Here is a 57,671-nt window from a genome sequence, read left to right on the forward strand (position 1 = left end):
CGGCTTATGAAATCATGGCTCAAAACAGTAAGACGTATATCAGTCTTCAAAATCAATTGAACGGACTGGATTCTATACCAAAGTTAGATTTGAAAAGCGGCGTGAATCAGCCTTTGGCAGCTCTTGTAGCACACATGGAATTAAGTAAGCAATTAGTTTTCTCAGAGGAAATAGTAGACAAATTCAGAGATAGTTTATATCAGAAATGGACTGACGAAAATGAAGAAGAGTTTATAGTTTCTAAAGAATACGGACTAAAAGTTGCTGAGCGCATCAAGAAATGGATGGCAAAAGACAATTATAAAGAAACTAGAACCATGTCTAAATTTTCGGTTTATGCCAATCAACCAGGAAGATGGCAACCTACACCGCCAGCATACATGGATGCCGTGGAGCCACATTGGGGAGAAATAAGGACTTTGGTTCTCGACTCTGCCGCTCAATTCAAACCAATTCCTGCTTTTGCATTTTCGTTAGATAAAAAATCTCCATTTTTTAAGGAAGTTCAAGAAGTCTATGATATTAGCAAAGAGATGGTTAAAAAAGGAGATAATTCAGAAGAAATTAAAATTGCTCAATTCTGGGATTGTAATCCTTACGTTTCGGTCTCCCAAGGACACATGATGTTTGCCAAAAAGAAAATTACACCAGGAGCTCATTGGATAGGAATTGTAAAAATTGCATCAAAAAAATCAAATGCTGACTTTGCTAAAACAGTTTTTGCCTACACGAAAACCTCGATTGGTATTTTTGAAGGTTTTATCAGTTGTTGGGATCAAAAATTCAAAAGTAATGTAGTGCGTCCGGAAACAGTAATCAATCAAAATATTGATGAAAATTGGAAACCCTTATTGCAAACGCCTCCTTTTCCAGAATATACTAGCGGTCATTCTGTGGTTTCAACATGTTCAGCAATAGTTTTAACCTCAGTTTTTGGAGATAATTTTTCGTATATAGATGACACTGAATTACAGTTTGGGTTGCCAAAAAGAAATTTCGGATCCTTTAACGCCGCCGCTCAGGAAGCGGCTATGAGTCGCTTGTATGGAGGAATTCATTACAGAGCCGCCATTGTAAACGGAATTGATCATGGTAAAACCATAGGAAATTTTATTGTCGAAAAATTAAAGATGATTAAAGAATAATGACAGTCAGAAAAAAAATTATAATAGTTTGTAGTGCGTTTTTATCCTTGTTTTTAATTTGGTATTTATTTGTAAAGAAGACTGATTATTGCATTTCGTTTAAAGTAAATGCAGCTACTGGAACCGTTTTTCAAGGAATTCAGGAATGGTCTGTTCTTCAATTGGAAAAAGAAAAAGAAAAGTATACGATTGTAGAAAAACGAAACTTTGATTTTATTAAACAAGAAATAAAAAAAGGAGCGGTCCAAATGGAATATACGTGGGATATTACCGCTATAAACGATTCGGTGACTAAAGTGAATGTTGGGATAAAAGATAGAAATCATAGTTGGTACAATAAACTAACAGCGCCATTTTTTAATACAGATTTCAAGCAAGAACAAATCAAAAAAGTAATTGATTTTAAGAAAGGTTTGAGCGAACATTTGAAAAATTTTAAAGTAAGAATTGATGGAGAAGGAACTTCGGAAGAAACATTTGTAGCCTACATTAATTTAAAAAGTGTTTTGCAAGAAAAAGGACAAACAATGATTCGAAACGATGCAATGATTACCGGTTTTTTGTTTGAAAATAAAATAAAAATTATTGGAAGACCTTATGTTGAAATTACAAATTGGGATTTAGATCAAGAAACAATCGATTTTAATTATTGTTTTCCAATTGATAAAAACACAAAAATCATTGAGAATGAATTAGTAAAGTTCAAAACTTTAGCAGCAGTCAAAGGATTGAAAGCGACTTATTTTGGAAATTTCAGAACCTCAGACAGAGCTTGGTTTGCGCTACTGGATTATGCAAAAAAGCACAATATTGCATTGGAAAATAAAGTGTTGGAAAATTTCTTATCAAATCCTTTTAATGGAGGAAATGAATTGGAATGGGAGACCCGAATAATTGTCCCTTTTGCATCAAAATAGAAAGGTTTTTTTAATTGATTTAAATTATCGAAAACGTTTTCGGGTCTTCCGAAAACGTTTTTGTTTTTATTCTGTTTTTAATTGGCAATATTAAAATTAAATTTAGAAAAAATTAACAAATTAACCATCTAGAATGAATTTAAAGGTAAAATTAAGCTTCTGGCAGATAATCAATATGAATGTTGGTTTTTTTGGAATACAATATAGTTTTGGCTTGCAACAAAGTGCTGTAAATCCCATTTATGATTTTTTGCACGCCAGTCCGGACCAAATTCCGATTCTGAATCTTGCGGGACCGTTAACGGGATTGCTGATTCAGCCCATCATAGGTGCAATGAGTGATAAAACATGGCATCCAAGATGGGGAAGGCGCAAACCGTACTTTTTTATTGGAGCCATAATTTGTAGTATCGCTTTATTTTTATTTCCATTCAGCAGTTCACTGTGGATGGCAGCTGGTTTACTTTGGATTCTAGATGTGGGTAACAATACTGCGATGGAGCCTTATCGCGCTTTTATTGCAGATACACTAGATGAAGAACAACAACCAATGGGCTTTCAAGCACAAAGTTTCTTTACTGGTTTTGGGCAGTTTTTAGCGTATATCTCTCTTTTTCTGTTTCCAATTGTCTTTGTTGGATACACAGGTTCTTTGCCCACTTGGATATACGCTTCCTTTTTTCTAGGTGCTGTACTCTCTGTTACTTCTATTTGGTGGAGCATGAGTAAAACCAAGGAAATTCCGCCTACTGTGGAAGAATTGGCTGTTTTGAAAGCGGAGCCTTTAAATGTTTTTTCTCCTTTTATTGATATCTACAAAGCAGTTTTGGAAATGCCAAAAGTAATGTGGCAGCTTTTCTTGGTGTACTTGTTTCAATGGTATGCGATGATGTGTTATTGGCAAAATAATTCAAAAAGTATTGCATTATCCGTTTGGGATGTAACCCCAAAGAACCCTGCAGGCTATGAAAAAGCGGTAGAATGGAACGGGTTAATCGGTGCATTTGGTTTTATAGTTACCTTTTCAATTGCTTTTTATTTGGCAAAATTAGCCAAAAAGCATGGTGCTAAAATGATTCATTTTGTGTGTCTGTTATTTGGAGCCGTTTCTTTTTTATGGTTTCCAATGGTGCAAAATCAGTATGTGTTTTTTGCAGTGGTTATTGGTTATGGAATTGCATGGGCAAGTATGATGGGAATTCCGTATTTGATGGTTGTTGCTGTTATTTCAAAAGAAAGATATGGCGTGTATATGGGTATTATTAATATGATGATTGTGATTCCTATGATTATTCAAAACCTATCATTTGGTTATATACTAAGGAATTTTCTAGACAATGATCCACGTCAAGCAATAAGTTTTGCGGGTGTATTATTAGCGATTGCAGCACTATGCACACTATTGATAAAAATAAAAAAGATAAAAGTAAGTGAATAGTTCAATAAACAACAAGATGGATAAAATAGACATTCTTTGTGTAGGTGAAGTTCTTGTTGATTTCATCGGGCATCAAGAAGGAGTATTGATAAATGAAACAAGAGATTATCATAGGTATTTAGGCGGTTCCCCTACTAACGTTGCTATGAATTCCACCCGATTGGGTTTAAATACTATCATGGTTGCAACGGTTGGGAAGGATGGTTTTGGGACATATATTGCGGAGCGACTTGGTGATGTTGGAGTGAATACGGATCATTTGAACATTTTGGAAGACAAATCTACAAGCGTGATTTTTGTTTCGAGGTCAGATGGTACTCCAGATTTTATACCGTATCGCTCTGCAGATTGTTGTATTTATGAAGAGCAAATTTCAAGCGAAACACTAGCAAATACAACCATATTTCATACTACCTGTTTTGCATTGAGTAAAAATCCTGCGCAAAAAACGATCTTAAAAAAGGCGCAAGAAGCATATAACCTAGGTTGTAAGCTGAGTATCGATGTGAACTACGCAAGAAAACTATGGAAAAGTCAAAAGAAAGCGTTTAAAGTAATTAAAACCTATTGCCAATTCAATCCATTGATAAAAATTAGTGAGGACGATATGCTACGCCTTTTTGAGAAAGAGCTACCTCATGATGAAATTTTTCAGTTTTTTCATGATCAAGGTGTGGACATTGTTTGTTTGACTTTAGGTAGCAAAGGGGTGAAATTATCTCAAAAAGGAGAAAAAGTAATTGAAATGCCAGCGATAAAGATTGATAAGGTTATGGATACTACAGGCGCTGGTGATGCATTTTGGTCCGGATTTTTATTTGCTTATATCAAGGAAAAATCAATCCAAGAATGTTTAGATATTGCTTTAAAATTAGCCGCTTTAAAATTGCAAAATGTGGGTCGATTACCGGATAATATCAATATCCTTTCAAAACTTTTATAAAATATCATGCAACAAAATAGTACAAAAATTAGCAACGGCGTAATGCTTAATGTGTATCCAGATAGTATTGGTGAAAAATTAAGTGATACGATTGAAATGCTCAAAATGACCGAATTCAAAGATGTTTTTTCTTTGTTATATGTCTTGCCTACCTTTTTCAATAGTGACTTAGATAGAGGTTTTTCTATTATTGATTATGATATTAATACAGATTTAGTAGATTCTAAGGACTTAAAAGATTTAGAAGAACTTCAAATTAAATTGAAATTTGACATTGTTTTAAACCATCTTTCTGTTGCATCTCCTCAGTTCAAAGACCTATTGCAACATGGAAATAAATCTAAGTATAAAGATTTTTTCATCAATTGGAATGAGTTTTGGGAGGGGAATGGTGTTAAAAATGAAGATGGAATAATTATTCCACAACCGGAGTTTCTCAACAAGTTGTTTATGAGAAAGTCGGGGTTGCCAATCCTAAAAGTGCGTTTTCCAGATGGTTCAGAACAACCCTATTGGAATACTTTTTATCAACAAATCACCTACAATTCAATCACAATAGATGAGTTGGAAAACATAAAAGGATTAACGGAAGCGCAATGTTTATATATTGTTCCTGTCATTAATCAGGCCATAGCAAATAATCAAGATTTTTCAATGATTGATTTTAAAGATTGTACGCCATTAAAAATCGATATTTTACAAATTGTAGAACAAAAGCGTTCCTATTTAGGGCAAATGGATGTCAATGGGAAATCATCTTTGGTTTGGGATTTCTATGACGAGACCCTGAAAAAGGTTAAGGGTTACGGATGTACTATTCTCCGTTTAGATGCTTTCGCCTATTTGCACAAACAAGTTGGGGAGTCCAATTTTTTTAACAAACCGGGAACTTGGGAATATCTAGAACGTATTAATCAAATCGCACAAAAAAATAATTTGATGCTTCTGCCAGAAATTCATGCAGAGTATGGTTTGCATTTACATGATGAGGTTGCTACTGAAGGATACCATATTTACGACTTTTTCTTGCCAGGTTTAACGATACATACTATCGAAAACAAAACTAGTAGTGCTTTGTTAAGCTGGGCCAAAGAAATTATTGCTAAAGGATATAAAACAGTAAACATGTTAGGTTGCCATGATGGAATTCCTGTTTTAGACTTGAAAGGCAAAGAGGTAAATGGGTTTTATAATAAAGGATTGTTAGAGGATGCCGAGATTGAAGGGATAATGACTACAATAATGGAACGGGGTGGACGTGTAAAAAACTTATACGATCCTTCAGGAAAGAAAATTTCTTATTATCAAATCAATGCTACTTTTTTTAGTGCTTTGGGAGAAGACGAGCAAAAGTTGCTTTTAGCAAGAGTTATCCAAATGTTTGTTCCAGGAATACCACAAGTATGGTACTTGGATATTTTTGCGGGAAAAAATAATTACGAAGCGGCAGATAATGGCGGTAGTGCAGGACATAAAGAAATCAATCGTACTGCATTGTCAATGCAGGATATTGAGCAAGGTTTGAAAACTGACGTTGTTCAGAAACAGTTGCAAATTATTCGTTTACGTAATACATCTGCTGCTTTTTCAGGTCAAGTAGAAATTAACGATACTGATGCAACTGGTATAGATATAAAATGGGTGAACGGTGACGCGCTTGCGCATTTAAAAGTGAACCTTTTAACAAATAGTTTTACGATTAACCACATAGAAAACGGAATCACAAACAATATGAGTTTTTAAATTTTGTATTGGAATTTAAAAAAGCAGACCTGTTAAAATATTAAAATGAATCTAGATTGCAGAAATCAAATCACATTTAAGAATATTTAATTACTGAACTATAATTTAGTACTAAATTATAGTTCACCTCAAACATAAGGTAAAAGATGAAAAAAAGTACGGTTAAAATTGCCATGTATCTCAATTACTTTGTATTTGCAATTCTACTGAACAGCGTGGGAATTGTGATATTAAAGGCACAAAAAAATTATGGCGTTGATGAATTGCAGGCAAGCGTTCTAGAAGCTTACAAGGATTTACCTATCGCTATAGTGTCCTTTTTAATTGCTTCGTTTTTGCCAAGGCTTGGGTATAAAAAAGCCATGCTTATTGGTCTGGCCTTGGTTTCTGTGGCATGTATTAGTATGTATTTTGGAAATTCATTTGATATGGCCAAGGTGCTTTTTGCCACTGTAGGCGTCTCATTTGCGTTGATAAAAGTGTCTGTTTATTCGCTTATTGGAACAATTACGGAGAATCAACAAGAACATAATAGTTTGATGAGTAGCATAGAAGGTTTATTTATGATTGGAATTGCGCTTGCTTATTTCTTATTTCCCGCTTTTAATTCTGATGCCAATCCTGATGCTTGGTTGAATGTTTATTGGTTGTTAGCTGGGATTTCGTTATTGTCATTTGGTTTTTTGTTTTTTACCAAATTCGAAAATCAAAACGAAATTCCGGGTGTTGATTTAGCCGATGACTTCAAAGAAATGTTCAAATTATTCGCAAAATTATTGACGATTGTTTTTGTAATCAGCGCATTCTTGTTTGTAATGATTGAGCAGGGAATCATGTCTTGGTTGCCTACTTTCAATAGTAAAGTGTTGCATTTACCAGAGAATATCAGTATTATGATGGCGAGTATTTTGGCTATTTCATTAGCTGTAGGACGACTTTTGGCAGGAGTAATTACAAAAAGGGTCAATTGGATTTGGGTACTTAGTTTTTGTATTGTAGCAGCTATGCTGATTGTAATTTTTGTACTTCCTAAAACAGTTGGTTTAGAGGTTAAAGAAATCAATTCGCTTGGCGATATTCCAATAATAGGATTTGCTTTTCCATTAGTGGGGCTTTTTATTGCGCCTATTTATCCGCTATTAAATTCGGTGGTTTTAAGTGCTTTGCCAAAAAAATTACACAGTTCCATGACGGGTTTAATAGTCGTCTTCTCTGCACTTGGGGGTACTTTGGGTTCTAGAGTTATTGGTTACTTATTTAAAAATGAAGGACCAGAAAACGCCTTTTATTATACTCTAATTCCAATGTCGTTATTGCTTATTTCTTTCTTTATTCTAAAAAAACTCACCGCTAAATCATGAAATTCTCACTGAACATAGATAAAACTTTTCGGGAACTTTTACTTCAAGAAGATACTGATCAAGATAAAAAAATCACCAAAGACGACCAAGGCCCTAAAAGATTTGTGTTAATTGACGAAAAGACAAAGCAAGAACAGGTTATTGCGGGAACCTACTATTTGTCAAATTTACTTCAAGAATTAGCAGTGCTAAAAGAAAGTAAAATGGAGATGGGTGAAGTGGACTTAGCCCGTATACAAGAAAATCCTGTCGATCGAATTTCAAGAAAAATCAAGTATGATTATTGGAATGAGCTCACTAGAACGATAGACAAGAAAGGCTTGGCTCAGATTCTTGAAGACGAAAAAACTAATAGTGATGTTCCAACACTTTATGTTGCTGCAACGGACAAACAAGGGGTTTCTTATTTTCAAGATTTAGAAAAAGAACTTCAGAATTTCAAAGTAGCTATTCTACCTGTAAATTATTCCATGGAATATGTGGCTACTTTAAACAATAAACCAGGGATTTTAGCTTTGGCTTTAGAACAAAAAATATATAGTTTGCAAGGAGTTCCATTTGTAGTCCCTGGCGGAAGATTCAATGAAATGTATGGCTGGGATAGTTATTTTATTGGTATTGGTCTTTTAATCGATAACCAACTCGAAAAAGCCATGGCTATCGCGGAGAACTTTAAATACCAAATCACACATTACGGCAAAATTCTGAATGCAAACCGAAGTTATTACTTGACAAGAACACAACCGCCATTGTATTCTTCTCTGATTGTTGAAATTGTAAAAGAAAATGTGCCTAACCAAGAATGGTTAAAGAGCCATTTGGAGGCCATTATTTTAGAATACAATACGGTTTGGATGGTGTTAGGAAACCGATTGACAGAAACGGGTTTGAACCGATATAAAGCGGAAGGCGTTGGAATGCCCTTTGAAGTGGAACCTGGGCATTTTGACGATGTTTTAGCGCCTTATGCTGAAAAATATAACATGCCGATTCGCGCATTTGAGAAAGAATATTTAGAAAGAAAATTGGTTGACGCTGATTTGGATCTGTATTTTGTTCATGACCGAAGCTTGCGTGAAAGTGGTCATGACACAACGGATCGACTTATAAATAGGTGTGCTAACTTAAATTCCGTTGATGTAAATAGTTTTCTTTATAAATACGAAAAAGACATTGCTTATTTAATTGCAACCTATTTTGGGAACACCTTTCAAATTGGAGATGTAAAGTGTACTTCTAATGAATGGGAACAAAAGGCTGCATTTAGAAAAGAAAAAATTAATGAATTGTGCTGGAATGAAGCTGCAGGAATGTATTTTGATTATGATTTTGTAAACCAAGAACAATTTCCATTTGAGGCAGCTACAACCTTTTTTCCTTTGTGGGCAGGATTGTGTACTGAAAATCAAGCTAAAAAATTAGTGGAAGTAGCCCTGCCGCATTTTATAAAAATAGGTGGAATCACAGGAAGTACGAAGGCGAGTAGTGCTAATGTCTCCAAGGATGAACCGCAACGACAATGGGATTATCCTTTTGGATGGGCACCACATCAAATGTTGCTATGGGAAGGGTTGCTTAAGTATAACTATTTAGATAAAGCACAAGAAATGGTGTACCGATGGTTGTGGTTAATTACCATAAATGCTGTAGAATACAATGGAACAATTCCAGAAAAATTCGATTTGGAAATCAGTTCACATAAGGTTTTTGCCGAATATGGTAATGTAGGAACAGAATTTGATTACATCGCAAAGGAAGGTTTTGGTTGGATGAATGCGTCCTATCAATATGGATTGCAAATTTTAAGCGCGGAATTAAAAATAAAATTAGGAGAATTGATTGCACCAGAGGATCTATTTTAATGCTAAAAAATATTTTTGTTGTTTGAATGCATATTTTTTTTAACTTTATGATTCACTAAATGAATCAATTATGACTGTTAATCAAATTTTAAGCACTAAAGGAAAGGAAGTATATTCCATACTTTCCACTAACACTGTATATGAAGCATTGACCGTGATGAGCGAAAAAAACATTGGAGCAATTCTTATCATTGAAGGTACAGTTTTGAAAGGCGTTTTATCTGAAAGGGATTATGCTCGAAAAATCGTTTTGAAATCAAAATCTTCAAAAAAAGCTTTTGTTCATGAAATCATGGAAACAAATGTGGTGACCGTGAGCCCATCGGATAATTTAGAGTATTGCATGGAATTAATGAGTACAAAAAGAGTACGACACTTGCCTGTTCTTGAAAATGAAATTGTAATAGGGATTATTTCTATTAGTGATGTAGTAAAAGCTATTATCGAGATGCAAAAAGATACGATTCAGCATTTAAACTCTTATATCACCCAATAAAAAGGAGCTAAACGAAAAACTAAAAATAGCCGCATTTTTTGCGGCTATTTTTATTGGTGGTTGTTATTGATGGTTTAATTTTTTTAAAAGAATAGGATAAAAGCTGACTTTTTAAACCAAGTCTTCTATCTTTGTAAACTAGAATAAAATCTAAAAACAATGGAAAAGAATAGCAAAAGAAGAGAAGCATTATTATACCACGCAAAGCCAACTCCTGGTAAAATTCAAGTAGTTCCCACTAAGAAATATGCAACACAAAGAGATTTGTCTTTGGCCTATTCTCCTGGTGTGGCTGAGCCGTGTTTAGAAATCGCAAAAGATGTAAACAATGTTTATAAATATACCGCTAAAGGAAATTTAGTCGCAGTAATCACAAATGGAACCGCCGTTTTAGGGTTAGGGGATATTGGACCGGAAGCCTCTAAACCAGTAATGGAAGGAAAGGGATTGTTGTTTAAGATCTTTGCTGATATTGATGTTTTCGATATCGAAATTGGAACAAAAGACATTGAAGAATTCATTCAAACGGTTAAAAATATAGCACCAACTTTTGGTGGAATTAATCTTGAAGATATTAAAGCACCGGAATCTTTCGAAATCGAAAGAAGGTTGGTGGAAGAATTGAATATTCCTGTGATGCATGATGATCAGCATGGTACGGCTATCATCTCATCTGCGGCATTGTTGAATGCATTAGAATTAGCAGATAAAAAAGCAGAAGACGTAAAATTAGTGGTTTCAGGAGCTGGTTCCGCTGCACTTGCTTGTGCTAATTTGTATGTTTTGCTAGGTGTGAAAATTGAAAATATTTTTATGTTCAATAGCAAGGGATTGCTAACTAAAGACAATCCAAAACTATCTGAATTGCAATTAAAATATGCTAAAGATATTCCTTCCGTGAGCTTACAAGAAGCATTAGTCAATGCCGATGTGTTCTTAGGATTGTCGACGGGAGATATCATGTCGCCGGAAATGTTGTTGGGAATGGCTGATAATCCAATTGTTTTTGCAATGGCAAATCCAGATCCAGAAATCGACTACAACTTAGCTGTTGCAACTCGGAAAGACGTAATTATGGCTACCGGTCGTTCCGATTATCCTAATCAGGTGAACAACGTGCTTGGGTTTCCGTACATTTTTAGAGGCGCACTGGATGTTCGAGCTACTAAAATAAACGAGGAGATGAAGATGGCAGCTGTAAAAGCATTAGCGGCATTGACAAAGCAATCCGTTCCTGAACAAGTTAATATTGCTTATGGCGCTACCAAATTAAATTTTGGTAGAGAATATATTATTCCTAAACCTTTTGATCCAAGATTAATCACGATTGTTGCTCCGGCTGTTGCCAAAGCAGCAATGGATTCTGGTGTAGCATTGAATCCTATCACGGATTGGAATAAATACGAAGAAGAACTTTTAGATCGTTTAGGAAATGACAACAAAATGCTCCGTTTGATTACAAACAGAGCTAAAATGGATCCTAAAAAAATCGTTTTTGCTGAAGCAGACCATTTAGATGTGCTAAAAGCTGCTCAAATCGTATTGGAAGAAGGAATTGGTTTTCCAATTTTATTAGGTAATAAGGAAATTATCTTAGAATTAAAAGCAGAAATTGGTTTTGATGCGGATGTTCAAATTATAGATCCTAAAATTGATGAGGAAAAAGATAGAAGAAATAAATTTGCTACAACGTATTGGTCTTCTAGACAAAGACGTGGCATTTCCTTTTTAGATGCACAAAAATTAATGCGGGAACGCAATTATTTTGCCGCAATGATGGTTAATGAAGGCGAAGCTGATGCACTGGTAACAGGACATTCCAGAAGTTATCCTTCAGTGGTTAAACCTATGTTGCAATTAATCGAAAAAGCACCGGGAGCTTCTATTGTTGCTACTACTAATATGATGATGACGGCTCGTGGGCCAATGTTTTTGTCCGATACGGCGATAAACATCAATCCATCTGCTGATGATTTAGCTAAAATAGCAATCATGACCGCTAAAACGGCTAAAATGTTTGGGGTAGAGCCAGTTATTGCAATGATTTCATTTTCTAATTTTGGATCCTCTACAAACGAAAATGCAGCCAAAGTAAGAGAAGCAGTTTCTTATTTACATAAAAATCATCCTGATATTATAATTGACGGGGAGATTCAAGCAGATTTTGCCTTAAATCCAGAATTACTAAAAGCGAAATTTCCTTTTTCTAAATTAGCAGGTAAAAAAGTAAATACGTTAATTTTTCCAAATCTAGACTCTGCAAACATCACGTACAAACTTCTGAAAGAATTAAATAAGATTGATTCTATTGGGCCTATCATGTTAGGACTAGGAAAACCAGTTCATATATTTCAACTAGGTGCTAGCGTAGAGGAAATGGTAAACATGGCCGCTATTGCAGTAATCGATGCTCAGGAAAAACAGGCAAAGAAAACCAAGCAGATTTAATTAAATGGGATCAAAGTAAATAGTTAAAGTTGTCAGTAAAACATAAAAGTATGTTAATTTCATTATATTTGGCAATATTTTATTAATCATGATCGCACATTTACAAGGAAAATTAGCTGAGAAATCACCAACGCATATAATCATAGATTGTGGCGGCGTAGGCTACCATGTTAATATTTCCCTACATACGTATTCTTTATTACCCAATACCGATTTTATAAAAGTATATACGCATCTTCAAATTAAGGAAGATGCGCATACACTTTTTGGTTTCATAGAAAAGTCAGAACGAGAGATCTTCAGACTTTTACTATCCGTTTCCGGAATAGGAGCAAGCATCGCGCGAACTATGCTTTCTTCACTTGACCCAAAACAAATCACTAATGCTATAGCATCTGCTGACGTAGTTACCATTCAGTCAATTAAAGGGATAGGGAGTAAAACTGCCCAACGCGTAATCTTAGATTTAAAAGAAAAAGTCTTAAAATTATATGATTTAGACGAAGTTTCTATGTCGCAAAGCAATACAAATCGAGATGAAGCGTTATCAGCTTTGGAAGTTTTAGGATTTGTACGAAAAACTTCAGAAAAAATTATAGAAAAGATTGTTAAAGAAGATCCGGATGCTTCTGTAGAATCAATCATTAAAAAAGCTTTAAAAAACCTTTAAACGGTATTTAAGACCCCGCGTTGTATGCATAAAATTTTTATTTTTTTGCTTGTTTTATTTTGTGGTTTTGTGTCTCAGGCCCAAGTAGAGCAGGTGGCTCAGGACACTGTAAAAACTGGCTTTTCTTTGGGGAAACTGCAACTAAAGAACCCACAAAGCATTTTATCTGCTTACACGTATGACCCGGTTACGGATCGTTATGTTTATACCAATTCCGTCGATGGATTTTCCATTAATTATCCTATTATTTTAACGCCAAAAGAATACGAAAATTTAGTCTTAAAAGAATCCATGCGTGATTATTTTAAGAAAAAAGTGGATGCGATTGATGGCAAGAAAGAAGGAAGCGAACTCGCTAAGAGAGATTTGTTGCCTAGATATTATGTGAAGTCAGGCCTTTTTGAATCTATTTTTGGAAGCAATACGATTGATGTAAAACCCACGGGATCTGTCGAAATGGATTTGGGAATGCGGTTTACAAAACAGGATAATCCATCCTTTTCTCCTAGAAATCGATCCAATCTTTCCTTTGATTTTGAGCAGAGAATCAGCATGAGTTTAATGGGAAAAGTAGGAACGCGACTCAATGTAAATGCGAACTACGATACACAGTCTACATTTGCTTTTCAAAATTTAATCAAATTAGATTATGCTCCTACAGAGGATGATATCATTCAAAAAATAGAAGTGGGGAATGTAAGCATGCCTTTGAACAGTTCTTTAATTCGGGGAGCACAAAGTTTATTTGGAGTAAAAACCCAACTGCAATTTGGAAAAACCACAATAACAGGTGTTTTTTCAGAGCAAAAATCACAAACAAAAAGTTTAATAGCGCAAGGAGGAGGCACGATAGAGGATTTTGAAATGTTTGCTTTGGACTATGATAGTGACCGACACTTTTTCTTGTCCCAATATTTTAGAAATCGATATGATAAATCGCTGGCAAATTATCCATTCATTGATAGTAGAGTACAAATCTCTAGAATTGAAATTTGGGTAACTAACAAGCAAAATCGGGTATTGGCAAACAATAATAATCTGAGAAACATCATTGCACTTCAAGATTTAGGAGAAGGGCAATTATCCGGACTGCCTGATAATGAAGTGGTCGTTTTAGATCCTTCTACTGGGATTTTCAACAATCCTATAGATTCTCCTACTGACAATTCAAATAATGATTACAATCCAGCACAAATAAACGCTGGAACAGGTTTGTTGAATCCTAATATTCGTGAAATTGTAACTGCGAATTCTGGTTTTAATGTAACGGTAAGTGAAGGTCAGGATTATTCGAAATTAGAAAACGCAAGAAAACTGAATCCAAACGAATACAGCTTCAATCCACAACTAGGATTTATTTCATTGCAACAGCGATTGGCTAATGATGAGGTTTTAGCGGTTGCTTATCAATACACCATTGGAGATAAAGTATACCAAGTGGGAGAATTTGGAAACGATGGAGTAGACGCAACGGTTGTGACAGGAAATAGTCCTTCCAATCAGGCTATCATTTCGCAGAGTTTGGTTTTGAAAATGTTGAAAAGCAATTTGACTAATGTTAAAAATCCAATTTGGAATTTGATGATGAAAAATATCTATCAGATTCAAGGGGGGTACCAACTGAAACAACAAGATTTTAGATTTAATATTCTTTATACAGACCCTTCTCCTCTAAATTATATTACAGAGGTTCCAGGAAGTCCTTTCCCAGCGAATCCTTCAAGAGATAACGAAGTTGCTGAGACCCCTTTGTTGAAGGTATTCAATTTAGATAAGTTAAATTACAATAACGATCCTCAAACTGGAGGGGACGGTTTTTTTGATTTTATGCCAGGTTTAACAATCGATGCGCAAAACGGAAGGATTCTATTTACAACCAAAGAGCCTTTTGGAGAACTACTATTTTCTAAGTTGTCGAATACTGGTTCCTCAGAAAATTATAACAATGTCAGCTCTTACAATGAAAATCAAAAGAAATATGTGTTTCGCAGCATGTATCGAAATACACAGGCAGGAGCATTGCAGGATAGTGAAAAAAATAAATTCTTATTACGAGGAAAATACAAATCGAGTGGTGGCGATGGTATACCAATTGGTGCGTTCAATGTTCCTCAAGGTTCAGTGGTAGTTACCGCAGCAGGAAGACTTTTAGTAGAGGGTATTGACTATAGTGTGAATTATCAGTTAGGTCGTGTTCAAATTTTGGATCCGTCCTTGCAAGCATCAAATACACCCATCGAAGTCTCCTTGGAAAACAACTCTGTTTTTGGTCAGCAAACCAGAAGGTTTATGGGTTTAAATATTGAACATAAAATTTCGGACAACTTTGTGGTAGGAGGAACCTTCTTGAAAATGTCTGAAAGACCGTTTACACAAAAATCTAGTTTCGGACAGGAATCCGTAAACAACACGATTTTTGGTTTCAATACTAATTTCTCAACAGAAGTTCCTTTCTTGACCCGTTTAGTAAATAAATTGCCAAATATTGATACGGATGTACCTTCCAATCTATCGGTAAGAGGCGAAATAGCTTTTTTGAAACCAGACTCGCCAAAAGCAGATCAGTTTCAGGGTGAATCGACCATTTATGTAGATGATTTTGAAGGATCTCAGTCTACAATTGACATGCGTTCCCCTTATTCATGGAGTTTAGCATCAACACCAGACCGAAACACAACAAGTAGTTATGATTTTAATGCAAGTGCCAATGATTTGAGCTATGGATTCAAAAGAGCTAAATTAGCGTGGTACTCAATTGATCCCGTTTTTTATACTCAGAAGCCCGTTGGAATCTCAAATGAAGACTTGTCTTTCAATAAAACCAGAAGGATTTTTAGCAGAGAATTGTATCCTCTGACTGATATTGCGCAAGGGCAGACGCAAGTAGTAAATACCTTGGATTTGAGTTATTATCCATCTGAAAGAGGGCCTTATAACAACAATTCAAATGTAAATGCAAATCCAGCTGAAAATTTTGGAGGGATTATGCGTTCTTTAAATTCAACAAATTTTGAACAAGGAAACGTAGAGTACATTCAGTTTTGGGTGCTAGATCCGTACGTAGGAAATGGTCAGGCTCCAGTTTCAAATACTGGAAAAATATACTTCAATTTAGGAGAAATTTCGGAAGATGTTCTAAAAGATGGAAGAAAGCAGTATGAAAATGGACTGGGTCCAGATCAGATATTGGTCAATCCAAGACCTTTATGGGGAGATGTTCCTGCTTCTCAGTCCTTGATTTATGCCTTTGATACCAATGTCGATAACAGGAGAAATCAAGACATAGGTTTGGATGGTTTGGCTAATGCCAATGAAGGAGCCGTGTATACTAATTTTGCCTCGGAACTGGATCCAGCTGCTGATGATTATACTTTTTATCTGAATGCAGATGGAGGAATTATAGACCGATACAAAATGTACAATGGTACTGACGGAAACTCGGCAGTAGATATCAATGACCCCAATAGAGGATCATCAACCATTCCTGACGTGGAAGATATCAACCGAGACAATACCATGAATACAATCAATGCTTATTATGAATATAGTATTGATGTGCAACCCGGAATGAACGTGGGTCAAAATTATATTACTGATGTCAGAAACACACAAGTGTCTTTGCCGGATGGCTCCACGACCGAAGCCCGATGGTTGCAATTTAAAATTCCGGTTGCTCAGCCTGAAAACACGATAGGGAATATTTCTGATTTTAGATCCATTCGTTTCATGAGGATGTTTATGACGGGTTTTAGTGAAGAAGTTACAGTTCGTTTTGGAGCCTTAGATTTAGTTCGTGGCGAGTGGAGACGATATACCAATACGCTTGATTTTAATGACACAAACAGTGCTGATGACAACACTAATTTAGATGTTTTGGCGGTCAACGTTCAGGAAAATAATCAAAGATGTCCGGTGAATTACATTACGCCTCCTGGAGTACAAAGAGAGCAATTGTTTAATAATAATACCGTAATTAACCAAAATGAGCAGTCATTAGCATTGAGAGTTTCAGGAAACGGATTAGAGCCGGAAGATTCCAGAGCCGTTTTTAAAAATGTAAGTATCGATATGCGTCAATTTAAGAAATTGAAAATGTTTTTGCACGCTGAATCGTTGCCAGGTGAAATTCCTCTTCAAGACAATCAGATGGTTGGTTTTATTCGTTTTGGAAATGATTTTACACAAAATTTCTACCAGATTGAGATTCCTTTAAAAGTAACTGTTCCCTCCTCTGCGTCCAATTCTGATTGTAGTCCTTTGAGCGCCGAAGTAGTTTGGCCAGAAGAAAATGAAATGGATTTGTCATTGGCTTTGTTGACAAAATTAAAAATTTTAGCAATGAGTGTGGATCCAAATACATTGCCACTAGATGGAATTTATTATCCAGATGCGGATCCTTCTAAACCAGAAGGGGACGGAACCAATACCTTGAAGTTAGGGATAAAAGGAAATCCAAATTTTGGACTGGTTCGTACACTTATGGTAGGGGTGAAAAACAGTGATCTACGCAATGATATAAAAGGAGAAGTTTGGTTTAATGAACTTCGCTTAGCGGATATGGACAACCAAGGCGGAATGGCTGCAGTATTGAATGTAGACACAAATTTAGCTGATTTTGCAACGGTCTCCGCATCAGGTAGAAAAAGCACAATTGGTTTTGGATCATTGGAACAAGGTCCTAATGAGAGAAGTCGGGAAGATACGGAGCAATATACGATAGTGACTAATGTAAACCTTGGAAAATTATTACCTCAAAAATGGGGTGTCAATCTGCCTTTTAATTATGCTATTGGTGAAGAAACGATCACGCCAGAGTACGACCCTTTTAATCAAGACATCAAATTAAAACAATTGTTAGATAATACAACGGATCAAAATAAGAAAGACAATATAACTAGCAGAGCGGTTGATTACACTAAGCGAAAAAGCATCAATTTTATTGGTGTCAGAAAAGAACGCCAACCAGAACAAAAACAACATGTTTACGATCCTGAAAATTTCACCTTCTCTCAGTCTTTTAACGAAGTGGAACGACATGATTTTGAAATCGAAGATTTTGTAGACCAGCAGGCAAATTCTTCTGTTGATTATGCATACACTTTTCAGCCTAAACCAGTAGAGCCATTCAAGAAAGCTAAGTTTTTAAAAAAAAGTAATTACTGGAAGTTATTGAGTGACTTTAACTTTAATTATTTGCCTTCTAATATTTCGTTTAACACTAATATCAATAGACAGTACAACCGCCAGCAATTTAGACAAGTAGAGGTTGAAGGAATAGGTCTTGACCCCTTGTACCGTAGAAATTTTGCATTTAATTATCAATATGGTTTCAATTATAATCTAACCAAATCATTGAAATTAAATTATACGGCATCCTCTAGTAATATTGTAAAAAACTATTTGAATGAAAATAATGAACCCATAGACAGTTTTACTATTTGGGATAGTTATTGGGACATAGGAGATCCAAACCAACACATGCAGCAACTAGTTGTGAATTATGATATACCAATAAACAAAATACCATTATTCAGCTTCATTAAAGCAAACTACTCCTATACGGGTGATTACAGTTGGCAACGCACCTCCAATGCATTGTCTCAGATCAATATTGATGGTGCCGATTATAATTTAGGAAATACAATTCAAAATGCAAGTTCTAATAATCTAAATGCAGCCTTCAACATGGATATGTTGTATAAATATTTAGGACTGACTAAAAACACAAACAAAACACAACCAAAACCGAAAATGATTGCGCCAAAACCAGGCGAAAAAGTAGTGAATGCCAATGCCAATCAACTTCCTAAAAACAATGCATTTGTTGATGGCTTGATCGGAGTTCTGACCAGCGTCAAGAATATTCAGATGAACTACACATACAATAGCGGTACAATTTTGCCTGGGTATACTCCGGGTGTTGGGTTCTTAGGATCTTCAAGACCTTCATTGGGCTTTATATTTGGAAGCCAGGATGACGTTAGGTATGAAGCAGCTAAGAACGGTTGGCTGACGAATTACCCCGACTTCAATCAAAATTTCACTCAAGTAACGAATAAACTGTTTAAAGCAACAGCTAATGTCGATTTGTTTCCCGATTTGAAAATTGACTTGACATTGGATAGGGCTTTTTCTGAAAATTTCTCGGAGCAATATGATGTTACGGACGGTGTTTATAACGCTAGGTCTCCATATAACACGGGTATTTTTTCTATATCAGCAGTTTTGATAAAAACCTCATTTGCTACAAGCGATGAAAATAGTTCAGCTGCTTTTGATGATTTTAGGATGAACCGTCTCACAGTTGCAAATCGTTTAGCTACAGAACGAGGAATTGATATTACTAATCCAATAAATAGAGATGCAGAAGGATTTCCTTTAGGTTATGGAAAAAACAATCAGGCCGTATTGTTGCCCGCCTTTTTAGCAGCTTATTCAGGAGGGGATGCATCTGCGGTTTCTCTTGGTATTTTTAGAAGTTTCCCTATCCCAAACTGGGCAATAAAATACAATGGATTGATGCGGTATGGGGTTTTTAAGAAAAATTTCAAGCGTTTCTCTTTGCAACATAATTATAGAGCCTCCTATACTATTAATGCATTTAGATCTAACTTTGAATATGACAATGCACCAAACGGAGTGGATGCCAGCGGAAATTTTTTCAATCAGACCATTATGTCTAATATAAATTTGGTAGAACAATTTAGTCCGCTTTTAAGAATGGATTTTGAATTAAAAAGTTCTTTAAAAGTACTTACCGAAATTAAAAAAGACAGAGCTTTATCGATGAGTTTTGATAATAATTTGTTGACAGAGGTAAAAGGGGTTGAATATATTGTAGGATTAGGGTATCGCTTTAAAGACGTCATTTTTTCTTCAAGATTAGCTGATACTCCAACAGGAATAATAAAAAGTGATATTAATTTGGCTGCTGATATAGCTTATAGAAATAATCAAACCATTGTTCGTTATTTAGATTATGACAATAATCAATTAGCAGGTGGGCAGAACATCTGGTCCATAAAAGTCAAAGCAGATTATGCTTTCAGCAAAAATTTGACAGCAATTTTTTATTACGATCATTCTTTTTCGAAGGCGGTAATCTCTACTTCTTTTCCATTGACCAATATTCGTTCTGGATTTACAATTCGGTATAATTTTGGGAATTAATTTTTCGAAATCTAAACCTGATTTGAACATAAGATTGTTACATTTGTAACAGCAAATTTCAATTATCAATTAATAATTATCAATTACAATTTAGATGAACATACCAGCAAATTTAAAGTACACGAAGGATCACGAATGGATTAGTATTGAAGGCGATATCGCAACAGTAGGAATCACTGATTTTGCACAAAAAGAATTAGGAGATATTGTTTATGTTGAGGTAGAAACTTTAGATCAGTCGTTAGAGAAAGATGAAGTTTTTGGAACAGTGGAAGCTGTTAAAACCGTTTCTGATTTATTTCTTCCTGTAGCAGGTGAAATTATTGCTTTCAATGATGCGCTAGAAAGCACACCGGAAAGTGTAAATTCTGATCCTTATGGAGCAGGATGGATGATTAAAGTTAAAATAGCAAACATGGAAGAAGTTGATGGGTTACTTTCTAGTGAATCCTATAAGGAATTAATAGGTGCGTAAACAGCTCTATTTTTGGGCTGCTTTAGTATGGTCTGGAATAATTGCCTTTTTTTGTTTGGTGCAATTAAATAATGTTCCCTTGGGAAATGTGTCAAATTTAGATAAGCTTGTTCATGCGTTTTTTCATTTTGTGTTAACAACGTTATGCTTTTTATTTTTAAAAAGTAGATCGTCTAATTTGAATAACCTAAAACCGTTGCTGTTTTCCTTTCTGTTCTCTGTTTTTTTTGGAATAGCGATTGAAGTAGCGCAAGGCTTATTAACAGAAACCAGACAAGCAGATGTCTTTGATGTTTTAGCAAATATGTCGGGAGCGACTTTGTCAATAGCGTTGATTTGGTTATTTAATTTGAATACTAAGTTTAAATAAAGTTTAGAATAAAGAGAGTCCCACTTCGGTGGGATTTTTCATTTATGTACCTATTCGTACGGAATATGTAGAATAGGTTTGATGAAAAAGTCATGTTTAAACGCTCCGTAGCTCGTTATTCTTTTTTGATTATAAAGTCCTTTCAACGGTGGTTTAGCAATATTAAAATAAAGAGAAAATATTTAATTCAAACTTGTTTGCAGATAAAATGTACTTTTGTGACTTAGAATTTGCTGTAACCAAGAAATTTAAATGCCATGAATATAAAGCAATACTTAGATTCTACCTATTTAAAAACCGCAGAACAAGCAGGGATCACTGAAGAAGAAAATATTCTTGTTGCTCAGGAATTTATTCAGGAGGCTATCGAGGAACATTTTAAGCTTATTATGATTCAGCCAAATAGAGTTTCATTGGCCAAAAAGATGATTAATGAAGCAAATTCTATTTTGGAAATAGGTACTGTAATCGATTTTCCAGAGGGGAAATCAGCCATAGAAGAAAAATTAAAAGAGGCCGTTCAAGCCATACAAGATGGAGCCGATGATTTGGACTTTGTTTGTAATTACGAAGCATTCAAAAAAGGGGATACTGATTTAGTAAAAGAAGAGATTTTAAGAGGTACTCAATTGGGATTGGCCAATAATAAAGTGGTCAAGTGGATTATTGAAGTGGCCGCACTCAGCGAAAAAGAAATTATTCAACTATCGAGTTTGATAAAGAATGTAATTGTTTCTAATTTTGAACAAGAACTTTTTTCAAAGGTTTTTGTGAAGTCATCAACGGGATTCTACACTACAGAGAATAATTTACCTAACGGCGCTACTGTTCCTGCTATAAAAATGATGCTTGAAAACGCGTCGCCACTTCCTGTAAAAGCAGCTGGTGGTGTCCGCACGTATGAGGAAGCTGTTGCAATGATTCAGTTGGGGGTGAAACGAATAGGGACCTCTGGCGCAAAAAAAATAGCTAATGGTCAAAATTCAACTAATGAATATTAAATTTAACAACAAAATAAGCATGAACAAAGGGTGGTTGGCATTATTTTTAATTATGTATTCTTTTATTATTTCTGCTCAAGAAATTACAAGCGTTACAGTTCAATCCAGCAACTCTGCTGAGCGTTTTCCTATTTTTTCGGACTGCCTGAATTTACAAGTCAAGGTTTTAGAGTCTTGTTTTTACAATCAGGTACAGGATTTTGTTTTTACAAATTTTGAAGTTCCAGATCGTCTTAAACAAAATGATTTTCAAGGAAATGTCAAAGTACTTTTTGAAGTAGATAGCAATGGTGCTTTTAAGGTGATTTATATTGATGCCACAGAGAAGGAATTGATTCAAGAAACAAAAAGAGTTTTTGGTAAATTTCCAAAAATTCAACCAGCAACCTATAGCGGAAAGCCTACGTATGCTAAATTTACCATGGCACTTGCGATCCCTTTAAAAAGTAGAGAAGTAGTAGTTGCAGATACTTTGGCGAAAGTCAAAATTGCGCCAAACAACACTAAAAAATTAACAGAACTGGATAGCATTGTATATTCCAAATTTGACAATCCTGATTTGGATAGTCATTTAAATGTGCCTTTTTCTCATAGTTATTATGCGCAATTTGATGCTTCGTTAAATCAGATGGGTAGTAACAACCACACTGCTTCAAAACCCTATACGTATGCTGAAGTATCAAAATATTATAATCTAAAAGAGGTACAGGAAAAGTTAAAAAAGAAAGCTACCACTTGGTGGGCACGCAAATTATGGAATGAAAATACAGTAGAAATTCAAGGGGATGACTATTGGTTTACGTTGAATCCTATATTTGATCTACAGGTTGGCAAGGCTTCAGGAAGCGAAGCTTCTTACACTTACGTAAACACACGTGGAATTAATTTTCGTGGTGGACTGGGCAAAAAGCTCAATTTTACCACGACCGTTTTTGAAAGTCAGGGTCGTTTTGCAGATTATTACAATCGGTATGCAGAATCGATAAAGCCAGCAGGAGGAAATCCTGCTATTATTCCAGGGATGGGAATTGCAAAAGATTTCAAAACAGATGCGTATGATTTCCCTTTGGCAGAAGCCAATTTAACTTTTGCTCCAAGCAAATATATTGATTTGCAATTGGGTTATGGTAGGAATTTTATTGGAGATGGATACCGCTCTTTATTAGAAAGTGATGGCGCTAGTCCGTATCCTTACTTTAAATTGAATACTAATTTTTGGAAAATAAAATATACCAATACATATATGTGGCTCAAAGATGTTCGTCCAGAGGTTACATTAGAAAGAACGTATGCTACAAAGTTCATGGCAAATCACTATTTGAGTTGGAACGTCTCCAATAGATTGAATCTGGGTTTCTTTGAATCAGTGATTTGGACGAATACCAATGACAGAGGATTTGATGTGAGTTTTGTAAATCCAATTATTTTTTACCGTTCTGTTGAATTTGCTTCTTCGGCTAGAAGCGGAAATGCTATTCTAGGGTTAACCTATAAATACAAATGGAGCAATCAGATTAATTTTTATGGCCAGTTTATTTTGGATGAGTTTTCTTTAGGAGATGTTAAAAAAGGAGATAATAGTTGGAAAAATAAATATGGATATCAGTTGGGAGTCAAATATTATAATGCTTTCAAAATGGATGGTTTACTGCTGCAATTAGAGTACAATCATGTTCGACCATACGTGTATTCTCACAGCATGCCAATTACAAATTACGGGCATAATAATCAAAGTATTGGACATCAATGGGGAGGTAATTTTAAAGAGTTGATCGCTATTGCACGCTATAATAAGGGAAGGTATTTTGCTGATGCAAAAATCACTGTGGGAACACGAGGATTGGATTTTGATTCAATCGAAAATGGTTTTAATTATGGAGGGAATATTTACAAGGATTACGATGAAAATAGACCATTTGATAGTGGGGTAAAAGTAGGGCAAGGAAATAAAACTGCTGTCTTTATTGCTGATTTTCAGGGAGGATACTTGGTAAATCCGACAACTAATTTAAAATTATTTGGAGGTTTTATTTATAGAAGTTTTGACCCTACTAAAAACACAGCGACTGCTTTTAGTGAAAGCACGAATTGGCTCTCTGTAGGGTTGAGAGCGGATATCTTTAATTGGTATTTTGACTATTAATTGTTATTTTATTGTTTAGTACTCTTTTTATGAATTGTTTTTTGTCAAATCCCTTTTGATAGCCTACTTTTGCAAAAGTTATTACAAAGTAAATAATCCTAAGCATTGAACGCAACACAAAGTACACTTTCTTTAAAATCCGTTTATATTGATTTCCGCGAAATCACTAAAGCACGGCTTGCTATTAGCGTTGTTTTTTCGTCTATAGCTGGATATATGCTTGGGATTAATGATTTGCAATCTTTAGGTTGGATCACACTTTTGAAATTAGCTGTTGGTGGTTATTGCATGGTGGGAGCTTCTAATGCTTTTAATCAAGTTATTGAAAAAGATTTAGATGCCTTGATGGATCGAACAAAAAACCGTCCGGTTCCAGCTGGCAGGATGTCTCGCGGTACCGCTGTGGTTATTGCAAGTCTTCTGACGATTATTGGGATTGTGTTACTTTATACGATCAATCCGAAAACGGCCATGTTTGGTGCCATTTCAATATTTTTATATACGAGTGTTTACACACCTTTAAAAACCATGACTTCGTTGTCTGTTTTTGTCGGTGCTTTTCCAGGGGCAATTCCTTTTATGTTGGGTTGGGTTGCGGCTACTGGAGAATTTGGAATAGAAGCAGGAACGTTATTTTTAATACAATTCTTTTGGCAATTTCCGCACTTTTGGGCGATCGGCTGGTTTTTATATGAAGATTATGAAAAAGCGGGATTCTTTATGTTGCCTACAGGTAAAAAAGACAAAGGAACCGCATTGCAGGTCATACTATATACAGTTTGGCTTATTTTAGCATCGATTTTGCCAGTTTTTGGATATACGGGACGTTTGTACATAACGCCAATTGCAGCTGTTGTTGTGTTTTTACTAGGGTTGTGGATGTTGTTTTACGCCGTTCAATTGTATAAATTAAGAACTGCAAAAGCTGCCCGAACCTTGATGTTAGTGAGTGTGTCTTATATTACGTTATTGCAGTTAGTTTATATATTAGATAAATTTTTAAGATAGTTATGGAAATGATAATGACAGTAGAGGAACAAAAATCCAGAACAGCACGATCATACAAATTGATTTTGTTGTTTGCAATGGTGAGTATGACCATGATGTTTGCGGGACTTACGAGTGCTTTCGTAGTGAGTAAATCCAGAGCAGATTGGTTGAAAGATTTTCAATTGCCAACCGCTTTTTATTACAGTACAATTGCCATTATAGGGTGTAGTGTGACTTTTCATTTAGCTAAAAAGGCAATTCTAAAAAACAATCAAAGTAAAACGACAATTTTTCTTTTGACTACATTAGTTCTAGGAATTTTGTTTGTAATTTTGCAGTTCGTAGGTTTTGGACAAATAGTAGATAATGGGTATTATTTCACGGGAAGTGGAAGCTCAATCACAACTACTTTTTTATATGTAGTTACTGTTGTGCACTTGATTCACCTTGCTGGTGGCGTGATTTCACTGCTAATTATAATTTATAATCATTTTAAACAAAAATACAATTCATCTCAAACCCTTGGAATTGAACTTGGTGCAATGTACTGGCACTTTCTTGATTTATTATGGGTTTATTTGTTTTTGTTTTTATATTTCTTTAAATAAGAAAAAAACGTAAATTTGGGAACTTTTTAACGAATAACTTTTATGGAAGCGACAGTTACTACTGCTAATAGTGAAGAAAAAACTTGGGGAGGCGGCAATGAGCCAATGGGAGCAAGTTATGGTAAATTAATGATGTGGTTTTTTATCGTATCAGATGCCTTAACGTTCTCTGGATTTCTTGCAGCTTATGGTTTTTCTAGATTTAAATTTATTGAAACATGGCCATTGGCTGACGAAGTGTTCACTCACTTTCCGTTTATGCATGGAGTATCTGCTCCGATGTATTATGTTGCATTAATGACTTTTATTTTGATTTTTTCATCTGTGACAATGGTTTTGGCCGTGGATGCAGGGCATCAAATGAAAAAAAACAAGGTAGTTCTTTATATGTTTTTGACCATTATCGGTGGTTTGATTTTCGTAGGATCTCAAGCTTGGGAATGGAAAAATTTCATAAAAGGGGAATATGGTGCTATTGAGACAAAAGGAGGTAGTTTACTTCAATTTGTTGATAAAGAAGGACACCGTGTAGCTCTGGCTGATTTTGCAATGACTTTGCCAGAAGAAAGAGAGCAATTGACAAGAAGTAAAGGGAAATGGTTCATGAGTGAGGGATCTTTACCCTCTTATTCTGTAGCTGAAGTGCAAGCAGGTTTTAAAGCCCACCCAGAACTTTTGATTAGAACTGAGGTTGTAACCAAAGAAAAGCAAAAAACAATTCTTTCGAGAGAAGAATCGGTGGCAAGATTAAGTCAGGCCCATTATGTCGTTGAAGGGGCTAATTTGCAACGAAACGAGTATGGAAGTAAATTATTTGCTGACTTCTTTTTCTTTATCACAGGATTTCACGGGTTTCACGTTTTTTCTGGAGTGATTATAAATATTATTATATTTTTCAATGTGCTTATTGGAACATATGAAAAAAGAAAAAGTTATGAAATGGTTGAGAAAGTTGGTCTTTATTGGCATTTTGTCGATTTAGTTTGGGTATTTGTATTCACCGTTTTCTATCTAGTTTAATTTCAAAAAGTAATTATCATGTCACACGAACACGTATCGAACATAGGTAGAATCTGGAAAGTTTTCGGAATATTGTCTGCCGTTACAGTAGTAGAAGTTTATTTGGGGATTTTAAAACCAGATGTTCTTTTTATGAATGATTTTTTAAGTATGAACTTACTTAATTGGATCTTTTATGCCCTTACTATTTTTAAAGCATATTACATTGTATGGGCATTTATGCACATGGAAGGTGAAAAAAGTACCTTAAAAAGTGCAGTTGTTTTTCCAGTAATTTTTCTGATTTTATATATACTCTTCATCCTTTTAACCGAAGGGGATTATATTTACGGGGTTTTTAAAAATTCTACTATCAAATGGAATTTTTAACAAGATATTAATTCAAAAATAGGGTATCCGTCTTGGCGGATACCTTTTTTATTTTATAGTAATAATTGAAACAGCATAATGAAAAAAAATATTGTTCTTTTCGTTCTATTTATTTTACCTATCGTTGCTTATCTCTTTTTCGCCTCCGGCGTGAATGGTTTTACCAAACTTCCAACTATTACACCTAATACAGCTGATTTAGGTAATTGGCACTCTTTAGATGGTAAAAAAGTTACTTTGAATGGTAAAGTAACTGTTCTTGGTTTTTCTGGAACAGAACTTTTAAGAAATAGAGGTAATTTTTTTAATCTAAATCAAAAAATTTATCAAACGTATCACACGTTTAAAGATGTACAATTTGTTGTCATTTGTCCAATTGGAACTGAAGCAGATGCTAAGAAAGTAGTAGATGCATTAGCTGCTTTTACGGATGTTGCACAATGGCGTTTTGTATTTGCCTCGCCTGCTGAGATTACTTCTTATCACTCCCAATTAAAATTGGTTGAAAAATTAGACGATAAATTTGGAACTCCTAAAGTCTATATCGTTGATAAAAAAAGAAATCTTCGAGGTAGAAAACTGGTGAAAGATACTAAAGAAGGATACAACACTTTTCATCCGGCAGAGTTGAGTAATGAGATGCTAGATGATTTTAAGGTTATTCTTTATGAATATCGCGCTGCACTCAAGAAGAATAATAACGCTACTAGAAAAATTTAATTTTAACTTACGATGCTTAAAAATAAATCATACATAGGTATTTCATTTATTATTTTAATTTTTGGTATTTATGCCGTTCCTAAAATAGTAGAAAGAATAAAGAATGATAAGGTGGTTCAAGGCGACCGATTAGACCGAGTGAATCCAATAACGGCTAATGAGGATCAATTGATCAAAATAGGGCCAGCTCCCAAATTTGAATTAATTAATCAGGACAATCAGAAAATAACTAACGAGTCCTATAAAGGGAAAGTATATGTGTTGGAATTCTTTTTTTCAACCTGTCCAACGATTTGTCCCAAGATGAATCAAAGTATGCTTCTTATTGAAAAAAAATTCTTTGGTAATCCAAATTTTGGAATTGTATCTATTACTATCGATCCTGAACACGACACGCCACAAGTATTAAAAGATCACGCAAAATTATTGGGCGTTAAGTCTTCAAATTGGAATTTTTTAACTGGAGACAAAGCGTATATTTTTAATTTAGCCAATAAAGGGTTCAATCTCTATGCGGGTGAAAATAAAAAAGTAGATGGTGGTTTTGAACATTCAGGGTTATTTGCCTTAATTGATAAGAATGGTAATATCCGATGTAGAAATGATGATTTCGGAAATCCCATTTTGTATTATGATGGTTTAGATAAAAAAGGAGTTAGAAACATTCAACAAGATATTAATATTTTATTAAAAGAGTAAAATGAAAGAGCAATCTTTAGAAAAGAAATATAGTAAGTTAATTGTAGCGGTATCTATCATAATACCGGTTGCTGTCGCTATTCTTTTTGGAGTTAAATTAAAGGATTTTGGTTATATTGTAGAACCTCTTTCTTTTTTACCTCCTATTTACGCTACTACAAATGGAATAACAGCTGTGTTGTTAGTTGCTGCAGTTGTTGCAATTAAAAATGGCAATAGAAAAATTCATAGTATTTTAATGAAAAGTGCTATTGCTTTGTCTCTTGCATTTCTTGTAATGTATGTGGCTTATCACATGACTAGTGATTCAGCTGTGTTTGGGGATTTAAATCACAACCGCATCTTAGAAGATACTGAAAAGACAAGCATAGGATCATTGAGGATTGTTTATTTGCTAATTTTAGTTACTCATATTATTTTATCAATTGCTATCATTCCAATGGTGCTGATTACTTATGTTAGAGCATTGGCACAAAATTTTGAGATGCACAAAAAAATAGCTCGGATTACTTTTCCAATCTGGTTGTATGTTGCCATTACAGGAGTAGTTGTATATTTAATGATTTCGCCTTATTATGTATATTAAAGTAAAAAATAAAGCTCAGAAGATCGTAGTTTGCGTATCTCTTTTTGTTTTCAGTCTCCTTTCAGTTGCTGCAAATGCACAATGTGCTATGTGTCGTGCTGCATTAACTAGTGAAGGAAATACGGCAAAAGCAGCGGCTGTAAATGATGGAATTGTGTACTTAATGGTAATCCCTTACGTTCTTGTTGCAGGGATAGGATACGCTATTTATCGTATGAAAAAGAATAAATCAAGTTAAGAATTTCGTCTTCTGTTTTTTTCTAAAATTACTTTAGTCCATTGATGGTTACATTGGCGCTTCCATTAATTTTTATGAAGGCAATAATAGCTTGATTTGTTAATTGAATTTTTTGAAATTGAATCTCCTCCATTTTACCGTTTATAAAAACTCCTTGCATAGGAGAATAATTTTTTAAATAAGTCATCATATTTTTTTGCCCTTCTTCTAGATTTTCTTTTATAGAGTAACGGCAACTTTGTTCGATTTTTTTAAGCACTACTCCCTGTGCTAGCCAATTAGCTGTTTGCATTAATTTGTTTTTAGTGTCTAAGGCATAACCTAATTGATCAAAAAATATTTCTTTGGTTTGTTCATTATATTTTGGAAATCCAGAAAGATAAATCGTTCCGTTCACGGATCCCAATAGATCTAGGGCAATTATCATTTTTCCGTTTTTATGCCAAATAGCTACATTTTGAACTTTTACTTTCTTTGATCCTGATCCAAATTCCTGTCCAGAAAAATTCTTTGTCATAATTTTAGAGGCTTCTTGATAGGTTGAAATAGCGACAATATTTGCGGAAAGATCTTCGGGGATTTTGGTAACTGTCTTCAAGGTGATTTTGGATGCGTTGAATTTTGTTTCTGGTTTTTTTCCAATTAATGTTTCCATGTTACACTTCATCCCCATTTCTATTACGAAACTGTCATTTTTTAATTTAGCAGTAGTGGAATATATTTCAATTGGAACAATTCGCAGCCAACTTTCATAGGTATCATTCATTAAAAATGGCGTGCAAATTTTTTCTATTGCAGTCAGAACATTGGGTTTGAAATCCATAGATTTTGAGATAGCTTCGTCAATTTTTCGTTCTATTTTTGATTTAAATAGTTTTATTGCAGGATTGATCAAATAAGTAACAGGAACATTTTTTCCAAAAACAGTCATTGTAGGGCTTTCATTCCACTCTAGTGATTTTAGCTCTGTTTTTGTATTTAGTTTCCAATTTGTCAAGGCAACATCGCTTACTAAGTTGACAACACCATCAAGATGAAATTCACGGGTATCATACATTTCTATCCCCATTTTTTTGGTGCCAATTCTATATTTAATAATAGCTTTTAATGGTAAAATAGTACTTATTTTTTCGCCTTTTCCATCGAGATTGTTTTTTATTGTAATTGGAGCAAGTTTCCAAACCTTCATTTCTATGTCGTCATCCTCGATAGTGTTGTCTTCGTAAATTAAACCATTTAAGAGCACATTGGTTTGATTCTCGATATCTTTTATTTTGACCGTGATGGGTAAATTTATGTATGAAATTACGTTTTCATATTGCAAAGGGGTAGCGTCATCTGGTTCTGGTTTTAATGCCGCTATTTTAGTGGTTGTACCGCAACTTGAAAGCAATAAAAAAATAGAGATCACGAGGACATTGAGATTGAATTTCAGCATTTTTAGTTTGGTTTAAAGTAGCAAAATTAACAAAAGAATTCTTTTTTTATGATTTTTTGTAACAAATGGTAATTTCGAAAGTCTAATTGTTTTATAATGGATTTAGAAAAGTAAATTTTTATTTTATGGATCTATAGTAGAAAAAGTTAAATTTGTTTGCAGTATACTGCACTTTTATTCAAAAATGTATGAAAATAGGAAGTTTTCTCAGTTTAATTACCTTACTATTTTGTTGCTTAACAAGTCAGGCACAAAATAAAAAGTGGACCTTAGAAGAGTGTGTACAATATGCTGTCCAGAATAATATATCCATAAAACAGACCGAGCTGGATTCTAAAACAGCACTTATCGACAAGAGGGGAGCAATTGGGAACTTTTTGCCTTCTTTGAATGTTAACGCGTCTCACTCATGGAATATTGGTTTAAATCAGGATATTACTACTGGTTTGCTTCAAAATCAAACTACCCAGTTTACCTCTGCTGGTGCCAATGTTGGGATAGACATCTATAAAGGTATGCAAAACCAAAATACGCTTCGTAGAGCAAATCTTTCCATAGTAGCTGCCAAATATTCATTGTTAAAAATGCAGGAAGATATAGCGCTGAATGTAGCAAACGCTTTTTTGCAAGTGCTTTTTAACAAAGAGAACCTAAAGGTTCAAAAGCAACAGCTAGGAATTAATGAAAAACAATATGCTCGTTCTGAAGAGTTAGTGAATGCAGGATCGATTCCTCGCGGTGATTTATTGGATATTAAAGCTACTGTAGCATTGAACAATCAAAATGTCGTAGCTGCCGAGAATGTATTGCTAATCTCTAAATTGAGTTTAGCCCAACTATTACAATTAAAAGATTTTGAGAATTTTGATGTGGTAGACGATAGTGATTTTGGAGATGAAAATAATATTTTGGCACAAACTCCAAACGCAATTTATGATAAAGCTTTAGAAGGTAGAACCGAATTGAAAATTGCTAGAACTAATTTGGAAATTGCGGAGAAAAATGTAGCCATAGCTAAAGGCGCGTACCAACCTACATTACAAGGATTTTACAGTTTTAATTCTAGAGTTTCCTACAGCGACAGAGTGACAGGTGTAGCACCTAATACTGCAAATCCTACTTCAATTTTAGGTTTTGTAGAAGGCACAAATCAAAATGTTTTGAGTCCAAATTTCACAAGGGTATTGGGAGGTCCAGCACCATTTTTTGATCAATTTAGCAACAACAAAGGACAATCTTTTGGCGTCCAGTTATCGATTCCAATTTTTAATGGATTTTCTGCTCGTAATAATGTAGAGCGCTCTAAAGTAAGTTTAGAAAGATCTAAAATTGCCGTTGAACAACAAGACCTTGACTTGCAGAGAAACGTTTTTACAGCTTTTGCAGATGCTAAGGGCTCGCTTAATGCAAATGAAGCAGCTGTTGTGGCTCTTGAAGCAAGACAGGTAGCCTATAATTACGCTAAAGAAAAATACGATGTAGGTTTAATGAATTCCTTTGATTTCAACCAATCGCAAACCTTATTGACTAATGCGCAGTCAGAAGTCATTAGAACAAAGTACGATTACATTTTTAAAATTAAAATCTTAGAATTCTATTTTGGAATTCCTCTCATCAAAAACTAATTTATTATGTCTAAAAAAACAATTTATATCTTAATAGGCGGAGCAGTAGTGATCATTGCTGGACTTATAGTGCTTTCAAAATCAGGAGTAATCGGTAATAAAGATAAGGGAACTGAAGTAGAAATAGCTCAAGTTATCCCTACAACTATTGTTGAAACTGTTTCGGCTACGGGGAAAATCCAACCTGAAATTGAAGTGAAAATTTCATCAGAAGTATCAGGAGAGATTATTTCATTAAATGTAAAAGAAGGTCAAGTCGTTAAAAAAGGAGATCTGTTGGTTAAAATAAATCCGGATTTATATACTTCAGGTTACAATCGTTCGGTTTCAAATTTATCTGGAACTAGAGCTAATTTAAGCCAAGCAGATGCTTCTTTCAAGGAATCGAAATCCAATTATGACCGAAATAAAACATTGTTCGAAAAAGGAATTATTTCAAAAGCAGATTGGGATAAAGCTGTTGGCTCTTATGAAGTAGCAAAAGCATCGAAACAAACGGCTTATTTTAATGTTCAAAGCGCAGCAGCAACTGTAAATGAAGCTAAGGATAACTTAGGACGTACCACAATTTATGCGCCTGCAGATGGAACTATTTCAATGTTAAACGTCGAATTAGGTGAGCGGGTTTTAGGGACACAGCAAATGACAGGAACAGAGATCCTAAGAGTAGCCAATCTCAATAACATGGAAGTTGAAGTAGATGTAAATGAAAATGATATTGTAAAAATTAAAGTAGGAGACGAAGCAAAAGTGGAAGTGGATGCGTATTTGAAAAAACAATTCAAAGGAATCGTAACTAGTATTTCTAATTCAGCAAGTTCTGCTCTAACAGCTGATCAGGTGACTAATTTTAAAGTAAAAGTGAGAATTGTTAAGGAATCCTATGAAGACTTATTAGAGGGAAGACCAGATACGTACTCCCCTTTTAGACCCGGTATGACTGCAACAGTAGACATCATTACCGATACAAAAAGTAATGTATTGTCAGTGCCAATCAGTTCTGTTGTAATAAAATCGGATACAGCGGCTGTAAAGGAGATTAAAGTGGTTGATCCCAATGAAGATCAAAAAGGAGCTGCGCCTAAGAGCGATAAAAAGTTCGAGTGTGTTTTTGTGAAAGTTGGTGATAAAGCTAAAATCAGAATCATTAAAACCGGAATTCAAGACGACACAAACATCGAAGTTTTGGCTGGTCTTCAAAAAGGAGACGTGGTTATTACAGGCCCTTATTCAACGGTCACTAAGGATTTGAATTCAGGTGATAAAGTGGCATTACTAAGTGATAAAGATAAAAAAGGCGAAAGTAAAAAATAAGCCTTAGCATAATAATTTTGAAATCACAATCATAAAATATAATTTTGTGATTGTGATTTTTAATTTAAAATAAAAACTAGTATTGGGCTATATATTAAACATTGAGACGGCAACGAAGAACTGTTCTGTTGCTCTTGCTAAAGAAGGGAAAACGATTTTTTTTAAGGAAATAGCTGAAGAAGGATATTCACACGCAGAACGTCTCCATGTATTTATTGAACAAATAATTAAAGATGCAGGGATTACATTGAATGATCTTTCTGCTATAGCAGTAAGTCAAGGTCCTGGTTCTTATACTGGATTGAGGATTGGAGTTTCAGCAGCAAAAGGCCTTTGTTATGCCTTAGATATTCCACTAATTGCTGTAGATACTTTGCAAGTATTGGCTTCACAAGTGACTATTTCTGATGGATTAATAATTCCAATGATTGATGCAAGAAGAATGGAGGTATATAGCGCCATCTTTTCGCCTAATTTTGAAAAAAAACGAGAAGTTCTCGCTGAAATTATTACTGAAAATTCCTTTGACGATTTAGAGGATACACTCTATTTTGTGGGAGATAGTACTGAAAAATGCAAGTTGGTTTTAACGAAAGGGAATTGTGTTTTTCTAGAGGATATAAAATATCCTTCTGCTCAAGAAATGAGTCCATTGAGTTATGCAAAATTCAAAATAAACGACACCGTGGACGTCGCTTATTTTGAACCGTATTACCTGAAGGATTTTTTGGTTACTGCTCCTAAAAAACAATAAATCTTTCTACTACGAGCTATTTTTTAATTTTGCTGTTTTGGGTCAACTGCAGTACTGGTTTTGGTTGTCGATTCCTTTACAAACGGTTGGAAACAAATACCTGCTGCATCAAAAGCTTGTTTGCAATTTTCTAAAGTGTCTGAGTAAACATCCCAAAAGTCTTCATTTGTAGCCCAAGGCCTCACCGCTAGTTGTATGCCGCTGTCTGTTAAGCCTTTTATGGATACTTGGGCAGCTGGTGTTTGTAGTATTTTGGGATTATTGTTTAGAACGGAGGTTATTATATCTTTTGCCTTTCTAATATCGGTGTCATAGGAAATGGATATGGTTAAATCTGCTCTTCTTGTGTTTTGAAGAGAGTAGTTGATGATGTTTCCATTGGATAATGATCCGTTGGGTATAAAAATGGTTTGATTATTAAAAGTGATTAGTTTGGTTACGAATATTTGTATTTCGCAGACTGTTCCTGTTACTCCCTGTGCTTCAATCGTATTTCCAACTTTAAACGGTTTGAAAAGGATAATCAACATTCCCCCAGCAAAATTAGATAAAGAACCTTGAAGTGATAAACCTACTGCAAGTCCCATGGCACCAAGAATAGCTACAAAAGAAGAAGTTTCAATCCCTAACTTGGAGATAAACGAAACAAATAAGATGACTCTTAATACCCAAAGTAAGATATCTGCTAGGAATTTAGTTAATGTTGGTTCCAAGTCTCTTTTAACCATTAACCTTCTGATGAATCTATTAATGAGTCGGATGATATAGAGTCCTGCAAATAGAATAATAAAAGCAGAAATTAATTTTGGAGAATAGTCAACTAGTACTTTTATAAAAGTGTTGGCGTAATCTGTAAGTTCCTTCGGGTTTAGATTCATTTTATTTAAATAAAAAACCTTCTCAAAGGAGAAGGTTATGTTTGAATAGCAAAAATACAAATAAATTATTTTTTAATAAATTAATCTGCGTCTTCTTCTATTTTATTTATTGCTTTTGCGGTAATTATTTTTGCTTGATCATCGGAATCCTCCACAAAAGTGCTTGTTTTTTCAACACTATTTTCAACAATATCTGAAATAGTTATTTTAGCAGTATCAACTAAGTCCTCTGTTTTTTGAATAGTTGGATCGGTTTTTTCTTCTATTGTGTCCAAAGTATCTGAAAAATTTGTTGCGAGGTCTTTGGATACTTCTTCTGCTTTCATACCTATTGTTTCCGTTTTTTCTTTTACTATTTCTATAGTATCGGATAGAGCAGTTTTGGCTTCACTGGATAGATTTTCTACTTTATCTGTTGTCAATTCTGCCGTTTCTTTCAAGGTATCTTCCGCAGTTTCTAATGCGTTACTTGCTGTACTGGAATAGTCATCCACAGTTTCTTTATCTTGAGTGGCAAAATTTTCTAATTTATCGGCAATTGGAGTAGTTGTTCCCTTTACTTTTTTTATGGTGTCTTCAGCAAAATTCTCTGCTTTTTCAAGATAAAGTGTTGTTGTTTCCTTTACTTTTCCAAATGTTTCCTCTGCAAAATTTTCTGCTTTTTCAAGGTAAGGTGTTGCTGTTTCTTTTACTTTTTCAAATGTTTCCTCTGCAAAATTTTCTGCTTTTTCAAGGTAAGGTGTTGCTGTTTCTTTTACTTTTTCAAATGTTTCCTCTGCAAAATTTTCAGCTTTTTCCAGGTAAGGTGCTGTCGTTTCTTTGGCTTGTTCAAAAGCAGTATCTGCTTTTTCTGCTAAATCGCTTGCTGTTTCTTTGGCTGAGCCAAATAATTTTTTAAAAAATGAAGATAGTCCCATATTATTTTTATTTAATTTGCCTTACAATAGTAGTCATTTTTTTTTAAGATTTCCTACTTCGGGTATTAATAATTTGTTTATAATCAGCAAATTGCGTTTAAAGTATTTAGTTCCACTTTGGATAAAACTAAATTTTTAGGTAATAATAGCAGTTATTTATGAAAGTGAAGTGAAGCTTTTTTGCACGGTCCACTAAAACAGTCTTTATAATTTAGGGGCTTTCTGTGGTTTGTGTTATATCTAAAGCAGCTTTTCAAGAAATAAGGAAATTATTCTAAAGGCTCGAAATAATAAAGGGTAATCAGACAACCGAAAGATTTAAGTGGTAACAAATAAAAAAAGCGTTTCTAATGAAACGCTTTAGTTTAGTTTTTGTATTAATCTATTCGAGTTCGAAAGTTAATTTTAAGTTGACTCTAAATTCCGTTACAGCTCCATTATTGACCACTGCACTTTGTTCTCGAACATAGACCGAACGAATGTGTTTTACGGATTTTGCGGCTTTAGCCACTCCCTTACGAGTGGCATCTTCCCAACTGATTTCTGAGTTTGAAAGTACTTCTATTACTTTTAATATTGACATGATTTCTAGGTATTTAGTGAAGCATAAATTTACCTATTTTTTTTGAATTCAATCTTTAAAAGAGAATTTATTTTTAGTAACTATCAATAAAACAGTAGTTTATGAGTTTGTTTAGGCGTTTATGGCTTCAACTTTGATGCTTTCGTCATTTAACATGCTTTTCAGCATATTTTCGATTCCACTTTTTAACGTGAAAGTGGATGATGGACAACCACTGCAGGCGCCTTGCAAAATCACTTTTACAGTTTTGTCCTTTTCATTGTACGAATCAAAAGCAATGTTTCCACCGTCAGCTTGCACAGCAGGTTTTACATATTCTTCTAGTATGTTGATGATTTGTTGAGAGGTAACATCTAGATTGTCAAATTCTTTTGCTTTTGTAGTTTCCTCAGCGGTGACGGTCGCAACATAATTTTCATCTAAAACAGTTCCCCCATTTTCGATATATTGTTTAATGAAGCTTCTTAATTCTAAAGTTATTTCCTGCCATTCATTGATTTCATACTTCGTCACTGAGATGTAATTTTCATCAATGAATATTTCTTTTACATACGGGAACTTGAACAGTTCTTTAGCTAAAGGTGAAGCAGCAGTTTGATCAATATTTTTGAATTCAATGGCGTTTTTTGTTAGCATCTTGCTTACTACAAATTTTAAAGCGGATGGGTTTGGCGTTGTCTCGCCATATACCGTAACGGGCTGTTTTTTAGTTTTATTTTCATCAACAGAGATGATTGTTCCACCATCGGTGACAAATTTTTCCATTTGCTCGGCCACCGCATCTTTAACATCTTCCCATTCAACAATATTGTATTTTTCGATTGCGATAAAATTACCAGAGATGTAAATTGTTTTTACAAAGGGTAAATAGAATAGTTGTTGCGCTAGTGGTGACGTTTTTGCTTCGTCAATATTCTTGAACTCAAAACTTTCATTTTCAGTGATAAAATCTTGAAATTCAAACTTTAATATCGTTGGGTTTTGTGTTTCTTTTATAGTAACTTTGTTCATGGCTTTTGAAATTTTTACAAATTTAGTAAAGTTATTTTCTACGAATAACTATATTTGATTTTTTAATGAATAAATTAACTTTAGTTTAATTTGAGATAAGGCATTTGATCGTTTTTAATACGAAACTTTATATTGATTTAGAAATTATTCATTTAACCAAAAAGTATTTCAATGTATCATAAAATTAGAATTTTAGCTGCCCTATTCTTTATATCTCATTATTCTTTTTCACAAGAAGGAATTCCGGTTTATTCCGATTATTTGTCAGATAACTATTATTTGATACATCCTTCTATGGCTGGAGCTGCAAATTGCGCTAAAGTTAGACTAACTGGTCGCAAGCAGTGGTTTGACCAAGAAGATGCCCCAGAATTACAAACCCTTAGTTTTAATGGTAGGGTAGGAGAAAATGCAGGGGCAGGTGTTATTCTTTTTAATGATAAAAACGGATATCATTCCCAAAAAGGAATTAAATTTACTTACGCCTATCATTTAATGTTTTCCAGAGATGAAATTGATTTGAATCAATTGTCATTTGGTATAAGTGCAGGTTTTATTCAAAGCCAGCTCGACGAAACTGAATTTAGACAATCGGGTGATTTTGATCCCATTATTGATGGAACTATAGTACAGAAAGATGCTTATTTTAATGTTGATATTGGTGCATCTTATAATTTTCTAGATTTTTATGCACATGCTACAGTTAAAAATGCGATAGAGACGAGAAGAGATATTTATACAGAATATGAAAGTGATAATTTAAGAAAATATTTACTGAGTGCAGGATATATCTTTGGAGATCGTGATCGAATATTATGGGAACCGTCTCTTTTATTTCAAATGGTAGAAAAAACTAGAGAAAAAGCGATTGATATCAATTTGAAAGCATATAAAAATCTAGATTTTGGAAGAGTTTGGGCTGGATTGTCCTACCGAAGAAGTTTTGATGGAGCCGAATTTTTGGTTGGAAATACAGTTTCTACTCAAAAATTGCAGTATATAACCCCTATAGTTGGAGTTAATTTTGATAAGTTTATGTTTGCTTATACCTATTCTCAATTGTCTGGAGCCGTTAAGTTTGATAACGGTGGTTATCACCAAATTACTTTAGGAATCGATTTATTTTGCAGACCTGTAAAATACGATTGCAACTGTCCAGCAATTAATTAATTCAAAATTTAATTATGCTTATTAAATCTGTAAACGGTAAATCGCCCGCTATTCCTGAAGATTGTTATGTAGCCGAAAATGCAACTATTGTTGGTGACGTTACTTTTGGATCAAATTGTAGTGTTTGGTTCAATGCGGTTATAAGAGGCGATGTTAACTTTATCAAAATCGGGAATAAAGTAAACATACAAGATGGAGCCATTATTCATTGTACTTATAAAAAACATCCAACTGTAATTGGTAATAATGTTTCTATTGGACATAATGCAATAGTACATGGTTGTGTGGTTCATGACAACGTATTGATAGGAATGGGAGCTATTGTAATGGACAACTGTGTGATTGAAAGTAATTCTATCGTTGCTGCAGGAGCTGTAATAACACAAAATACAGTTGTGGGAGCAGGCTCAATTTGGGCTGGTGTTCCTGCAAAAAAAGTAAAAGACATCGACCAATCTGACTTTGCAGGAGAAATTGAACGCATTTCCAACAATTATGTAATGTATTCCAATTGGTTTAAGGACGAAGAATAACTAAATTCTCTAGAAATCTTTTTCTATTGCAGTATACTTATTTTCTAAAATCTCTTTTAAAACTTCTGAATTGATATTGGTATAAAAAATAGGCTCGGTTTTCTCGGCCGAAGAAAAACCTATTCTTTCGGCTAATATTTTTTGAGTCTGTTTGGCAACAGCTTGACCTGAATCAATAATTTGAATGTGATCGGGGAGTATTTTTTTTATTTGTGGTATAAGATAGGGAAAATGACTGCAGCCCAACACTAAATAATCCATATTGGCTTCGATCATTGGAGTAAGATACGATTGCAATAATTGAGTCATTTCTGGTGAATTGATTTCGCCATTTTCAATAAGTTGGACTAATCCATGACCCACTTGTTCAATTATTTTAGTATCTTGATATTTCGCTACCGCCGTGTGAAAAAGTTCACTATTTAAAGTGCCTTGTGTTGCTAGTATACCTATAATTTGTGTTTTAGAATTTGTAACTGCCGGTTTTATAGCAGGCTCAATTCCAATGAACGGAACATCGTATTTCGATCTTAACTCTTGAATGGCGTTAGTTGTGGCAGTATTGCATGCCACTACAATTAATTTGCAGTTCATCTCTAGCAGAAATTCTGTGTTTTTCATGCTCAATGCAATTATCTCCTCCTTGGATTTTTGACCGTAAGGAGCATTTTTACTGTCTGCTAGATAAATAGTTTTTTCGTTAGGAAGCAATTGATGAATTGCTGACCAAATAGAAGTACCGCCAATGCCGGAGTCAAAGATCCCTATGGGTTGATTGTTGCTGTTCATAGTAACAAAGTTACATGCTACGATTTAGAATTCCTACGATTTGATTTAAACAAAAAACTGCTCAACCTAATAAGAGATTGAGCAGCTTTTATACGACAAAAAATTCTTTTAGAAGCCTAAGTCTTTTTTTACATCCATAGTCAAATTTGGACCATCTGCAAGTAAAAGAGAAGAACCATCTAATACATATTGGAATCCTTTTGCTTTACCCACTTTTTGGATTGAAGCTCTTACTTTTTCCATTAATGGTTTTACGATATCAGATTCTTTTTGTTGCAATTCTTTTTGAGCATTGTCTCTATAGTCAACAATTCTTTTTTGCATATCCTGCACTTCTTTAGAACGCTCACCATTTACAGCTTCAGTTACCGTTGCAGCTTCTGCTTCGTATTTTTTTAATTTTCCTTGGTATTCTTCAACCATTTTTTTGTAATCAGCATCGTAAGTCGTACTCAATTTATCTAATTGTTTTTGAGCTTCTAACATTGCCGGCATTTTTGTCATAATTTCACTAACATCAACATGTGCTGTCTTTGCTTGTGCATTCATTGTTTGATTTGCTCCTAACATTAAAATTGCAGCAATTAGTAGAGTTTTGATTTGTTTCATCGTTTTTAAAATATTAAGTAATTAATTATTGTTTGTATTTTCTTTTAATTTTTCTTGTTTTGCTTTTTTCAGCGCTTCTCTATCTTCCAGTATTTTTTGTCTTCTTTCTTCTAATGCCTTTTTGCGATCTTCAAAGACTTTTTTGCGGTCTTCCAATAATTTTGCCTTTGCATCCGCTTGTTTTTGTCTTGCCTGATCAGCAGCTTCTTTGGTTTTGTCAACGCCAGTTTGGGTTGCTGTACTTCCTTCTTTAGCTACATTTGCAGAAACCGTGCCATTTTTTTTAGCCTCTCTGTCGTCTTGAATTTGTTTCCTTTTGTCGTCAAATTCTTTTTTCTTTTGTTCTTGAAGCAATTTTCGATCTTCCAGAACTTTTTCTCGTGCAGCTTTTTTCTCCTCTAAGAGTTTTTGTCTGTCGGCTAGTGCGGGATTGCTGTCTAAAGCATCTTCTTTAAGCTCTCTGGCTTCCGCTTCTTTTTGTTGTTTTTTAGTTAGCTGTTCTCTTTTTTCAGTGCGGTTTAATATCCGTAAAACTTGCTCGCTAATGTCAAATCTTTTGGCTGCGAATAGCATCGTCAAGTCTGAGGCTTTGTCAAATATAAAGTCGTACTTAAGACGCTCTGCGATATCTTGAACGGCGGTAAATACTTGATCCTGTATTGGCTTTACCAGAACAGATTTTTGTAGTATTAAATCGCCATTGGCACCAAATCTTTTTTGTTGGTATTCTAAATTTTCGTTTTCAAGGAAACTAATCTCTGTTTCTCTTTCGTCAATTAATTCTTTTGTGAGTAATGCTTTTTCTGCTTTTAAAGCCTCTTTTAGTTTACTAATTTCAATTTTTTTAGTATCAATTTCCAGTTTCCATTTTTGAGCTTTCTGTTCTAATTGGATCTTTGCTTCCGTATAATCAGGTACATTTTGTAAAATGTATTCCATATCAATGTAGCCCAGTTTATTTCCTCTGGCTTGTCCTTCCATTGTTTGCACTGCAATGAAGGCTAAAAATAGACTTAAAAATTGTTTCGTCATAACGGTTTTCTATTAGAAATTGTCAACCAATTTTTTTTAGAATTGTTGTCCAATGATAAAGTGAGTTTCCCATCCATTCGCTTTCGCTTGTCCTGGTAACGCATCAAAACCATGTCCAAAATCAATTCCCAATAAACCAAATGCTGGCATAAATACACGCAACCCAACTCCAGCGGAACGATTTAGGGCAAAAGGATTATAGGTTTTAAAATCTGCAAAAGCGGATCCTGCTTCCATAAATGCCAATGCATAAATTGATGCGGATGATTTTAAGGTAATAGGATAACGCAATTCCATTGAAAATTTATTAAAAACAGTACCTCCAATTTGTTCTCCGGCAGCATTTGTAGGAGTCAAAGAGTTATTAGGATATCCTCTTAATTGGATATTCTCTCTACCGTCCATTTGAAAGTTAGCTAATCCATCACCACCAAGAAAGAATCTTTCAAATGGAACAGCACCTCTATTTTGATCGTATGCGCCAAGGAAACCAAACTCGGTCAATGTTCTAAGGACTAATTTACCATAAATTTTGGTGTACCAGTCTGCCTTGAATTTTATTTTATAGTATTCTAGCCAATTAAATCGTTTTTGATCGACTTTACTAACATCCGCAGCTGCTAGTCTAAAGTCTGTTACCTTATTTCCATTGATGTCAATATAATCACCTATGCTAACGATGTTTCCATTTGCATCAGGTACATTTTGTCGATCGACAGTGTTTTTCAATTTGTATTCTTCTTGATCTCCTAGTGTTGCGTAATCCACTCCATTAAACAAGGAATAAGGAGGAGTTAATTTTGCTGAAAGACTAAATTCTGAACCATAGGTTGGAAATATTGGATTCACACCTTTACTGCTTCTGGTAAGTCCTACGGTATAGGCAAGGTTTCTAGAGGTTCCATTCCCAAAAGTAAATAACCCGGTGTTGTAATTGTTTAATGCATAATATTGGTAGCTCACAGACTGAGACAGTACGAAATAATCATCTGGCACAGTAAGTCTTTTAGCCAAACCTACCGATAAGGTTAGGATGTCAAAACTTTTTGTTTTATCTGCTCTTTGGGTTACAAAATTATTTAAAAACTGTTTACTGTAAGATAGCGATGTGCTAAACGATACTGGTTTTTTACCTCCAAACCATGGTTCTGAAAACGATACACTGTAGGTTTGAAAAAACGTACTAGCTTGTAAACGCAAGGATACTTTTTGACCGTCTCCCATAGGAAGTGGTTTATAGGCATCTTTGTTAAGCAAATTTCTAGCTGAAAAGTTGTTGAAAGACAGTCCAAGTGTACCAATAAAACCGCCACCGCCATAACCTCCTTGTAGTTCAATTTGGCTGGAACCTTTCTCAACAAGATTGTATTCAATGTCTACAGTTCCTGCTCCAGAATCTACATTTTTGAATTTAGGATCAATCGCTTCTGGATCAAAAAATCCTAATTGTCCTATTTCTCGAATGGTTCGTACTAGCTCATCTTTACTGTATTTTTCTCCTGGTTTTGTTCTTAATTCTCTGTAAATTACTCGGTCATTTGTCTTGTCATTTCCTACTACTGTGATTTTATTAAAGTAAGCAATTGGACCTTCAGTGATTCGGATTTCAAAATCAATAGTGTCGTTGGCTGTTTTTACTTCAACAGCATTTACATTTGAAAATAAATAACCACTGTTTTGGTATAAATTAGTAATATCCTCTGCATCTGGTTTAGACTTATCTGCAATTCTTTTTTCCAAAAGCACTCCATTGTAAGTGTCTCCTCTATTTACGCCTAATATTCGACTTAATCCTTGATCAGTATAAACGGTATTTCCTAAAAATTTAATTTCTCCAAAATAATATTTGTTCCCTTCTTCTAGATTTATTGTAATGTTTAGAGCATTTTTATTTTTGTCAAAAGAAACAGAATCTGAAATTATTCTAGCATCTCTATATCCTTTTTCTTTATAGGAAGCAATTACTTTTTCTAAATCGGTTTTGTATTTATCTTTTATAAATTTAGATGCTTTTAGGAGTCGGAACGGGTTTTTTTGTTTTGTATCCTTCATTGCTTTGCGCAATTTTTTATCAGATATTTTTGTGTTGCCAACAAAATCTATACTCTGGATTTTTACTTTTTGACCTTTGTCAATAGTTACAAGCATGTTGACTTGGTTTGCTATGGCAGTGTCTTTTACAGTATTGATGTTTACTTTTGTGTTGTAGTAACCGTCTTTTTTATACTTGTTTTCGATGTAGTTTTTAGTAGTAGTGACTAAGTTTTCATTGACTACTTTTCCTTTGGTCAATGAATTATCTTTGATTAAACCTTCCGTTTTAGTTTTCTTAACGCCAACAAATTTAACCTGATTTAATTTGGGTAATTCGATAATATTTAGATCAAGGTAAATACTGTCATTTTGGATTTTATTTACATAAAAAGAGATTTCGTCAAAGAGACCTAATTTCCCCAATTTTTTAATAGCAGCACTAATTTCTTCACCTGGAATTGTGATTTCCTGTCCTTTTTGTAAACCAGAAAAAGTTACTACAGTTTGGGAGTTAAAACTGATATCGCCAACTATGGCTACATCTGCTAGAATGTATTTTTTACCCTGATCAAAAGGAACTCTTTCTTGTGCTTTAACTTGTGTAAAACTTCCAAAAATCAAAACGGTAAGGGCTATTTTTATGCTTTTATTTAACACTAAAAAATTATTTAATTTGTTCACTTGTTTTTCCAAATCTACGTTCTCTTTTTTGATAACTAACGATAGCCTCATATAAATCTTGTTCTTTAAAGTCTGGCCACAATATGTCAGTAAAATACAATTCTGCATAGGCAATCTGCCATAACAAAAAGTTACTTATCCTATGTTCTCCACTTGTTCGTATTAATAAATCTACGTCCGGTAAATTTTGCGTGTAAAGATGCTCATTAATAATGGAATCGTCAATAGCGTCTATTGAAATTATATTATTTTTAACTTTACTACATATATTTCTTACCGCTGCAACTAATTCTTCCCTAGAACCGTAGCTTAACGCCAAGGTTAGCGTCATTTGTGTGTTACTACTTGTTTTGTTAATTACATCAAGAAGTTCTTTTTGAGCAGATTTAGGTAATTTGTCAATATTTCCAATAGCATTTAGCTTGATGTTGTTTTTTTGCAATGTGGTGAGTTCTTTTTTCAACGAGTTGATCAACACTTTCATTAAGGTGTCAACCTCTAGTTTTGGCCTGTTCCAATTTTCGGTTGAGAAGGCATATAAAGTAAGGAATTCGATGCCTAGCTTGGCACTAGCCTCAATGATTACTTTCACTGATTTTGTTCCGCTTTCATGACCTAAAGCTCTCAAAAGTCCTTGCTGTTTTGCCCAACGCCCATTTCCATCCATGATGATGGCAAGGTGTTTTGGCAGTTTTGCCACGTCGATATTCTGTAGTAAATTCATCTCTTTATTCTGCACAATAACAGGGTTTTTGGCCAAAAGTATACGTTAAAGTAACTCCTGTGAACACGTACCAATCATTGTTATTTATATTTCCAAAATTTTGATTGTAACTTCCATCTATATTGTCAGTCAATGTATATCTTACTCCTGTTTCTAATGCTATTAGGAAACGGGGCGAGATGTTTGACTTGATTCCTACAATCATTGGTATAGCTACTGATTTCCTTCTTTCTGTTCTGCCTTTAACCGAATTTCCCGTTTGAGTATCAGTTAAGGTATATTTTGTTAGAAAATAACTTAAACCAGAGGACACATAGGGAGTGATTTTAACACTTGATTCATGAAGGTTGAAATCAAAAAAATTGAATTCAATACCTGCAGATGCTTCTTTTAAATTGTTTTCAAAACGATAGCCTCTTTGATTTCTGCCGGCTTCTTTTGAATCTAAATCACTTGAAGTGATTTCAGATTGTGTATAAGAAAATCGGAAAGCATGTCTCGGACTTTTATTCCATTTATAAAGAACTCCAAAAGCAGGTTCATTAGGTGAGAGGTAAGTTGTAGGCCCCACATCTCCAATATAATTACTTCCGCCTAGAAAAACACCAATCTCATGTATCTGAGCTTGGACGCCCATCATTGAGAATAAGCCAATAAATAAATAAAAAATCTTGTTCATTAAATCAAAAATTGCGTGCAAATATAATAATTATCATTTCGTTTCAATACCCATTCTGCTAAATGTGGTTTTTTTTACTAATTAGTGTAGTAACAACCGCTAAATATGCATTTGTTTCATTTAAACGGTAAAATTTGATAAAATCGTATGGCTCTTGAAAAATAGATTTAATTCCGCTTGTCTTCTCCCCAAAGTAATTTATTGCGCAACGTTTTTAAAAAAGTCTCTTCTGGAATTTCCACCATGTTTATTTGAAAAGGAGTTTTCTTTAAAGTTAGTATGGATTCATTTTTTACAGAGGTGACTCTGGAATCTAAGGAAACTAAATAGTTTTCTTCTCTTCCTGTAACTTTCAATCGAATTTCAGTTTCATCAGGCACTACCAATGGTCTGGCAGTTAAATTATGTGGCGCTATGGGTGTGATAACTAAGCTTTTGACATCAGGAGTCAAAATGGGGCCGCCACAACTCAAAGAATATCCGGTAGAACCCGTGGGAGTCGATATGATTAAACCATCTGCCCAATACGAGTTCAAATATTCATCATTCAAATACGTGTCAATCGTAATCATCGAGGTAGTGTCTTTTCTACTAACTGTAATTTCGTTCATCGCAAAGTTGATTTCTTCAATAGATTCATTTGGTGGCGAACAACTTAAACTCAACAAGGCTCTTTTAGAAATAGTATATTTTTTATCTATTACAAATTGCATAAATTCAGCAATGTTCTCCTTTTGAACAGTTGCCAAAAAACCTAATCGTCCAGCATTTATTCCTAGAATTGGAACGCCTGAATCCCGCACTAATGTAGCGGCTCTCAAAATAGTTCCGTCTCCTCCTATGCTAATCAGCATATCAAAACTGGAGTCGATTTCTGTATGAGAACTGAACGTTTTATATTTTTTTTCGACAATCTTTCGTTCATTAAGCATCAACAAAAAATGAGACTCGATAATCATCTCTACCTTATTTTTATTGAAAAAGACAAAGATGTCGTTTATAATGGGTTCGGTACTATTTTGATAATATTGGCCGTAGATAGCTACTTTCATCTTTTTATTGAATCTTTTAATGGTGATGTGTTTATTTTGACATGTAACGGACTAAACCAATAATCAGTCAAATGAGAACTATATATTAAGGTATTTATCTAAATAATCAGAACGTTCCTTTAAATTACTGATGTAGCTGTCTTCCTGATGCTCTGAGATGATTTCATAATCGTATCTTCTAAAAGTTTGGATTATTTCGTTCATGGCGCCCAACGTTATTTTTAGGGTCACTTCCACGCTTTCCACATCTGCTTCAGAAATGAATAAGCCCAAAAGCTTGCCATTATTACTTTCTACAATTTGGGTAATTTGGCTCATCGAATAATCTAAAATTGGTTTTTTGACCACAATAATGGCACCCGGTTCCTTTAAGAAAGGGGTTTCGTGAAAAAATTTCAGAATATCTTCTATTTCATAGTACCCTACATAGACATTGTTTTCATCTAAAACAGGAATTAAATTGGTATGATTTTTTGCAAATACTTCCAAAACATCAAGCCAGATAGTGTTGGTTCTAGCAAAAAAACCTTCAAGTGTAAACCGATAATCAGTCACTTTCTTCTCAGGGTCAAAAGTTTCTATGTCTTCTGCTGCAATACTTCCAATATAAATTCCTTCCTCAATTATTGGAAAATGCGAAAAGTGACTGCCGTCAAAAAAAGCCTGAACAGTTGAAATACTTTCCTGACTGTCAATCGCTCTAAAATCGTTAGTTATATATTCTGTAATTTCTGTCATAAATCAATTGGCAATATTCGATGCAAAATAATCAAAAATAAGCAAAAACTCCTAGATTTAACTTTGTATTTTTGCTTCAAGTAAATAGTAGTATCAAAATAAAAAGGAGTTTTAATGACAAAGTTAAGTGTAAATATCAATAAAATAGCCACTTTGCGCAATGCTCGTGGAGGAAATGTGCCCGATTTATTAAAAGTTGCAGCCGATATTCAAAAGTTTGGAGCACAAGGAATCACGATTCATCCGCGTCCGGATGAACGTCACATCCGATATCAAGATGCTCGAGATCTCAAATCAATCGTGTATACGGAATATAATATAGAAGGGAATCCCGAGAAAACTTTCCTGGATCTTGTTTTAGAAATAAAACCTACTCAAGTGACTTTGGTGCCAGATGCAATAGATGCTATAACCTCAAATGCGGGTTGGGACACTATTAAGCATGGCTCCTATTTAACTGAAATCGTTCAGGAATTTCAGCGCAATGGAATTAGAACCTCTATTTTTGTAGATCCAGTTTTGGAAATGATCGAAGGAGCAAAAAAAATTGGAACTGAAAGAATCGAATTGTACACGGAAGCATTTGCGCATCAATTCGGTTTGGGGAATCAAAACGCAATTTTACCCTACACAGAGTCCGCTATTTTGGCTAATGAACTTGGACTGGGCATTAACGCAGGCCATGACCTTAGTTTGGATAACATCCAGTTTTTTAAACAAAATATTCCGGGATTACTCGAAGTATCCATAGGTCATGCGTTAATTGCTGAAGCCATTTATCTGGGGCTGGACAATGTGGTTAATATGTATTTGCAAAAATTAAAATAGTATATAAAAAAACGATTTATGAATCTGGATAGACCAAATTGGAATCAACTATCTAAAATCATTAATCCACAATCAAAAATCACATGTTATATTCAAAGATAGAAGGAACAGGCAAGCCACTATTAATTCTTCACGGATTTCTGGGAATGTCGGATAATTGGAAAACACTAGGAACGCAATTTGCCGTTGATTTTCAGGTTCATATTCTTGATTTACGAAATCATGGACGAAGCTTGCACGCGGAAGACTTTAGTTATGAAATCATGGTTCAGGATGTTGTCGAGTATTGTCAAGGTCATAAGCTAGAGAATATTGCTATTATAGGACATTCCATGGGCGGGAAAGTAGCGATGCTATTGGCAATATCACATCCTGAATTAGTAAGTAAATTAATTGTTGCGGATATTGGACCAAAATTTTACCCGCAACACCATCAGGAAATTCTGGAAGGCCTAAACGCCGTTGATTTTTCAATAAAACCAAGCCGAAGTGATGTTGAAGAAATCATGTCGAAGTTTATTCCTGACTTTGGAACTAGACAGTTTTTGATGAAAAGCTTATATTGGCAAGAGCCAGGACAATTGGCTTTCCGCTTTAATTTAGCCGTTTTTAATGCTAAAATGGAAGAAATAGGAGTTCCGCTGCCAGAGAATGCCATTTTTGATAAACCTACGTTATTTATTCGTGGGGGGAATTCTAGTTATATTTTAGATAGCGATTTTGACACTATAAAACATCATTTCCCGCATTCAAGTATCGAAACTATTCCTAAAGCAGGACATTGGCTTCATGCTGAAAACCCAGCTGAATTTTATCAAAAAGTGACTTCCTTTTTAAAATAAATACAATTCTTTTAAATTTTTACTACATTTATTAAACTTTAAAACAAAACTCCATGAACTTACTAATTAAAATTCTTGTTACTTCGGCCTTAGTTTTGCTAATTGCGAACTTTATGCCTGGGGTTCGTGTGGATGGATTTACTACCGCGTTAATCGTAGCAATTGTTCTGGGCTTGCTCAATATATTTATCAAACCAATATTGGTTATTCTTACCTTACCAGTTACTATTCTTACCTTAGGTTTGTTTTTATTGATTATCAATGCACTAATGATTTTGTTGTGTACAAAAATCGTAGGTGGATTTAGTGTGGATACCTTTTTGACCGCCTTATTTTTTAGCATCATATTGTCAATATTACAATCTATAATGAATGGGATATTAGGAGACGGAAAATAATAAATGCTATTTTAACATGTATTTGGGAATAAATTTATTTCCTTTATTTATTAATTATTTACCTTTGTCTCCAATAAAATTTGCAATGTCTAAAAAGTTTTACATACTGCTAGTAGTTATGATCGGTTTCTTTATGATACCGACCGTGGCTTTGGCATGTGGAACAAAAACTGAAAAAGAATGTTGCAAAAAAGAGTCTTCTCCAAAAAAGAATAAAAAAGAGTGTTGTAAAAGTGAAAAATCTTCAAAAGAGAAATCACATGAAGGTTGTAATGGTGCTTGCAAAAGTATTACCTGTAGCAGTTCAACCGTTTATTTAGGAATGACTTCAATTCATTACGCAGAATTTAACGATCAGCTCTTTAGTTTTTCAACTAAAAAGCAAAATTATTATTACTCAGAAATCTTCATTTCCTCTGATTTCCGTTCTATTTGGCTTCCCCCTAAAATAAGCTAAATTCCTTTTGTGACAGCCGAAAGACTGTTTATTTCAGTCTGTTTTAGGCTGTGAAAAAATCAATAAATTTTGTCGAATACAATTTAAATATAGCTGTGCAGGCTATGGTTTACTTATTGTTCCGACTATTTCACTTCAAAATTAATATACAATGAACTCAATAAAAAAAATATTGATGGCAATTACATTATTGCTTTCAGTCACAGTTGCGAGCGCGCAAATTAAAAACAGTAAAACAGAAACCGTTAAAATATATGGAAACTGTGACATGTGTAAAAGCACTATCGAAACTGCTGGAACTTTAAAGAAAGTGGCAAAGGTAGCGTGGAACAAGGACACAAAAATGGCAACACTAACGTATGATTCTACTAAAACGAGTCAGGACGAAATCTTAAAAAGGGTTGCTTTAGCGGGTTACGACAGCGATAAATTTCTTGCTCCAGATGATGTTTACGACGCCTTACATGGCTGCTGCCAATATGAAAGACAAGCTAAGGTAGCTCTTCCTACAGAAATGAAAATGGAAACAGTAGCTGCAGAAAATCATTCAAATCATGCCAATCACACTGAAAATACAGTTGTAAAAGATCAAGTAGACACACCTTTAAAAGTTGTGTTCGATACTTATTTCTTGTTGAAAGATGCTTTGGTAAAAACAGATGGAAAAGCGGCATCCATTATCGCTAAAGACTTTCTGACGGCTGCAGATGCTGTTAAGATGGACGAGCTTGCGATGGATGTTCACATGGTTTGGATGAAAGAAATGAAAGGTTTAATGTCTGGTGCCAAAGAAATTGCGGCAACGCAAGACATAAAAAAACAAAGAGAATTTTTTATTCCTTTCTCAAAATCAATGTACGAATTGATTAAAGTGGCTAAATATGAAACACCAGTCTATCTTCAGTTTTGTCCAATGGCAAACGGCGGTAAAGGTGCGAACTGGTTGAGCAAAGAAAATGCAGTAAAAAATCCATATTACGGATCTCAAATGATGACGTGTGGTAAAACCGTTGAAACGATTCAATAAGTATTTAAAAAGAATACAAAAATGAAAAAAATAATCCTGGTTTTCAGTTTAATACTTAGTTTTTCAGCTGCCCATTCACAAATGAAAGTTGGAGCTAATTTACCTGATTTCCAACTTAAAAGCAACGAAGAGACAACCGTTAATCTGGCCTCTTTAAAAGGGAAAACAGTATTAATTGATTTTTGGGCTTCTTGGTGCGCACCATGCAGGCTGGCTAATAGAAAGTTGGCTCCATTATACAATCAATATAAAGAGGAGAACTTTGAAATTGTTGGAATAGCCCTCGACACGGATCAAACAAAATGGAGGAACGCCATTCAAAAAGATAAATTAGCGTACCAACAATTAATAGACCCCAAAGGCTTTGATGCAAAATCAGCAGTGCTTTTTGGAGTGGAAGAATTGCCTAATTCTTATTTATTTGATACTTCAGGGACATTAGTAGCCATCAATCCAACTGTGGAAGAAATAATAATGCAAATTAAAAAATAAAGTAAAATGAAAAATATAAATTTAAAATTCATTCTGATTGCCTGCTTGGTTTTGATAGCAAGTGTAAAATCCTACTCCCAAATCTCAAAAGTAGAAATAATCGCTACCGGTTTAACATGTTCTATGTGTTCTAATGCTATAAACAAACAGCTGAAAGCAACAGTAGGTGTGGATAGTGTAAGCACTGACTTGAATACTAATACGTTCATTGTTTACTTTAAAAAGGACAGTAAAGTAATGCCTAGAGTACTAAAAGAAGGGGTTGAAAAAGCAGGTTTCTTTATTGGATCTTTAGTAATCACTCTACCTACAGAAAAACTAAAATCCGCAAGTGATAAAACGATTTCCTTAAATGGTTCAACTTTTATTTTATTGAATGAAGGGCTTAACGATAGTACTGGATCAACAAAATTAAAAATATATGACAAAGGATATGTAACCCAAAAAGAGCATAAAAAACTACTCAAAACGTTTTCTAAAGTAGTATCATATCCATTAGATAACGAAGACGATTATCATATTAAAATTATAATTTAATGAGAAAATTGTCAATTATTTGCATATTTTTTCTCCTGCAAGGATTAGCTGCTCAAGAACTTTTTGTTGTTACGGATCCTGCAAGTAATGTTCCTGCTGGTTCATTAGGGATTCGTTTAGGACAATCTATTTTTAAGGAACAAATGAAGTCTGGGTACAGCTACCATCTCATGCCCGAAATAACTTGGGGTGCCAATAAGAATTTGATGCTTAGAACATCAATTTTTGTGAGCAATAGAAATTCACAATTAGTTACAGAAGGTGGTAGTCTTTACGCTAAATATCGTTTTTTTTCAACGGATGACATGAACAGTCATTTTCGTCTGGCTGCTTTTGGGAGATACAGTTTCAATAATGCCGATATTCATCAGGAAACAATTGAAATAATGGGACACAATACTGGATTTGAAACTGGAATTGTTGCTACTAAATTAATCAAAAAAGTAGCCATTAGTTCGTCTGTTAGTTTTGAAAAGGCTTTAGATAACAAACCTAATTATCCTTATCCGTCCATGCAGGGAGACAATGCGACCAATTACAGTTTGTCTTTTGGAAAATTAATGTATCCTAAAAAATATACCAATTTTAAACAAACAAATATTAACCTTATGGTAGAATTTATAGGACAAACGATTAATGAAAACGGGAAATCATATTTAGATGCCGTACCAGCGATTCAATTCATTATCCAAAGTCAGGCACGAATCGATATTGCCTATAGGCATGAATTGTATAGTTCCATGCTTCGATCTGCACCAAATGGGATTTATTTGAATCTGGAGTATACTTTTTTTAATATTACAAAATAGTAAGGTTGAAAACCTAAATCAAAATTTAATCAAAATGAAAAATCAAATAAAAATGAAAAAAATAATTCTTTCAACAGTTCTAATGGCAATTGTAGTAGTAAGCTGTAATCAAAAAAATAAGCCAGATGAGTCCGTGAAGCCAGAAACTACACAAAGTACATCGCAATTATACTCATGTCCAATGCATCCTGAAGTTACTGGAAAGCAAGGGGATACTTGTTCTAAATGCGGTATGGAATTAACGGAGTCAGTAGTTAAAACGGAAGCTGTTTCTGAGGAAGTAAAAACAGAAAAGGGTGCAGTAACTCCCTTTTCTGTAACTGTAGATGCAAATGTAAATGATTATTTAAAAGTTAAAAATGCGCTTGTAAACGACGATTCAAATGGAGCAGCCGCTGCTGCTAAGGCGTTATTAGCAACCTTCAATGCAGCAAACACTACTTCAATCGATGCAAAATTGAAAAAGGAATATATTGAAATTGCAGATGATGCCAAAGAACACGCCGAACATATTGCTGACAACGCTGGAAAAATAGAGCATCAAAGAGAACATTTTGCTCTTTTGAGTAGAGACATAAATGATATGATAAAAACTTTTGGAACAAATAAAAAGTTATATCAAGAGTACTGTCCAATGTATGATCAGGGAAAAAGTGGCTATTGGATAAGTGACTCGAAAGAGATCAAAAATCCATATTACGGCGCTGAAATGTTGACATGTGGGAGAGTAGAAAAAGAATTGTAAATGAAACCAATCATAAAAAAAGGGGCTATCTTAAGTGTAGTCCTTTTTTTGTTGATGCAACTGTATCAACCCGCCCGTAACGTAGAGTATGGGCAGGTTTCACCTATGCATTTCACAAAATTGTACAAGGTTCCTGCTAAAGTTCAAGGCATTCTACAAACTTCTTGTTTTGACTGTCACAGTAATAACACCAAGTATCCTTGGTACTCCTATGTTCAGCCTGTACGAATTTTTATGGATAGTCATATTAACGAAGGGAAAGAAAATTTGAATTTCAGTGAATTTGGCACTTATTCCAAACGGAAACAACAAAGCAAATTAGATCGAATGATCAAACAAATAAAATCAGATGAAATGCCTTTGGCTTCTTATACCATGATGCATAAAAATGCCGTACTCACTAGCGAGAGTAAAGCGATACTGCTCAATTGGATCGAAGAAACGAAAGACAGTATTTCAGCAAATAATTAATCCTAATGGTAGAAAAATTAATATCATTCTCACTAAAAAACCGAGTGATTGTATTGCTCGTTTCCGCCTGCTTATTTGGTTGGGGGATTTATAGTGTGCAGCAAAATCCCATCGATGCCATTCCTGATTTATCAGAAAATCAGGTTATTGTTTTCACGGAGTGGATGGGCAGAAGCCCGCAGGTAATTGAAGATCAGGTAACCTATCCTTTGGTTTCCAATTTACAGGGAATCCCGAAAATCAAGAATATCCGAGCTTCTTCCATGTTTGGAATGAGTTTTATCTATATCATTTTTGAAGATAACGTAGATCCTTATTGGGCAAGAACCCGTGTGCTGGAACGATTAAATTATGCACAACGATTGTTGCCACAAAATGTAGTTCCCACTTTAGGGCCTGATGGTACCGGTGTAGGTCATATATTTTGGTATCATTTGGAAACCAATGGAATGGATCTAGGTGAGCAAAGAGCGTTGCAGGATTGGTATGTGAAATTTGCTTTACAAACCGTTCCGGGTGTGGCTGAGGTCGCTTCCTTTGGAGGTTTTGAAAAACAATATCAATTGGTTTTAGATCCTTTGAAAATGCAGTACTATAATGTTAGTATGATGGAAGTGATGAAAGCCGTAAAGACAAGCAATAATGATGTTGGAGGGCGGAAATTTGAAATGAGCAACATGGCTTATATCGTTAGAGGGCTTGGCTACATAAAAAACATCAAAGATGTGGAAGAAATTGCCATCAAAAATTATAATTCCGTTCCCGTAAGAGTAAAAGATATCGGTTCCGTTCAAATGGGCGGAGATTTACGTCTGGGTATTTTTGATGCGAATGGAGAAGGTGAAGTAGTGGGAGGAATTGTGGTGATGCGTTACGGCGAAAATGCTGATAAGGTTATCAAAGCAGTAAAACTGAAAATGAAAGAAGTCGAAAAAGGATTGCCGGAAGGGGTCTCCTTCAAAACGTCTTATGACCGAAGCGAACTAATTGAAAAAGCGATTGAATCTGTTAAAGGAACTTTAATCGAAGAAATGATTGCGGTGTCAATAGTGATTCTTCTTTTTCTTTTCCATTGGAGAAGTGCAGTGATTATTCTGATACAGTTACCAATATCTGTTGCTATAGGATTTATTTTGCTCCAAGCTTTTGGGATTTCATCCAATATTATGTCGCTCACGGGGATAGCCCTAGCTATTGGTGTTGTGGTTGATGATGGAATTGTCATGGTCGAAAATGCCTATAGAACCATCTCTGAGAAACAAGAAGAAATGGATAATAATCAATAATCAACGATGAAAAAGTTATTTAAAAAAATATTTAAAAAAGAACACGATCCATTGTTGGCTGATGAACGAATGAAGTTAATTGAATCTTCCTCTAAGCTCGTTGGCCCGGGAGTTTTTTATTCGACACTGATTGTGATTGCTTCTTTTTTGCCCGTTTTTCTGCTAACGGGAATGGAAGGAAAACTATTCAGTCCATTGGCTTGGACGAAATCATTTATACTGATCGTAGATGCGTTTTTAGCCATTACACTGACTCCAGTGTTAATCAGTTACTTGCTAAAGGGAAAATTACGTCCGGAGAATAAAAATCCAATCAATAGAAAACTGGAAAGTTGGTATACTCCAATTCTAGTTTTTTGTTTAAAATGGAGAAAAAGTGTTTTGGTGGTAAACTGCATTGCTTTAGTAATAGGAGGGTTGATGTTTACGCAGCTCGGCTCCGAGTTTATGCCACCTTTAGATGAAGGTTCGATTCTGTTTATGCCTGTAACCTTACCCGATGTTTCTAATTCTGAAGTGAAAAGAATATTGCAGGTTCAGGACAAAATAATAAAATCAATTCCCGAGGTCACTCATGTTTTGGGAAAAGCGGGAAGAGCCAATACGGCAACGGACAATAGTCCTATAAGTATGGTTGAAACGATTATTTTGCTTAAACCTCATAACGAATGGAGAGCGGGTAAAACGAAAAGTGATATCATCGATGAAATAAATAATAAACTGCAAATACCTGGGGTAACCAATGGTTTTACACAGCCTATTATTAATCGAATAAATATGCTTTCGACGGGAATCAGAACAGACGTTGGGGTGAAAATTTATGGAGCTAGTTTGGATACCATAGAAGCTTTGGCACAAAAAATTAAAAAGACATTAGAAGGAACCGAAGGAGTGAAAGATTTATATGCCGAACCAATAACCGGTGGGAAGTATATCGACATTGAAGCAAAGCGAGAAGCAATTGGTAGATACGGTCTGACGATTGATGATGTGAATAATGTTGTTGAAGCGGCAATTGGAGGAATGACATTGACGACCACTATCGAAGGGAGACAACGCTTTTCTGTGAATGCGAGATATGCGCAGGAATACAGAAATAGTATTGAGTCGTTGAAAAAATTGCAAGTGCAAACAATGGAATACGGACCAATACCATTAGATGCTGTCGCTGATATAAAAATAAGTGATGGGCCGCCAATGATAAACAGCGAAAACGCCATGCTTCGTGGGAGTGTTTTGTTTAATGTTAGGGAACGTGATTTAGGGAGTACGGTAGAGGAGGCACAAGATAAACTCAATACTATGATGACGAAACTGCCAAAAGGTTATTATGTCGAATGGAGCGGACAATGGGAAAATCAAATTAGAGCCAACAAAACATTATCACTGATATTGCCTATCGTTGTTCTTATCATATTCCTGATTTTGTATTTTACCTATAACTCGATGAAGGAAGCTTTGATAACGATGATAACGGTTCCTTTTGCTTTAATAGGAGGGATTTTTATGGTTTATTTTTATGGAATTAATTTATCCGTTGCCGTGGCAGTAGGTTTCATCGCACTGTTTGGGATGGCAATAGAAACGGCGATGATAATGACTATTTACCTGAATGAGGCCATGAATAAAATGGTTGCAAAATATGGTAATAATAGTGAGACAATTACTACGGCTATTTTAAGAGAGTACATTATCGATGGTTCGGCAAAAAGGCTGAGACCAAAATTAATGACGGTGTCGGTTTCTCTATTTGGATTAGTACCCATTCTTTGGGCAACAGGAACGGGCGCTGATGTGATGATTCCC

General features: G+C 34.6%; 51 protein-coding genes and 1 pseudogene (2 of these 52 running past the window's edge). 39 read left to right on the top strand and 13 right to left on the bottom strand.

From position 1 onward, the window contains the following. The 23 genes from IWX83_RS00770 to IWX83_RS00880 all read left to right on the top strand — a co-directional run. On the top strand, window positions 1–1,145 hold the 3' portion of the coding sequence (locus tag IWX83_RS00770; protein ID WP_196826982.1) for a vanadium-dependent haloperoxidase. It extends 184 nt beyond the left edge of the window; only the last 1,145 of its 1,329 coding nucleotides appear in the window; the start codon falls outside the window, past its left edge; its stop codon occupies window positions 1,143–1,145. Further along, on the top strand, window positions 1,145–2,062 hold the full coding sequence (locus tag IWX83_RS00775; RefSeq protein ID WP_196826984.1) for a hypothetical protein: 918 nt from the start codon (window positions 1,145–1,147) through the stop codon (window positions 2,060–2,062). Before IWX83_RS00770 ends, IWX83_RS00775 begins: the two co-directional genes overlap by 1 nt. 133 nt (window positions 2,063–2,195) lie before the next feature. Beyond that, a complete protein-coding gene (locus tag IWX83_RS00780; RefSeq protein ID WP_196826985.1) occupies window positions 2,196–3,500 on the top strand; it encodes an MFS transporter in 1,305 nt (434 codons plus the stop codon). Between the two features lie 16 nt (window positions 3,501–3,516). Continuing rightward, entirely contained in the window at window positions 3,517–4,443 is a 927-nt protein-coding gene (locus tag IWX83_RS00785) for a carbohydrate kinase family protein (protein ID WP_073352245.1), read from the top strand. Between the two features lie 6 nt (window positions 4,444–4,449). Then, a complete protein-coding gene (locus IWX83_RS00790; RefSeq protein WP_196826987.1) occupies window positions 4,450–6,186 on the top strand; it encodes a glycosidase in 1,737 nt (578 codons plus the stop codon). A gap of 146 nt (window positions 6,187–6,332) precedes the next feature. Then, window positions 6,333–7,547 carry a sugar MFS transporter gene (locus IWX83_RS00795; protein ID WP_073352159.1) on the top strand — a complete coding sequence of 405 codons (1,215 nt, stop codon included), beginning with the start codon at window positions 6,333–6,335 and terminating at the stop codon, window positions 7,545–7,547. After that, window positions 7,544–9,409 carry a trehalase family glycosidase gene (locus IWX83_RS00800; protein WP_196826989.1) on the top strand — a complete coding sequence of 622 codons (1,866 nt, stop codon included), beginning with the start codon at window positions 7,544–7,546 and terminating at the stop codon, window positions 9,407–9,409. Before IWX83_RS00795 ends, IWX83_RS00800 begins: the two co-directional genes overlap by 4 nt. Before the next feature lie 70 nt (window positions 9,410–9,479). Beyond that, complete coding sequence (locus IWX83_RS00805; RefSeq protein WP_084129505.1) at window positions 9,480–9,905, top strand: CBS domain-containing protein; 426 nt, start codon at window positions 9,480–9,482, stop codon at window positions 9,903–9,905. Window positions 9,906–10,064: 159 nt separating this feature from the next. Beyond that, a complete protein-coding gene (locus tag IWX83_RS00810) occupies window positions 10,065–12,353 on the top strand; it encodes an NADP-dependent malic enzyme (RefSeq protein ID WP_196826991.1) in 2,289 nt (762 codons plus the stop codon). 88 nt (window positions 12,354–12,441) lie between these two features. Further along, window positions 12,442–13,023, top strand: a complete 582-nt coding sequence (ruvA, locus tag IWX83_RS00815) for a Holliday junction branch migration protein RuvA (protein WP_073352151.1) — start codon at window positions 12,442–12,444, stop codon at window positions 13,021–13,023. A gap of 24 nt (window positions 13,024–13,047) precedes the next feature. Next, window positions 13,048–20,193, top strand: coding sequence for a cell surface protein SprA (sprA, locus tag IWX83_RS00820; RefSeq protein WP_196826993.1), 7,146 nt, complete (start codon window positions 13,048–13,050; stop codon window positions 20,191–20,193). A 94-nt stretch (window positions 20,194–20,287) separates the two neighbouring features. Then, window positions 20,288–20,668 carry a glycine cleavage system protein GcvH gene (gene gcvH / locus IWX83_RS00825; RefSeq protein WP_073352146.1) on the top strand — a complete coding sequence of 127 codons (381 nt, stop codon included), beginning with the start codon at window positions 20,288–20,290 and terminating at the stop codon, window positions 20,666–20,668. Window positions 20,669–20,756: 88 nt separating this feature from the next. Then, window positions 20,757–21,038: a VanZ family protein gene (locus IWX83_RS00830; protein ID WP_262487735.1), complete on the top strand. Its 282-nt coding sequence runs from the start codon at window positions 20,757–20,759 to the stop codon at window positions 21,036–21,038. Window positions 21,039–21,295: 257 nt separating this feature from the next. Further along, the gene (gene deoC / locus IWX83_RS00835) at window positions 21,296–22,039 is read left to right on the top strand and encodes a deoxyribose-phosphate aldolase (protein ID WP_196826995.1); all 744 of its coding nucleotides are present in this window, start codon (window positions 21,296–21,298) and stop codon (window positions 22,037–22,039) included. 19 nt (window positions 22,040–22,058) lie between these two features. Further along, window positions 22,059–24,182, top strand: coding sequence for a gliding motility protein RemB (locus IWX83_RS00840; RefSeq protein ID WP_196827074.1), 2,124 nt, complete (start codon window positions 22,059–22,061; stop codon window positions 24,180–24,182). Between the two features lie 105 nt (window positions 24,183–24,287). Next, the gene (gene cyoE, locus IWX83_RS00845) at window positions 24,288–25,190 is read left to right on the top strand and encodes a heme o synthase (protein WP_091254190.1); all 903 of its coding nucleotides are present in this window, start codon (window positions 24,288–24,290) and stop codon (window positions 25,188–25,190) included. 2 nt (window positions 25,191–25,192) lie between these two features. After that, window positions 25,193–25,780, top strand: coding sequence for a cytochrome c oxidase subunit 3 (locus IWX83_RS00850; RefSeq protein ID WP_196826997.1), 588 nt, complete (start codon window positions 25,193–25,195; stop codon window positions 25,778–25,780). Window positions 25,781–25,822: 42 nt separating this feature from the next. Beyond that, window positions 25,823–26,800 (top strand): cytochrome c oxidase subunit 3, encoded by a 978-nt coding sequence (locus tag IWX83_RS00855; protein WP_073352135.1) that lies wholly within the window; start codon window positions 25,823–25,825, stop codon window positions 26,798–26,800. An 18-nt stretch (window positions 26,801–26,818) separates the two neighbouring features. Next, a complete protein-coding gene (locus IWX83_RS00860; protein ID WP_073352133.1) occupies window positions 26,819–27,169 on the top strand; it encodes a cytochrome C oxidase subunit IV family protein in 351 nt (116 codons plus the stop codon). A 78-nt stretch (window positions 27,170–27,247) separates the two neighbouring features. Continuing rightward, window positions 27,248–27,889 (top strand): hypothetical protein, encoded by a 642-nt coding sequence (locus IWX83_RS00865; protein ID WP_196826999.1) that lies wholly within the window; start codon window positions 27,248–27,250, stop codon window positions 27,887–27,889. Between the two features lie 12 nt (window positions 27,890–27,901). Continuing rightward, on the top strand, window positions 27,902–28,588 hold the full coding sequence (locus IWX83_RS00870; protein ID WP_196827000.1) for an SCO family protein: 687 nt from the start codon (window positions 27,902–27,904) through the stop codon (window positions 28,586–28,588). 1 nt (window position 28,589) lies between these two features. Continuing rightward, window positions 28,590–29,174 (top strand): DUF420 domain-containing protein, encoded by a 585-nt coding sequence (locus IWX83_RS00875; RefSeq protein ID WP_073352127.1) that lies wholly within the window; start codon window positions 28,590–28,592, stop codon window positions 29,172–29,174. Next, window positions 29,164–29,412 (top strand): hypothetical protein, encoded by a 249-nt coding sequence (locus IWX83_RS00880; protein WP_196827002.1) that lies wholly within the window; start codon window positions 29,164–29,166, stop codon window positions 29,410–29,412. Before IWX83_RS00875 ends, IWX83_RS00880 begins: the two co-directional genes overlap by 11 nt. A 28-nt stretch (window positions 29,413–29,440) precedes the next feature. Here the strand turns inward: IWX83_RS00880 and IWX83_RS00885 are convergent, their stop codons facing one another. Continuing rightward, window positions 29,441–30,850, bottom strand: a complete 1,410-nt coding sequence (locus IWX83_RS00885; RefSeq protein WP_196827004.1) for a DUF4403 family protein — start codon at window positions 30,848–30,850, stop codon at window positions 29,441–29,443. Window positions 30,851–31,038: 188 nt separating this feature from the next. Here IWX83_RS00885 and IWX83_RS00890 point away from each other — a divergent pair, with 188 nt between their 5' ends. From IWX83_RS00890 to tsaB, 3 genes are all read left to right on the top strand, one after another. Next, window positions 31,039–32,475, top strand: coding sequence for a TolC family protein (locus IWX83_RS00890; RefSeq protein ID WP_073352122.1), 1,437 nt, complete (start codon window positions 31,039–31,041; stop codon window positions 32,473–32,475). Window positions 32,476–32,481: 6 nt separating this feature from the next. Continuing rightward, a complete protein-coding gene (locus IWX83_RS00895; protein WP_196827006.1) occupies window positions 32,482–33,789 on the top strand; it encodes an efflux RND transporter periplasmic adaptor subunit in 1,308 nt (435 codons plus the stop codon). 82 nt (window positions 33,790–33,871) lie between these two features. Continuing rightward, a complete protein-coding gene (tsaB, locus tag IWX83_RS00900; protein ID WP_196827008.1) occupies window positions 33,872–34,543 on the top strand; it encodes a tRNA (adenosine(37)-N6)-threonylcarbamoyltransferase complex dimerization subunit type 1 TsaB in 672 nt (223 codons plus the stop codon). A gap of 23 nt (window positions 34,544–34,566) precedes the next feature. On the opposite strand, the gene IWX83_RS00905 is transcribed toward tsaB, so the two are convergent. The 4 genes from IWX83_RS00905 to IWX83_RS00920 form a co-directional block, all read right to left on the bottom strand. After that, window positions 34,567–35,421: a mechanosensitive ion channel family protein gene (locus tag IWX83_RS00905; protein ID WP_196827010.1), complete on the bottom strand. Its 855-nt coding sequence runs from the start codon at window positions 35,419–35,421 to the stop codon at window positions 34,567–34,569. Between the two features lie 80 nt (window positions 35,422–35,501). Further along, window positions 35,502–36,338, bottom strand: a complete 837-nt coding sequence (locus IWX83_RS00910) for a hypothetical protein (protein WP_196827012.1) — start codon at window positions 36,336–36,338, stop codon at window positions 35,502–35,504. 382 nt (window positions 36,339–36,720) lie between these two features. Further along, a complete protein-coding gene (locus IWX83_RS00915; protein ID WP_066080331.1) occupies window positions 36,721–36,921 on the bottom strand; it encodes a dodecin family protein in 201 nt (66 codons plus the stop codon). A gap of 111 nt (window positions 36,922–37,032) precedes the next feature. Next, complete coding sequence (locus IWX83_RS00920; RefSeq protein WP_073352112.1) at window positions 37,033–37,932, bottom strand: NifU family protein; 900 nt, start codon at window positions 37,930–37,932, stop codon at window positions 37,033–37,035. Between the two features lie 171 nt (window positions 37,933–38,103). Between IWX83_RS00920 and IWX83_RS00925 the strand changes: the two genes are divergently transcribed. Both IWX83_RS00925 and IWX83_RS00930 read left to right on the top strand, forming a co-directional pair. Continuing rightward, window positions 38,104–39,102 (top strand): type IX secretion system membrane protein PorP/SprF, encoded by a 999-nt coding sequence (locus IWX83_RS00925; RefSeq protein WP_196827014.1) that lies wholly within the window; start codon window positions 38,104–38,106, stop codon window positions 39,100–39,102. Between the two features lie 14 nt (window positions 39,103–39,116). Then, entirely contained in the window at window positions 39,117–39,635 is a 519-nt protein-coding gene (locus IWX83_RS00930) for a gamma carbonic anhydrase family protein (RefSeq protein ID WP_073352108.1), read from the top strand. Window positions 39,636–39,644: 9 nt separating this feature from the next. On the opposite strand, the gene murI is transcribed toward IWX83_RS00930, so the two are convergent. From murI to IWX83_RS00970, 8 genes are all read right to left on the bottom strand, one after another. Continuing rightward, the gene (gene murI, locus IWX83_RS00935; RefSeq protein WP_196827016.1) at window positions 39,645–40,424 is read right to left on the bottom strand and encodes a glutamate racemase; all 780 of its coding nucleotides are present in this window, start codon (window positions 40,422–40,424) and stop codon (window positions 39,645–39,647) included. Between the two features lie 108 nt (window positions 40,425–40,532). Further along, window positions 40,533–41,033 carry an OmpH family outer membrane protein gene (locus tag IWX83_RS00940; protein WP_073352104.1) on the bottom strand — a complete coding sequence of 167 codons (501 nt, stop codon included), beginning with the start codon at window positions 41,031–41,033 and terminating at the stop codon, window positions 40,533–40,535. Window positions 41,034–41,054: 21 nt separating this feature from the next. Next, entirely contained in the window at window positions 41,055–42,065 is a 1,011-nt protein-coding gene (locus IWX83_RS00945; protein ID WP_196827017.1) for an OmpH family outer membrane protein, read from the bottom strand. A 36-nt stretch (window positions 42,066–42,101) separates the two neighbouring features. Continuing rightward, a complete protein-coding gene (locus tag IWX83_RS00950) occupies window positions 42,102–44,831 on the bottom strand; it encodes an outer membrane protein assembly factor (protein ID WP_196827019.1) in 2,730 nt (909 codons plus the stop codon). After that, window positions 44,764–45,504, bottom strand: coding sequence for an isoprenyl transferase (locus IWX83_RS00955; protein WP_196827021.1), 741 nt, complete (start codon window positions 45,502–45,504; stop codon window positions 44,764–44,766). Before IWX83_RS00955 ends, IWX83_RS00950 begins: the two co-directional genes overlap by 68 nt. 4 nt (window positions 45,505–45,508) lie before the next feature. Continuing rightward, complete coding sequence (locus IWX83_RS00960; RefSeq protein WP_196827023.1) at window positions 45,509–46,183, bottom strand: DUF6089 family protein; 675 nt, start codon at window positions 46,181–46,183, stop codon at window positions 45,509–45,511. A 167-nt stretch (window positions 46,184–46,350) separates the two neighbouring features. Further along, the gene (locus IWX83_RS00965; protein ID WP_073352093.1) at window positions 46,351–47,235 is read right to left on the bottom strand and encodes an NAD kinase; all 885 of its coding nucleotides are present in this window, start codon (window positions 47,233–47,235) and stop codon (window positions 46,351–46,353) included. Window positions 47,236–47,313: 78 nt separating this feature from the next. Beyond that, on the bottom strand, window positions 47,314–47,973 hold the full coding sequence (locus tag IWX83_RS00970) for a CBS domain-containing protein (RefSeq protein WP_196827025.1): 660 nt from the start codon (window positions 47,971–47,973) through the stop codon (window positions 47,314–47,316). Between the two features lie 114 nt (window positions 47,974–48,087). On the opposite strand from IWX83_RS00970, the gene IWX83_RS00975 reads away from it, so the two are divergent. From IWX83_RS00975 to IWX83_RS17125, 11 genes and pseudogenes are all read left to right on the top strand, one after another. Further along, window positions 48,088–48,801, top strand: a complete 714-nt coding sequence (locus IWX83_RS00975) for a pyridoxine 5'-phosphate synthase (protein ID WP_073352089.1) — start codon at window positions 48,088–48,090, stop codon at window positions 48,799–48,801. Window positions 48,802–48,884: 83 nt separating this feature from the next. Then, window positions 48,885–49,643: an alpha/beta fold hydrolase gene (locus IWX83_RS00980; RefSeq protein ID WP_073352085.1), complete on the top strand. Its 759-nt coding sequence runs from the start codon at window positions 48,885–48,887 to the stop codon at window positions 49,641–49,643. Window positions 49,644–49,696: 53 nt separating this feature from the next. Next, window positions 49,697–50,041, top strand: a complete 345-nt coding sequence (locus IWX83_RS00985) for a phage holin family protein (RefSeq protein ID WP_073352083.1) — start codon at window positions 49,697–49,699, stop codon at window positions 50,039–50,041. An 85-nt stretch (window positions 50,042–50,126) separates the two neighbouring features. Continuing rightward, the gene (locus IWX83_RS00990; RefSeq protein WP_196827027.1) at window positions 50,127–50,498 is read left to right on the top strand and encodes a hypothetical protein; all 372 of its coding nucleotides are present in this window, start codon (window positions 50,127–50,129) and stop codon (window positions 50,496–50,498) included. A gap of 151 nt (window positions 50,499–50,649) precedes the next feature. Continuing rightward, window positions 50,650–51,525, top strand: coding sequence for a DUF3347 domain-containing protein (locus tag IWX83_RS00995; protein ID WP_073352081.1), 876 nt, complete (start codon window positions 50,650–50,652; stop codon window positions 51,523–51,525). 21 nt (window positions 51,526–51,546) lie between these two features. Next, entirely contained in the window at window positions 51,547–52,017 is a 471-nt protein-coding gene (locus IWX83_RS01000) for a TlpA disulfide reductase family protein (RefSeq protein ID WP_073352079.1), read from the top strand. A gap of 6 nt (window positions 52,018–52,023) precedes the next feature. Continuing rightward, window positions 52,024–52,554, top strand: coding sequence for a heavy-metal-associated domain-containing protein (locus IWX83_RS01005; protein ID WP_073352077.1), 531 nt, complete (start codon window positions 52,024–52,026; stop codon window positions 52,552–52,554). After that, window positions 52,554–53,363 (top strand): hypothetical protein, encoded by an 810-nt coding sequence (locus IWX83_RS01010; RefSeq protein ID WP_073352075.1) that lies wholly within the window; start codon window positions 52,554–52,556, stop codon window positions 53,361–53,363. Before IWX83_RS01005 ends, IWX83_RS01010 begins: the two co-directional genes overlap by 1 nt. A gap of 34 nt (window positions 53,364–53,397) precedes the next feature. Continuing rightward, on the top strand, window positions 53,398–54,108 hold the full coding sequence (locus tag IWX83_RS01015) for a DUF3347 domain-containing protein (protein ID WP_231379731.1): 711 nt from the start codon (window positions 53,398–53,400) through the stop codon (window positions 54,106–54,108). Further along, window positions 54,109–54,579: a heme-binding domain-containing protein gene (locus IWX83_RS01020; RefSeq protein WP_196827029.1), complete on the top strand. Its 471-nt coding sequence runs from the start codon at window positions 54,109–54,111 to the stop codon at window positions 54,577–54,579. A gap of 5 nt (window positions 54,580–54,584) precedes the next feature. Beyond that, a pseudogene (locus IWX83_RS17125) lies at window positions 54,585–57,671 on the top strand (efflux RND transporter permease subunit); it runs 138 nt beyond the window's last position.

The organism is Flavobacterium sp. CG_9.1 (genome assembly GCF_015751645.1).
GTDB lineage: Bacteria > Bacteroidota > Bacteroidia > Flavobacteriales > Flavobacteriaceae > Flavobacterium > Flavobacterium xanthum.

Coding starts and splice junctions, on each gene's coding strand:
- IWX83_RS01005 (WP_073352077.1), top strand. CDS start 52,024: ATGAAAAATATAAATTTAAAATTCATTCTGATTGCCTGCTTGGTTTTG.
- IWX83_RS01010 (WP_073352075.1), top strand. CDS start 52,554: ATGAGAAAATTGTCAATTATTTGCATATTTTTTCTCCTGCAAGGATTA.
- IWX83_RS00805 (WP_084129505.1), top strand. CDS start 9,480: ATGACTGTTAATCAAATTTTAAGCACTAAAGGAAAGGAAGTATATTCC.
- IWX83_RS00890 (WP_073352122.1), top strand. CDS start 31,039: ATGAAAATAGGAAGTTTTCTCAGTTTAATTACCTTACTATTTTGTTGC.
- IWX83_RS01000 (WP_073352079.1), top strand. CDS start 51,547: ATGAAAAAAATAATCCTGGTTTTCAGTTTAATACTTAGTTTTTCAGCT.
- IWX83_RS00880 (WP_196827002.1), top strand. CDS start 29,164: ATGTATATTAAAGTAAAAAATAAAGCTCAGAAGATCGTAGTTTGCGTA.
- IWX83_RS00885 (WP_196827004.1), bottom strand. CDS start 30,850: ATGCTGAAATTCAATCTCAATGTCCTCGTGATCTCTATTTTTTTATTG.
- gcvH (WP_073352146.1), top strand. CDS start 20,288: ATGAACATACCAGCAAATTTAAAGTACACGAAGGATCACGAATGGATT.
- IWX83_RS00965 (WP_073352093.1), bottom strand. CDS start 47,235: ATGAAAGTAGCTATCTACGGCCAATATTATCAAAATAGTACCGAACCC.
- IWX83_RS00860 (WP_073352133.1), top strand. CDS start 26,819: ATGTCACACGAACACGTATCGAACATAGGTAGAATCTGGAAAGTTTTC.
- IWX83_RS00915 (WP_066080331.1), bottom strand. CDS start 36,921: ATGTCAATATTAAAAGTAATAGAAGTACTTTCAAACTCAGAAATCAGT.
- IWX83_RS00870 (WP_196827000.1), top strand. CDS start 27,902: ATGCTTAAAAATAAATCATACATAGGTATTTCATTTATTATTTTAATT.
- ruvA (WP_073352151.1), top strand. CDS start 12,442: ATGATCGCACATTTACAAGGAAAATTAGCTGAGAAATCACCAACGCAT.
- sprA (WP_196826993.1), top strand. CDS start 13,048: ATGCATAAAATTTTTATTTTTTTGCTTGTTTTATTTTGTGGTTTTGTG.
- IWX83_RS00875 (WP_073352127.1), top strand. CDS start 28,590: ATGAAAGAGCAATCTTTAGAAAAGAAATATAGTAAGTTAATTGTAGCG.
- IWX83_RS00940 (WP_073352104.1), bottom strand. CDS start 41,033: ATGAAACAAATCAAAACTCTACTAATTGCTGCAATTTTAATGTTAGGA.
- IWX83_RS00775 (WP_196826984.1), top strand. CDS start 1,145: ATGACAGTCAGAAAAAAAATTATAATAGTTTGTAGTGCGTTTTTATCC.
- IWX83_RS00955 (WP_196827021.1), bottom strand. CDS start 45,504: ATGAATTTACTACAGAATATCGACGTGGCAAAACTGCCAAAACACCTT.
- IWX83_RS00995 (WP_073352081.1), top strand. CDS start 50,650: ATGAACTCAATAAAAAAAATATTGATGGCAATTACATTATTGCTTTCA.
- IWX83_RS00960 (WP_196827023.1), bottom strand. CDS start 46,183: ATGAACAAGATTTTTTATTTATTTATTGGCTTATTCTCAATGATGGGC.
- IWX83_RS00920 (WP_073352112.1), bottom strand. CDS start 37,932: ATGAACAAAGTTACTATAAAAGAAACACAAAACCCAACGATATTAAAG.
- IWX83_RS00865 (WP_196826999.1), top strand. CDS start 27,248: ATGAAAAAAAATATTGTTCTTTTCGTTCTATTTATTTTACCTATCGTT.
- IWX83_RS00795 (WP_073352159.1), top strand. CDS start 6,333: ATGAAAAAAAGTACGGTTAAAATTGCCATGTATCTCAATTACTTTGTA.
- IWX83_RS01015 (WP_231379731.1), top strand. CDS start 53,398: ATGAAAAATCAAATAAAAATGAAAAAAATAATTCTTTCAACAGTTCTA.
- IWX83_RS00970 (WP_196827025.1), bottom strand. CDS start 47,973: ATGACAGAAATTACAGAATATATAACTAACGATTTTAGAGCGATTGAC.
- IWX83_RS00980 (WP_073352085.1), top strand. CDS start 48,885: ATGTTATATTCAAAGATAGAAGGAACAGGCAAGCCACTATTAATTCTT.
- IWX83_RS00985 (WP_073352083.1), top strand. CDS start 49,697: ATGAACTTACTAATTAAAATTCTTGTTACTTCGGCCTTAGTTTTGCTA.
- IWX83_RS00780 (WP_196826985.1), top strand. CDS start 2,196: ATGAATTTAAAGGTAAAATTAAGCTTCTGGCAGATAATCAATATGAAT.
- IWX83_RS00950 (WP_196827019.1), bottom strand. CDS start 44,831: ATGAGGCTATCGTTAGTTATCAAAAAAGAGAACGTAGATTTGGAAAAA.
- IWX83_RS01020 (WP_196827029.1), top strand. CDS start 54,109: ATGAAACCAATCATAAAAAAAGGGGCTATCTTAAGTGTAGTCCTTTTT.
- IWX83_RS00810 (WP_196826991.1), top strand. CDS start 10,065: ATGGAAAAGAATAGCAAAAGAAGAGAAGCATTATTATACCACGCAAAG.
- deoC (WP_196826995.1), top strand. CDS start 21,296: ATGAATATAAAGCAATACTTAGATTCTACCTATTTAAAAACCGCAGAA.
- IWX83_RS00895 (WP_196827006.1), top strand. CDS start 32,482: ATGTCTAAAAAAACAATTTATATCTTAATAGGCGGAGCAGTAGTGATC.
- IWX83_RS00905 (WP_196827010.1), bottom strand. CDS start 35,421: ATGAATCTAAACCCGAAGGAACTTACAGATTACGCCAACACTTTTATA.
- IWX83_RS00785 (WP_073352245.1), top strand. CDS start 3,517: ATGGATAAAATAGACATTCTTTGTGTAGGTGAAGTTCTTGTTGATTTC.
- IWX83_RS00800 (WP_196826989.1), top strand. CDS start 7,544: ATGAAATTCTCACTGAACATAGATAAAACTTTTCGGGAACTTTTACTT.
- IWX83_RS00990 (WP_196827027.1), top strand. CDS start 50,127: ATGTCTAAAAAGTTTTACATACTGCTAGTAGTTATGATCGGTTTCTTT.
- IWX83_RS00910 (WP_196827012.1), bottom strand. CDS start 36,338: ATGGGACTATCTTCATTTTTTAAAAAATTATTTGGCTCAGCCAAAGAA.
- IWX83_RS00925 (WP_196827014.1), top strand. CDS start 38,104: ATGTATCATAAAATTAGAATTTTAGCTGCCCTATTCTTTATATCTCAT.
- IWX83_RS00945 (WP_196827017.1), bottom strand. CDS start 42,065: ATGACGAAACAATTTTTAAGTCTATTTTTAGCCTTCATTGCAGTGCAA.
- IWX83_RS00850 (WP_196826997.1), top strand. CDS start 25,193: ATGGAAATGATAATGACAGTAGAGGAACAAAAATCCAGAACAGCACGA.
- IWX83_RS00790 (WP_196826987.1), top strand. CDS start 4,450: ATGCAACAAAATAGTACAAAAATTAGCAACGGCGTAATGCTTAATGTG.
- IWX83_RS00855 (WP_073352135.1), top strand. CDS start 25,823: ATGGAAGCGACAGTTACTACTGCTAATAGTGAAGAAAAAACTTGGGGA.
- IWX83_RS00975 (WP_073352089.1), top strand. CDS start 48,088: ATGACAAAGTTAAGTGTAAATATCAATAAAATAGCCACTTTGCGCAAT.
- murI (WP_196827016.1), bottom strand. CDS start 40,424: ATGAACAGCAACAATCAACCCATAGGGATCTTTGACTCCGGCATTGGC.
- IWX83_RS00840 (WP_196827074.1), top strand. CDS start 22,059: ATGAACAAAGGGTGGTTGGCATTATTTTTAATTATGTATTCTTTTATT.
- IWX83_RS00930 (WP_073352108.1), top strand. CDS start 39,117: ATGCTTATTAAATCTGTAAACGGTAAATCGCCCGCTATTCCTGAAGAT.